Source organism: Gordonia sp. NPDC003950, from assembly GCF_053605205.1.
In genome coordinates, this window is record NZ_JBSGIT010000030.1 from 1 (window position 1) to 57,671 (window position 57,671).

At 67.7% G+C, this 57,671-nt stretch carries 53 protein-coding genes (1 of these 53 running past the window's edge); 43 read left to right on the forward strand and 10 right to left on the reverse strand.

Annotated elements, in window-relative coordinates; translation table 11 throughout:
* Positions 1-292: 292 nt before the first annotated feature.
* Positions 293-1,381 carry a beta-mannosidase gene (locus ACWETB_RS21180; RefSeq protein ID WP_425476109.1) on the reverse strand — a complete coding sequence of 363 codons (1,089 nt, stop codon included), beginning with the start codon at positions 1,379-1,381 and terminating at the stop codon, positions 293-295.
* 72 nt (positions 1,382-1,453) lie between these two features.
* Between ACWETB_RS21180 and ACWETB_RS21185 the strand changes: the two genes are divergently transcribed.
* On the forward strand, positions 1,454-2,005 hold the full coding sequence (locus tag ACWETB_RS21185; RefSeq protein WP_348807677.1) for a DUF2599 domain-containing protein: 552 nt from the start codon (positions 1,454-1,456) through the stop codon (positions 2,003-2,005).
* Between the two features lie 48 nt (positions 2,006-2,053).
* On the opposite strand, the gene ACWETB_RS21190 is transcribed toward ACWETB_RS21185, so the two are convergent.
* Entirely contained in the window at positions 2,054-3,322 is a 1,269-nt protein-coding gene (locus ACWETB_RS21190; RefSeq protein ID WP_452213443.1) for a cytochrome P450, read from the reverse strand.
* A gap of 98 nt (positions 3,323-3,420) precedes the next feature.
* Between ACWETB_RS21190 and mshA the strand changes: the two genes are divergently transcribed.
* From mshA to ACWETB_RS21230, 8 genes are all read left to right on the forward strand, one after another.
* Entirely contained in the window at positions 3,421-4,761 is a 1,341-nt protein-coding gene (mshA, locus tag ACWETB_RS21195; RefSeq protein WP_452213445.1) for a D-inositol-3-phosphate glycosyltransferase, read from the forward strand.
* Between the two features lie 128 nt (positions 4,762-4,889).
* The gene (locus ACWETB_RS21200; RefSeq protein ID WP_449741588.1) at positions 4,890-5,522 is read left to right on the forward strand and encodes a YbjN domain-containing protein; all 633 of its coding nucleotides are present in this window, start codon (positions 4,890-4,892) and stop codon (positions 5,520-5,522) included.
* 128 nt (positions 5,523-5,650) lie between these two features.
* Complete coding sequence (locus ACWETB_RS21205; RefSeq protein ID WP_449741587.1) at positions 5,651-7,255, forward strand: AMP-binding protein; 1,605 nt, start codon at positions 5,651-5,653, stop codon at positions 7,253-7,255.
* Positions 7,256-7,408: 153 nt separating this feature from the next.
* Positions 7,409-8,086 (forward strand): DUF1361 domain-containing protein, encoded by a 678-nt coding sequence (locus ACWETB_RS21210; protein WP_452213450.1) that lies wholly within the window; start codon positions 7,409-7,411, stop codon positions 8,084-8,086.
* Positions 8,087-8,216: 130 nt separating this feature from the next.
* Entirely contained in the window at positions 8,217-8,963 is a 747-nt protein-coding gene (locus tag ACWETB_RS21215; RefSeq protein ID WP_348807453.1) for a phosphoglyceromutase, read from the forward strand.
* A gap of 66 nt (positions 8,964-9,029) precedes the next feature.
* Positions 9,030-9,350 (forward strand): GNAT family N-acetyltransferase, encoded by a 321-nt coding sequence (locus ACWETB_RS21220; RefSeq protein WP_348807682.1) that lies wholly within the window; start codon positions 9,030-9,032, stop codon positions 9,348-9,350.
* A 129-nt stretch (positions 9,351-9,479) separates the two neighbouring features.
* A complete protein-coding gene (locus tag ACWETB_RS21225; RefSeq protein WP_452213453.1) occupies positions 9,480-10,877 on the forward strand; it encodes a sensor histidine kinase in 1,398 nt (465 codons plus the stop codon).
* Between the two features lie 57 nt (positions 10,878-10,934).
* Positions 10,935-11,621, forward strand: coding sequence for a winged helix-turn-helix domain-containing protein (locus tag ACWETB_RS21230; RefSeq protein WP_449741584.1), 687 nt, complete (start codon positions 10,935-10,937; stop codon positions 11,619-11,621).
* Positions 11,622-11,746: 125 nt separating this feature from the next.
* Here the strand turns inward: ACWETB_RS21230 and ACWETB_RS21235 are convergent, their stop codons facing one another.
* Entirely contained in the window at positions 11,747-12,583 is an 837-nt protein-coding gene (locus ACWETB_RS21235) for a hypothetical protein (protein WP_452213508.1), read from the reverse strand.
* A 165-nt stretch (positions 12,584-12,748) separates the two neighbouring features.
* Between ACWETB_RS21235 and ACWETB_RS21240 the strand changes: the two genes are divergently transcribed.
* The 11 genes from ACWETB_RS21240 (at position 12,749) to ACWETB_RS21290 (ending at position 23,760) form a co-directional block, all read left to right on the forward strand.
* Positions 12,749-13,726: a Ppx/GppA phosphatase family protein gene (locus ACWETB_RS21240; protein WP_348807448.1), complete on the forward strand. Its 978-nt coding sequence runs from the start codon at positions 12,749-12,751 to the stop codon at positions 13,724-13,726.
* A 74-nt stretch (positions 13,727-13,800) separates the two neighbouring features.
* Complete coding sequence (locus ACWETB_RS21245; protein ID WP_452213456.1) at positions 13,801-15,717, forward strand: DoxX family protein; 1,917 nt, start codon at positions 13,801-13,803, stop codon at positions 15,715-15,717.
* Positions 15,714-16,613 carry a sugar phosphate isomerase/epimerase family protein gene (locus ACWETB_RS21250; RefSeq protein ID WP_449741582.1) on the forward strand — a complete coding sequence of 300 codons (900 nt, stop codon included), beginning with the start codon at positions 15,714-15,716 and terminating at the stop codon, positions 16,611-16,613. The genes ACWETB_RS21245 and ACWETB_RS21250 overlap by 4 nt, the downstream gene beginning before the upstream one ends.
* Positions 16,614-16,636: 23 nt before the next feature.
* Entirely contained in the window at positions 16,637-17,518 is an 882-nt protein-coding gene (locus ACWETB_RS21255; RefSeq protein ID WP_452213458.1) for a thioesterase family protein, read from the forward strand.
* A 91-nt stretch (positions 17,519-17,609) separates the two neighbouring features.
* Positions 17,610-18,443, forward strand: coding sequence for a pyrroline-5-carboxylate reductase (gene proC / locus ACWETB_RS21260; protein WP_348807688.1), 834 nt, complete (start codon positions 17,610-17,612; stop codon positions 18,441-18,443).
* A 287-nt stretch (positions 18,444-18,730) separates the two neighbouring features.
* The gene (locus ACWETB_RS21265) at positions 18,731-18,961 is read left to right on the forward strand and encodes a helix-turn-helix domain-containing protein (RefSeq protein WP_348807443.1); all 231 of its coding nucleotides are present in this window, start codon (positions 18,731-18,733) and stop codon (positions 18,959-18,961) included.
* A 280-nt stretch (positions 18,962-19,241) separates the two neighbouring features.
* Positions 19,242-19,343, forward strand: a complete 102-nt coding sequence (locus tag ACWETB_RS21270) for a 30S ribosomal protein bS22 (protein ID WP_003402602.1) — start codon at positions 19,242-19,244, stop codon at positions 19,341-19,343.
* A gap of 133 nt (positions 19,344-19,476) precedes the next feature.
* On the forward strand, positions 19,477-20,529 hold the full coding sequence (locus ACWETB_RS21275) for an NAD-dependent epimerase/dehydratase family protein (protein WP_348807442.1): 1,053 nt from the start codon (positions 19,477-19,479) through the stop codon (positions 20,527-20,529).
* A gap of 161 nt (positions 20,530-20,690) precedes the next feature.
* Entirely contained in the window at positions 20,691-21,860 is a 1,170-nt protein-coding gene (locus tag ACWETB_RS21280; protein WP_452213461.1) for a lysophospholipid acyltransferase family protein, read from the forward strand.
* Between the two features lie 42 nt (positions 21,861-21,902).
* The gene (locus ACWETB_RS21285) at positions 21,903-22,580 is read left to right on the forward strand and encodes a hypothetical protein (RefSeq protein ID WP_348807690.1); all 678 of its coding nucleotides are present in this window, start codon (positions 21,903-21,905) and stop codon (positions 22,578-22,580) included.
* Between the two features lie 13 nt (positions 22,581-22,593).
* Positions 22,594-23,760 (forward strand): zinc-binding dehydrogenase, encoded by a 1,167-nt coding sequence (locus tag ACWETB_RS21290; protein ID WP_348807439.1) that lies wholly within the window; start codon positions 22,594-22,596, stop codon positions 23,758-23,760.
* A 12-nt stretch (positions 23,761-23,772) separates the two neighbouring features.
* On the opposite strand, the gene ACWETB_RS21295 is transcribed toward ACWETB_RS21290, so the two are convergent.
* On the reverse strand, positions 23,773-24,939 hold the full coding sequence (locus ACWETB_RS21295; protein WP_449741580.1) for an HAD family hydrolase: 1,167 nt from the start codon (positions 24,937-24,939) through the stop codon (positions 23,773-23,775).
* Positions 24,940-25,072: 133 nt separating this feature from the next.
* Here ACWETB_RS21295 and ACWETB_RS21300 point away from each other — a divergent pair, with 133 nt between their 5' ends.
* The 10 genes from ACWETB_RS21300 to ACWETB_RS21345 all read left to right on the forward strand — a co-directional run bounded on the left by ACWETB_RS21300 (position 25,073) and on the right by ACWETB_RS21345 (position 34,172).
* The gene (locus ACWETB_RS21300) at positions 25,073-25,342 is read left to right on the forward strand and encodes a glutaredoxin family protein (protein ID WP_348807438.1); all 270 of its coding nucleotides are present in this window, start codon (positions 25,073-25,075) and stop codon (positions 25,340-25,342) included.
* A 236-nt stretch (positions 25,343-25,578) separates the two neighbouring features.
* Positions 25,579-26,277, forward strand: a complete 699-nt coding sequence (locus tag ACWETB_RS21305; protein ID WP_452213464.1) for a redox-sensing transcriptional repressor Rex — start codon at positions 25,579-25,581, stop codon at positions 26,275-26,277.
* A 20-nt stretch (positions 26,278-26,297) separates the two neighbouring features.
* Positions 26,298-27,698, forward strand: coding sequence for a glutamyl-tRNA reductase (locus tag ACWETB_RS21310; protein ID WP_452213466.1), 1,401 nt, complete (start codon positions 26,298-26,300; stop codon positions 27,696-27,698).
* Positions 27,695-28,642 carry a hydroxymethylbilane synthase gene (gene hemC, locus ACWETB_RS21315; protein WP_348807435.1) on the forward strand — a complete coding sequence of 316 codons (948 nt, stop codon included), beginning with the start codon at positions 27,695-27,697 and terminating at the stop codon, positions 28,640-28,642. Before ACWETB_RS21310 ends, hemC begins: the two co-directional genes overlap by 4 nt.
* Before the next feature lie 54 nt (positions 28,643-28,696).
* Positions 28,697-30,355 (forward strand): uroporphyrinogen-III synthase, encoded by a 1,659-nt coding sequence (locus ACWETB_RS21320; RefSeq protein ID WP_449741578.1) that lies wholly within the window; start codon positions 28,697-28,699, stop codon positions 30,353-30,355.
* Between the two features lie 10 nt (positions 30,356-30,365).
* Positions 30,366-31,343, forward strand: coding sequence for a porphobilinogen synthase (gene hemB / locus ACWETB_RS21325; RefSeq protein WP_449741577.1), 978 nt, complete (start codon positions 30,366-30,368; stop codon positions 31,341-31,343).
* A gap of 238 nt (positions 31,344-31,581) precedes the next feature.
* Positions 31,582-32,493: a hypothetical protein gene (locus tag ACWETB_RS21330; protein ID WP_452213469.1), complete on the forward strand. Its 912-nt coding sequence runs from the start codon at positions 31,582-31,584 to the stop codon at positions 32,491-32,493.
* A complete protein-coding gene (locus tag ACWETB_RS21335) occupies positions 32,480-32,938 on the forward strand; it encodes a hypothetical protein (RefSeq protein ID WP_449741575.1) in 459 nt (152 codons plus the stop codon). The genes ACWETB_RS21330 and ACWETB_RS21335 overlap by 14 nt, the downstream gene beginning before the upstream one ends.
* Entirely contained in the window at positions 32,935-33,615 is a 681-nt protein-coding gene (locus ACWETB_RS21340; protein WP_449741574.1) for a hypothetical protein, read from the forward strand. Before ACWETB_RS21335 ends, ACWETB_RS21340 begins: the two co-directional genes overlap by 4 nt.
* Before the next feature lie 2 nt (positions 33,616-33,617).
* Positions 33,618-34,172, forward strand: coding sequence for a DUF6328 family protein (locus ACWETB_RS21345; protein WP_449741573.1), 555 nt, complete (start codon positions 33,618-33,620; stop codon positions 34,170-34,172).
* 65 nt (positions 34,173-34,237) lie between these two features.
* On the opposite strand, the gene ACWETB_RS21350 is transcribed toward ACWETB_RS21345, so the two are convergent.
* The gene (locus ACWETB_RS21350) at positions 34,238-36,283 is read right to left on the reverse strand and encodes an acyl-CoA dehydrogenase family protein (RefSeq protein WP_452213472.1); all 2,046 of its coding nucleotides are present in this window, start codon (positions 36,281-36,283) and stop codon (positions 34,238-34,240) included.
* Between the two features lie 96 nt (positions 36,284-36,379).
* The gene (locus ACWETB_RS21355) at positions 36,380-37,246 is read right to left on the reverse strand and encodes a response regulator transcription factor (RefSeq protein WP_449741571.1); all 867 of its coding nucleotides are present in this window, start codon (positions 37,244-37,246) and stop codon (positions 36,380-36,382) included.
* A gap of 135 nt (positions 37,247-37,381) precedes the next feature.
* On the opposite strand from ACWETB_RS21355, the gene ACWETB_RS21360 reads away from it, so the two are divergent.
* Positions 37,382-39,067: an AMP-binding protein gene (locus ACWETB_RS21360; RefSeq protein WP_452213474.1), complete on the forward strand. Its 1,686-nt coding sequence runs from the start codon at positions 37,382-37,384 to the stop codon at positions 39,065-39,067.
* A gap of 5 nt (positions 39,068-39,072) precedes the next feature.
* On the opposite strand, the gene ACWETB_RS21365 is transcribed toward ACWETB_RS21360, so the two are convergent.
* Positions 39,073-39,660 carry a hypothetical protein gene (locus tag ACWETB_RS21365; protein ID WP_449741569.1) on the reverse strand — a complete coding sequence of 196 codons (588 nt, stop codon included), beginning with the start codon at positions 39,658-39,660 and terminating at the stop codon, positions 39,073-39,075.
* A 136-nt stretch (positions 39,661-39,796) separates the two neighbouring features.
* Here ACWETB_RS21365 and ACWETB_RS21370 point away from each other — a divergent pair, with 136 nt between their 5' ends.
* From ACWETB_RS21370 to ACWETB_RS21380, 3 genes are all read left to right on the forward strand, one after another.
* On the forward strand, positions 39,797-40,537 hold the full coding sequence (locus tag ACWETB_RS21370; protein WP_452213477.1) for a TetR/AcrR family transcriptional regulator: 741 nt from the start codon (positions 39,797-39,799) through the stop codon (positions 40,535-40,537).
* 96 nt (positions 40,538-40,633) lie between these two features.
* On the forward strand, positions 40,634-41,797 hold the full coding sequence (locus tag ACWETB_RS21375) for an acyl-CoA dehydrogenase (RefSeq protein WP_348805108.1): 1,164 nt from the start codon (positions 40,634-40,636) through the stop codon (positions 41,795-41,797).
* 277 nt (positions 41,798-42,074) lie between these two features.
* Positions 42,075-42,968, forward strand: coding sequence for an endonuclease domain-containing protein (locus ACWETB_RS21380; protein WP_452213479.1), 894 nt, complete (start codon positions 42,075-42,077; stop codon positions 42,966-42,968).
* A gap of 60 nt (positions 42,969-43,028) precedes the next feature.
* On the opposite strand, the gene ACWETB_RS21385 is transcribed toward ACWETB_RS21380, so the two are convergent.
* Genes ACWETB_RS21385 through gabT form a run of 3 tightly spaced genes read right to left on the reverse strand, consistent with a single transcriptional unit; the run spans position 43,029 to position 47,815 of the window.
* Positions 43,029-44,501, reverse strand: a complete 1,473-nt coding sequence (locus tag ACWETB_RS21385; RefSeq protein WP_452213481.1) for an NAD-dependent succinate-semialdehyde dehydrogenase — start codon at positions 44,499-44,501, stop codon at positions 43,029-43,031.
* Positions 44,488-46,425, reverse strand: coding sequence for a primary-amine oxidase (locus tag ACWETB_RS21390; protein WP_452213483.1), 1,938 nt, complete (start codon positions 46,423-46,425; stop codon positions 44,488-44,490). The genes ACWETB_RS21385 and ACWETB_RS21390 overlap by 14 nt, the downstream gene beginning before the upstream one ends.
* A 13-nt stretch (positions 46,426-46,438) precedes the next feature.
* On the reverse strand, positions 46,439-47,815 hold the full coding sequence (gene gabT / locus ACWETB_RS21395) for a 4-aminobutyrate--2-oxoglutarate transaminase (protein WP_452213485.1): 1,377 nt from the start codon (positions 47,813-47,815) through the stop codon (positions 46,439-46,441).
* A gap of 151 nt (positions 47,816-47,966) precedes the next feature.
* On the opposite strand from gabT, the gene ACWETB_RS21400 reads away from it, so the two are divergent.
* The 9 genes from ACWETB_RS21400 to ccsB form a co-directional block, all read left to right on the forward strand.
* Positions 47,967-49,496, forward strand: coding sequence for a PucR family transcriptional regulator (locus ACWETB_RS21400; protein WP_452213488.1), 1,530 nt, complete (start codon positions 47,967-47,969; stop codon positions 49,494-49,496).
* Positions 49,493-50,410, forward strand: a complete 918-nt coding sequence (locus ACWETB_RS21405; protein ID WP_452213490.1) for an SGNH/GDSL hydrolase family protein — start codon at positions 49,493-49,495, stop codon at positions 50,408-50,410. Before ACWETB_RS21400 ends, ACWETB_RS21405 begins: the two co-directional genes overlap by 4 nt.
* A 188-nt stretch (positions 50,411-50,598) precedes the next feature.
* Positions 50,599-51,576 carry a hypothetical protein gene (locus tag ACWETB_RS21410; protein ID WP_452213492.1) on the forward strand — a complete coding sequence of 326 codons (978 nt, stop codon included), beginning with the start codon at positions 50,599-50,601 and terminating at the stop codon, positions 51,574-51,576.
* A 188-nt stretch (positions 51,577-51,764) separates the two neighbouring features.
* Entirely contained in the window at positions 51,765-53,135 is a 1,371-nt protein-coding gene (hemL, locus tag ACWETB_RS21415) for a glutamate-1-semialdehyde 2,1-aminomutase (protein WP_452213494.1), read from the forward strand.
* Positions 53,135-53,761, forward strand: a complete 627-nt coding sequence (locus tag ACWETB_RS21420) for a histidine phosphatase family protein (protein WP_348807699.1) — start codon at positions 53,135-53,137, stop codon at positions 53,759-53,761. The genes hemL and ACWETB_RS21420 overlap by 1 nt, the downstream gene beginning before the upstream one ends.
* A gap of 55 nt (positions 53,762-53,816) precedes the next feature.
* A complete protein-coding gene (locus ACWETB_RS21425) occupies positions 53,817-54,437 on the forward strand; it encodes a TlpA family protein disulfide reductase (RefSeq protein ID WP_452213510.1) in 621 nt (206 codons plus the stop codon).
* A complete protein-coding gene (locus ACWETB_RS21430; protein WP_452213496.1) occupies positions 54,434-55,222 on the forward strand; it encodes a cytochrome c biogenesis CcdA family protein in 789 nt (262 codons plus the stop codon). Before ACWETB_RS21425 ends, ACWETB_RS21430 begins: the two co-directional genes overlap by 4 nt.
* Entirely contained in the window at positions 55,219-56,922 is a 1,704-nt protein-coding gene (gene resB / locus ACWETB_RS21435; RefSeq protein ID WP_452213498.1) for a cytochrome c biogenesis protein ResB, read from the forward strand. Before ACWETB_RS21430 ends, resB begins: the two co-directional genes overlap by 4 nt.
* 45 nt (positions 56,923-56,967) lie before the next feature.
* A protein-coding gene (gene ccsB / locus ACWETB_RS21440) for a c-type cytochrome biogenesis protein CcsB (protein ID WP_452213500.1) crosses the window boundary here: on the forward strand, positions 56,968-57,671 show its 5' portion. Its footprint extends 331 nt past the window's final position; only the first 704 of its 1,035 coding nucleotides appear in the window; the start codon lies at positions 56,968-56,970; its stop codon lies off the right edge, out of view.

Sequence of the window (57,671 nt, forward strand, 5' to 3'; positions counted from 1 at the left end):
GGGGAGGTGATCGATCATGGCGGCGTCGGCGGCGGTCATCGACAACTCCGGCGCGGTAGTCGTGCGAATTGTGGTGTCGGCCATGATGTTCACCCACCTCTGCTCGGTCGTATCAACTGAACTGTGACAAGTATATCGAGGGGCACCGACAAACTTCTCCGCGCGGAATCTGGTGGGGGTGAATGCTGTCGGCTATGTCACGCGTGGGTTCGGTTGGTGGTGGCGAGATTTCGTCGTTGGGTTGCGGACGTGGTCTCGACCTCGACAAGCTCGGCCCGGCAGATGCGCGGTCTCAGCGGTTGAGGTCGGACACCACCTGCCAGAGCGGGTCGTCGAAGCCGATGTCGTAGGTGCATTCGGTTGGTCGTGGGTCGGGTACGAACGCCCAGAACAGGATTGCTGCGACCCCGGACCGTCGTTCGGTGAGTGTCTGCTCCCGCAGAGTGTCATAGCGCTCCTGCAACGTCCGACAGGATCCGGCCTTCATGCCGAGTTCGGTGACCACCAGGGGTTTTCCGAGCTGCCGTGACTGAGACAAGCGGGTCGGGAGGTCGCTCCCGGCGGGTGGGGCGCCGTCGTCGTACCGGTAATCGTGGTAGTCGAGGATATCGATGTTGGGCGAAGCGCCGACCGTCAAGATGTCGTCGCCGGCGAGCGAACACTGGTCGCCACCGGTGGTGCCGGAGAAGATCGGATGGCGATCGTCGATCTCACGCAACTGTGCACCCGCGGAGTCGAAGAAGTCCCGCAGCACCTGCGCGGCCCCCGGGGCGCACAGGCGTTGCTGCCACGCGCACCCGCCGGCACCACAGGAACTGGCCTCGGGCTCACCGACGAGCTCCCACCCGGCCAGCGACGTCCGCCCGGCCCAGCGTTTCACCGCGATCGGCAGCCACTGGGCATAGGTGAGTCCACCGACGTGCGGTGTCGTCCGCCACCCGTAGACATACCACTGGCGGTCCTTGAACTGGTTGTCCTCACAGGCGCCGGAGGACCCGGTGAGCACCGGCAAGACCATCTGGTGATGGCGCTCCGCGGCGGCGAACACCGCGTCCAGTGGCGCGAAGTCCAGGCCACCGGTCGTGACGCTCACCGCGAAGGAGGCATAGAGGTTGAACCTTGTGAGGCTGCGCGCGGGCAGCGCCGAGAAATACCTGTCGAGATCGACCTCGGCACCGCATCCGCGGTTGACCGACCAATCGGTACCCAGTTGGTAGGCGTTGAATCCGACTGGCTGCCACGGGCTTCCGTCGAGCAGCAGTGAGTTCGTGGTGGTGTCCACGCGGCCACCGAAGTCGTGGGTGACCGCCGTCGACGTGGAATCGTGCGTAGCGCAGCCGGTGAGCAGAAGCAGTACCGCGATCAGCGCAACGGGCAGCATCGTCGGCGATGTGCACCACCGCCGCGAAGACCCCACACCGCGGAGCGTACCCCGGCCGCTAGTCTCGCGAGGGTGACTCATCGACGGCTCCCGGTGGCCGGCCGCGGCCGGATCGTGCTCGGCGCGGCGGCGTGCGCACTGATCGTCGGGAGCGCAACGGGTTGCGGTGGATCGTCGACGACGTCGACCTCGACCGACTCGGCCGCTGCGTCGTCGTCGGCGACATCGGATGCACCGAGCTCGAGCGTGTCGGTGCCGACGGCGACTGGCCTGGGCTCCTACTCGCCGCCGACCCCGGCCATCGACCCGGTCAACCGCCCGCCCTACGTCGACCACGTCGAGTGGGTCTCGACCGCGGTCGGTCCGAGCCTGCAGATCCATCCGACCGTCAGTGGACGCAAGACGTACTCCGACGATGGCGCCGACGTCGCCTGGGCGGAGGTCCTGAAGCTGGCCCCCGACGCCGACACCCCGGGTATGCGGGCGCAGTTCGACTGTCACTGGACCTACGCCCGCCTGGTGGCACCGGACAAGCCGAGTTGGAACATCGAGCCGCAACGGCCGGTCGTCGACGAACAGCAGATGGTGGCTACGCGCTGCAATCCGGGCGGTCCGGAGGAGTGACGCCGGCGGGCCCGGGGCGTCGCCGCGCCACAACCTGCCCTGGGTCGGCTATCGGTGGACCCCCGGTCGAAACGCCATACGCGTCGGGCGTCGAACATAATTGCCTGCAGCCCAATCGATGTCGCCGGCCTCGTAGTCGGGGAACCGGGCCAGGATGGCCGTGAGGGTCTCCCGCGCCGCCATCCGGGCCGCCGCCGCACCCAGGCAATGGTGATCGCCACGGCCGAAGGTGAGTATCGCCCGCGGACGCCGAGCGATGTCGAGTTCGTCGGCATCGGGGCCGAAGACGGCCGGATCCCGGTTGGCCGCGGCATAACACAGCAACACCTTGCGCCCGGCCGGGATCTCGACCGGTCCCTCGGGAGTGTCGGGGTAGTGCACGGTGCGGGTGGTCTGACGGCACAGTCCCTGAACGGGGGAGGTCAGCCGCAGGAGTTCGGAGACCGCGTCGGGGATGAGGTCGGGATCGTCGGCCAGGCGGGCCCGCTGATCGGGGTGGCGCGCCAGCAGGTCCAGGGAACCGCCGAGCAGTCCCGTCGTGGTGTCGTTGCCGCCGGCGATCATCGTGAACACGAATGCCAGGATCGACACCAGCCCCGCGTCGTCGTCGGCCCGGCCCGCGGCGACGAGCGCGGAGACCGTGTCCTCGCCCATGCCGGTGCCGCAGTCCATCGCACGCCGCCGCTCGGCGATCAGGTCGGCGAAGTACCCGAGGAGTTCGCCGGTGGCCGCGCCCGCATCGGCGCCCGCCGAACCGGGATCGCCCACGGCGCCGACGATGGCCTCGGTCCAGACGTCGAACCGCTGCCAATCCCGTTCCGGAACGCCCAGATAGTGCGCCACCACCATGCTCGGCAGCGGTTTGAGAAGTAGTTCGATGATGTCGACCGGCCCGTCGTGACCGGTGAGCCGATCGATCCGATCCAGTCGCCGGGCGACGAAATCCCGCACGCGAGGGGCGATGGCCTCCACCTGGCGAGGGGTGAAACCGCGCGCGACCAGCGACCGGAACCGGGTGTGCTCGGGCGGGTCCTGCATCACCAGCGGCGGATTGTCGGCCATGCCGATGGCCTCGATCTCGTTGTCGGTCACTGTCAACCCGGCAGCCGAAGAGAACGTCGACGGATCGGTGGCCGCGGCCGAGACATCGGCATGACGGGTCAGGACCCAGTAATCCACCGCCGCGCCGGTGCCGTCGTCGGTGACGTGATGCACCGGCGATGTTCGGCGCAGACGCTCGTACATGGCGAAGGGATCACGCCACGTCGACCCGGACCGCAGCGCAAAGGCGGGTGCACGCGACAGATCTGCCACCATCCTGTGATGGTGAGACACATCACCATCAGGTGTCAACGCCCGGGCGGCCGACGGGCGCTGCCCCGGTCGACACATCCGCCACGCCTTAAGCTGGTGGGATGACTTCGTCCCGGCCACGGCGTATCGCACTGATCTCGGTGCACACCTCGCCGTTGGCGCAGCCGGGTACCGGCGACGCCGGCGGCATGAACGTCTACGTCTGGCAGACCGCCCGTCGGCTCGCCCGCCGCGGGATCAAGGTCGAGATCTTCACCCGGGCGACGTCGTCGATGGACGCACCCGCGGTGGACGCCGCCGACGGCATCGTCGTGCGTCACGTGGCCGCCGGCCCGTTCGAGGGCCTCGACAAGCGGGACCTGCCCGCGCAGTTGTGCGCCTTCAGCGCCGGGGTCCTGCGGGCCGAGGCGATGCAGCGGCCCGGCTACTACGACGTCATCCACTCGCACTACTGGCTCTCCGGGCAGGTCGGCTGGTTGGCGCGCGAACGCTGGGGCGTGCCGCTGGTGCACACCGCGCACACACTCGCCGCAGTGAAGAATGCCTCGCTGGCCAAGGGGGACGCCGCCGAACCGCGGCTGCGGGTGATCGGGGAGCAGCAGGTGGTGGCCCAGGCCGACCGGCTGATCGCCAACACCGACACCGAGCGCACCGAGTTGATCACCATGTACGGCGCCGACCCGGCGCGCATCGACGTGGTGACCCCCGGCGCCGATCTCGATTGCTACACACCGGGTTCGGCGGCGGTCGCGCGGGCCGAACTCGGGCTCGACCCGACCGCCGCCGTGGTGACCTTCGTCGGCCGCATCCAGCCACTCAAGGCGCCCGACGTGCTGTTGGCCGCGGCGGCGCCGCTGATCGAACGTTCCCGCGAAGACGGGCGCCGGCCGGTCCGCGTGCTCATCGTCGGCGGGCCGTCGGGCAGCGGGCTGGATCGTCCGACCGCGCTGATCGATTTGGCCGCCGAACTCGGCATCGCCGACGACGTGACCTTCCTGCCGCCGCAACCGGCGGCCCGCCTGGCGCAGGTGTACCGGGCATCGGATCTCGTTGCGGTGCCCAGCTATTCGGAGAGCTTCGGCTTGGTGGCCATCGAGGCGCAGGCCTGCGGAACGCCGGTCCTCGCCGCCGACGTCGGCGGTCTCGGGGTGGCCGTCGCCGACGGACGCTCGGGGATGCTCGTCGACGGACATCAGATCGGCGACTGGACGAACGCGCTGGAGAAGATGCTCAGCGACCCCGACCAGCTCACCCGGATGGGGATCGCGGCGCGTGCCCACGCCGAGCAGTTCTCCTGGGAACACACCACCGACGCGCTCGTCGCCGGTTACGGTCGCGCGATGGAATCCTTCGCGCACACCATGTCGCCGTCGACCGTCGCCACACCACTGGTGCGGGCCACCCGCCGGTGGCGGCGTCGCCGGTCGCGCATGACCATGTGATGTCCGATCGCGGTGATCTCGATCGTCGATCGGTCCGAATCACTGGGTGACGTCATCATTCGGGGACGCCGTCGCCCGGTGACCCCGCCGCGGTATCGACGGTGACCAGAGAGGGAGAGGGACGGAAGATGAGCCACACCGATCACATCGACTTGTTGGAGAAGGTGCTCACCGAGCACGGAATCTCGTTCAGCCGCAAGAGTTCCGGCGGAGCGCAGTCCGAGCACGTGGTGCTCGAGCTGCCCGGTGAACGTAAACTCAAGACCACGGTGCTGCTCACCGCGAGCAACTACGGGGTGCGGCTGGAGGCCTTCGTGTGCCGACGTCCCGACGAAGATCACGAGGGTGTCTACCGGTTCCTGCTCAAACGCAACCGGCGGCTCTACGGCGTGGCGTACACGATCGACAACACCGGCGACATCTACCTCATCGGCCGGATCTCCGGTGACGCACTGACCGCCGACGAGATCGACCGGGTCCTCGGGCAGGTCCTCGAGGCCGCCGACGGCGACTTCAACACTCTGCTCGAGATCGGATTCATCACCTCCATCCGCCGCGAATGGGCCTGGCGGGTGTCGCGCGGCGAGTCGTTGCGCAACCTGCTCGCCTTCGAGCACCTCATCGACAAGGACGCGCTGCCGCAACCCGGTGAGCCGCTCGAGGGACGGTATGTGCCCGGCGAGAGCGGTGCGTCCGTCGTCGACGATGCGCAGCGCGAAGCGGGTGGCGGCGACGGGGACGGGTACGAGGGTCACGCCTGAGTTCGGGTGGAGGTGGGCGCGGGCGGCGCGGCGAGGCCGGTATCGGACAAACCCGACCGAGGTGCGCATCACACCGTGGCAATGAGTGTTGATACGATTGCTCCGATCATCCCGCCAACGGAGGTGCCATGAGCTTCGCCAGTCCCTTTCCCGACGTCGAGATCCCCAATGTCAGCCTGTATGAGCTCCTCTTCGGCGACATCGCCGAGGAGTACCTCGATCGCACCGCGCTGATCGACCCGAAGTCGGGGGCCGAGACAAGCTACCGGCAGCTGATCGGCCAGATCAACGCCGCAGCCGGTGCACTGGCGGCCCGGGGTATCGGCGTGGGCGACGTCGTCGGCATCCTTTCGCCGAACATCCCCGCCTTCGCGACGGTGTTCCATGGGGTGCTGCGCGCGGGCGCCGCCGCCACCACGATCAATGCGCTGTTCACCGCTGACGAGATCGCCAAGCAGCTGACCAACTCGCAGGCGAAGATGCTCATCACCATCTCGGCGCTGGCCCCGCAGGCCATCGAGGCCGCCAAGCAGGTGGGCTTCGCCGACGAGCAGCTGTTCATCCTCGACGGTGAGGGCCAGGAGGTAACCGGCCATCCCAACGCCGCGGACCTGCTCGCCCCCAACCTGCCGGCACCCGACGTCAGCTTCGATCCCGCCACACACGTCGCCGCGCTGCCTTACAGTTCCGGCACCACCGGCAACCCCAAAGGTGTTGCGCTGAGCCACCGTAACCTTGTCGCCAACGTCGTGCAGATCAAGCCGCTGCAGGGCATGACCCCCGACGACGTAGTGATCGCGGTGCTGCCGTTCTTCCACATCTACGGCATGACCGTGCTTCTCAACGCCGCGCTCTACAACCGGGGGCGACTCGTCGTCATGCCGCGGTTCGACCTCGTCGAATTCCTGGAGAACATCCAGAACTTCAAGGTCACCAGCGCCTACATCGCACCGCCGGTGGCGGTGGCGCTGGCCAAGCATCCCATCGTCGACAACTACGACCTGTCCTCGCTGACGACGATGATGTCCGGCGCGGCACCCCTCGACGACGAACTCGGCAAGGCCGTCGCGAAGCGGCTGGACCTGCACATGTTGCAGGGATACGGCATGAGCGAACTCTCGCCGGTCAGCCACCTCATCCCGATCGACACCGCCGCGGTCCTCGGGCGCGAGGACCCGCCGCTGTCGTCCACCGGATGGGCCATTCCGAACACCGAGAACAAGATCGTCGATCCCGGTACCGGAGAAGAGATCCCGCTGCCCACCGAGGGACTCTCGGCCCCCGGTGAACTGTGGGTCAAGGGCCCCAACGTGATGCTGGGGTACCTCAACAACGAGCAGGCTACCGCCGACACCATCGACGCCGACGGATTCTTGCACACCGGCGACATGGCGCAGGTCGACCCGACCGGATGCGTCTACATCGTCGACCGCCTCAAGGAACTGATCAAGTACAAGGGCTATCAGGTGCCGCCGGCCGAACTCGAGGCACTGCTGCTGACCCATCCGAAGATCGCCGACACCGCCGTCATCGGCGTCACTGACGAAGACGGCGAAGAGATCCCGAAGGCCTTCGTCGTCAAACAGGGCGACGCCGACCTCGACGAGGCCGAGGTCATCGAGTTCGTCGCCGCCAAGGTCGCCCCGCACAAGAAGGTTCGTGCGGTGGAGTTCATCGAGGCGATCCCGAAGTCGGCCTCCGGCAAGATCCTCCGAAAGGACCTGCGCCGCTAAGGTCTTCGTCGGTTCTCGTCAGCACGTCGAGTGGGCGCCCTTTCGCGTTGAGTGGGCGCCCTTTCGCGTCGAGCGTGCGTGGTCTCGCGTCGAGTGGGCGCCGGTCATTCACCCGGCCGACATCCCGGAGCATGGTGGTGCACAATCGCTTCGGTGATCACGCTCAGGTCTGCGGTACTGGCCGCCTCGTTGTTGGCCACGTCGGCACTGACAGTGGGGCTCGGCGTCACCGATCCTGCTGTGCCGCTGTACTATCCGTCGCGGTTTCTGGTGTGGAATCTGTTCCTGGCGTGGATTCCGATGGTGTTCGCCACCGGGTTCGCGTCGGTGTCGGGTCGCGGATGGTTGATCCCCCTCGGACTGGGATGGCTTGCGTTCCATCCGAATGCGCCGTACCTTGTCACCGATCTCGTGCACCTGCGTGAGGGATACGACCTGTGGCGGCACGTGCTGCAATACGGATTCGCGGCGTGGACGGGCATCATGCTCGGCGTCATGTCGTTGTTGGTGGTGCATCGTCGGCTGGAGGCGGAGTTCGGAGCAATCGTCGGGTGGATCGCGGCGGTTGCGTCGGTCGGGCTGTGTGCGATCGGCGTCGTCATCGGACGATTCCAGCGGTGGAACTCCTGGGATCTGGTGACCCGTCCCGACGCCGTCATCCACACCACGCTCGGGTGGGTGCGAACGCCATTCGCGCACGTCGAGTCGACGGGCGTCGGCGTGGCCGTCGCCGCGTTCTTCGGTCTGGCCTATCTGACGATCTGGGCGGTCGCGGGCTGGACAGTCGAGGGACGGGGACCTGTTCGGCGGTCACCGGCCCGACGAGGGTGACCGCTCGGGCATGGCGCCCACTCGACGGGAAACGGCGCCCACTCGACGGGAATCGGTGCCCACTCGACGGGAATCGGCGCCCACTCGACGTGAGAAGAGCGCCGGGGCGGTCTGTGGGAGACTATCGACCATGAGCAACGGCACCCTGATCCTGATGCGGCACGGCGAGAGCGAATGGAATGCGTCCAACCAGTTCACCGGTTGGGTCGACGTGGCGCTCACCGACAAGGGCAAGGCCGAGGCGGTGCGGGCCGGCGAGCTGCTCGTCGAGCACGATGTGCTGCCCGACCTGCTGTACACCTCGCTGCTGCGACGGGCGATCTCCACGGCCCAGATCGCGCTGGATGCTGCCGATCGGCACTGGATCCCGGTGATCCGGGACTGGCGTCTGAACGAACGTCACTACGGGGCGCTGCAGGGGCTGAACAAGGCCGACACCCTCGAGAAGTACGGCAACGAGCAGTTCATGCTGTGGCGTCGCAGCTACGACACCCCGCCGCCGCCGATCGATCCCGAGTCGGAGTACAGCCAGACCCACGATCCGCGCTACGCCGACCTGCCCGAGGTGCCGCTCACCGAATGCCTCAAGGACGTCGTCGTGCGTCTGGTGCCGTACTTCGAGGAGACGATCGCCGCGGATCTGAAGGCGGGGAAGACCGTTCTCATTGCCGCGCACGGTAATTCGCTGCGCGCCCTGGTGAAGTATCTGGACGGGATTTCCGACGCCGACATCGCGGGCCTGAACATCCCGACCGGCAATCCGTTGCGCTACGACCTCGACGAGAACCTCAAGCCGCTCAATCCCGGCGGCACCTATCTCGATCCGGAAGCCGCCGCCGCCGGGGCCGCGGCCGTCGCAGCACAGGGGCAGAAGTAGCCGCTGGTGTGATCCGTAACACAATCGTCATGGTGTCTGTCATGTGACGCGCGCTACATTGGGTGCATGGCAGATCCGGGGCACCTGCGCATCGCACACTCACCTGCGCGAGAGCGGTACGAGGCAGTTCTGAGCAATGACGCGGACGGTGACGAGGTCACCGTCGGATACGTGGATTACGTATCCGAGCCGTATCAGGTCGTGTTGACCCACACCGTGATCCCGGACGCGTACTCCGGTCGCGGTTATGCCGGAAAGCTGGTGAAGGCCGTTCTCGACGACATCCGGCCGACGGGCAAACAAGTGGTGCCGGTCTGTTCGTATGTTCGGCATTTCATCGAGCAGCATCCCGAATACGCCGACATGGCGGTGCCGGTACCGCAATAGGCGAGTCGGCGAGCCGTTATGCACCACGTAGGTGGCTCAGGTCACGAAATGGTCGAACAGCACGTGAACGGCAGTCGAATTGTGCCGTCGCGAATGTTCGTGGTGTTTGCGGGACCGTAAGCTGCGACTGTGACCGCTGCATATATTGCCGGAGTCGTCGCGGCAATCGTGCTCGCGGTGACCGTCGGATTCGTGCTCGGGCGCGTCAACTGGTCGACAGGTGGTTCTCGAGCCTGGTGGACAGGTGGATCTCGAGCGTGGCGTGATCGTTTCGCGCGCTCCACCGACCCCACCGACGGTGCCCCCGCCGAGTCGTCGCGCAGTCTCATCGCCGAACACGATCCCGGTGATTCCGCGGCCGAGGTACCCCGTCTGGTGCCCGAGTCGGCGGCCCTGCGGGAATTCGACGTCCCCACCGTCACCGACGACGGCCGGATGACCAAGGCCGGATTGCTCAGCCTGATCGTGCGGCATTCCGAGGTGGCCGTCGCCGTGGTCGACGAATTCCGCGACGTTGTCCTCTACAACCAGCGGGCCGTCGAACTGGGCATGGTCGCAGAGCACCTGCTCGCCGAACCGGTCTGGCAGGCGTCGCTGGTGGCGCTGGGTTCCGGCGAGGACGAACGATTCGACTTCGTGCCGCCCACCTCGACGCTGGGTTTCCTCTCGACCGGCCGCGCGGCCAAACGGACCGCGGAATCGGTGCGGTGCCTGGCCCGCGTCGGTGCCTACGGCGACGAGCGCTACGTGATGGTCTACGGCACTGACGACACTGAGAACCTGCGTGTGGAGGCCACTCGCCGCGACTTCGTCGCCAACGTGTCCCACGAACTCAAGACCCCGGTGGGGGCGATCGGGTTGCTCGCCGAGGCGATGCTGGAATCGGCCGACGACCCCGAATCGGTGGAGCACTTCGGTCGCCGCGTGGTCGCCGAGGCCCACCGGATGGGCAACATGGTCACCGAGCTCATCGCCCTGTCGCGACTCGAGGGCGGCGAAACCCCCGAGTTCACCCGCGTCGACGTCGACGAACTGATCAGTACCGCACTCGACCACGCCGCGATCAGCGCGGAGGCGGCCGGCATTTCACTGCGTTCCGACGACCCGATCCACGTGACGGTCCGCGGAGACCGCATGCTGCTGCTGACGGCGCTGAGCAATCTGATCGTCAACGCCATCGCCTACTCGCCGGCCAAGACGACCGTCTCGGTCAGTCGCCGGGTGACGACGATGAACGGGGTCTCGATGGTGTCGATCGCGGTCACCGATCGCGGCATCGGCATCGGCCCCGCCGATCAGCAACGAGTCTTCGAGCGGTTCTTCCGCGTCGACAAGGCCCGGTCACGCCTCACCGGCGGAACCGGTCTGGGCCTGGCCATCGTCAAACACGTCGCCGCCACCCACGACGGCAACATCAACCTGTGGAGTCAGCCCGGAACCGGCTCGACCTTCACCCTGTCCATCCCCCAGTCCAACCCCCGCAGTGACGCCGACGTCCACGACGCCACGCGGGTGGCGAATCCGTGAGACGACGTGCGGATCAGATCGCATGACCCGTCAGCCCGAACAAGTGAGGAGTAATTGGTGACGCACGTACTGATCGTCGAGGACGAGGAGTCGCTGGCCGACCCGTTGGCATTCCTGCTGCGCAAGGAAGGCTTCGAGGCCAGCGTCGTCAACGACGGTGCGCAGGCGCTGTCCGTATTCGACCGGATCAGCCCCGACATCGTGCTGCTCGACCTCATGCTTCCCGGGGTCCCCGGCACCGAGGTCTGCAAGGCGCTGCGCGCCCGGTCCAGCGTTCCGGTGATCATGGTGACCGCCCGCGACAGCGAGATCGACAAGGTCGTCGGACTCGAACTCGGCGCCGACGACTACGTGACCAAGCCGTATTCGGCACGCGAACTCATCGCCCGCATCCGGGCGGTGCTGCGCCGCGGCGGGGATGTCTCCGACGACGATCTGGCCTTGGTGGTGCTGGAGGCCGGTCCGGTGCGGATGGATGTCGAACGGCACACGGTGGCCGTCAACGGTGAGTCGATCACGTTGCCGCTCAAGGAGTTCGACCTCCTCGAGTATCTGCTGCGCAACTCCGGGCGGGTGCTCACGCGCGGTCAGCTGATCGACCGGGTGTGGGGTGCGGACTACGTCGGCGACACCAAGACCCTCGACGTGCACGTCAAGCGGCTGCGATCCAAGATCGAACCCGATCCGGCCTCGCCGAAGCATCTGGTGACCGTCCGCGGACTGGGCTACAAGTTCGAACCCTGATCGACCGATATGAACGCGGTGTGAGAGGTCGCTCGTGTCGATATACGACGCGAGGGACCGCTGACACCGCGTTGATATCGCTTGTCGGCGTGGCGGGACACCCCCCAACTCACATGGGTCCCGTGTCAGGCGGGTTCGATGTCGAGCAATTCGTACTTGATGTCGCTGCTGCGGCGGGTGGTCGCGGCGGTGGTGGCCGGATGCACGGCGACCAGCCCCAGTTCGTTGCGACGGCGGCAGGCGTCGGCGAGGACACCGTAGGCGGCGGCACCGATGAGTTCGGTGAGCTCCGGCTCATACGACTGCCACACCTGGGTGGCACCGATGTGCGCGTCGGGCGAACCCGAGCAGTACCACTTGAGGTCGTGGCCGCCCTCACCCCAACCGCGCCGGTCGTATTCGGTGATGGTGGTCTTGAGGATCTGGGTGCCGTCGGGCCGGTCCACCCAGTCCTGGACCCGGCGAACCGGAAGTTGCCAGCACACATCGGGTTTGACGGTCAGCGGCTCCAGTCCGCGGCGCAGCGCCATGGCGTGCAGGGCGCATCCCGGACCGCGGTCGAAATCCGGCCGGTTCAGAAAGATGCACGCGCCCTTGTGAAGTCGCGTCTTGAGGGCGGGTTCGTCGTCGATCTCGTCCTCGATCAGATAGCCGCGCGGCCCGAGGGGGTCCTTGCCAGAGCCCTTTTTGTAGAACTGCCAATCCTTTTCGGTGAGCAGCGACATCCCCTTGGCCAGACGTTTGCGGTCGTCCTTGTCCGACAGGTAGGCGCCGTGGGTGCAGCACCCGTCGCTTTCCCGGCCGTCGACGATGCCCTGACACGCCGGGGTGCCGAACACGCAGGTCCAGTGCGAACACAGCCAGGTGAGGTCGGCGTTGATGACGTGTTCGGCGTTCTCCGGATCGTTGAACTCATACCACTCACGCGGAAAATCGAGATCGACCTCGGGAGCAGGGGTGATCCGCTGGATGGGAAGGGACTTGGCCACGAAGACAACGGTAACCGCAGGGTGGCCAGGAGTGCGCAATCGCCGCCCCGGCGTGACGTCCCCGCGACATCCCGACGCCGCACACCGATCGGCCACCCGCGCGTAAAACGCAGGCGGCCCACCTCTTATCGTGTAACCGTGCGTTTAGGAGTCCTCGATGTGGGCAGCAACACGGTCCACCTGCTCGTCGTCGATGCCCACCGCGGCGGGCATCCCACCCCGATGAGTTCCACCAAGGCCGTGCTGCGTCTCGCCGAACACATCGACGGCCAGGGTCGCCTCGCCGACGGTGCCGCCGAACGGCTCGTCGACTCGATCGAGGAGTTCACCCTCATCGCGAAGAGTTCCGGCTGCCAGCAGATGATGGCGTTCGCCACCTCCGCGGTGCGCGACGCCACCAACTCCGACGCGGTGCTGGCCCGGGTGGCCGCCAAGACGGGCGTCACGGTCGAGGTCCTGTCGGGACGCGACGAGGCCCGCCTCACCTCGCTGGCGGTACGTCGCTGGTACGGCTGGAGCGCCGGACGGATCCTGGCCCTCGACATCGGTGGCGGGTCGCTGGAGATGTCCAATGGCGTCGACGAGGAACCCGACGTGGCGCTGTCGCTGCCGCTCGGCGCTGGCCGGGTGACCCGCGAGTGGCTGCCCGACGACCCGCCGGACCGCCGCCGGATCGGCGTGCTGCGGGACTGGCTCGACGCCGAGATGCGGCCCGTCGCCAAAGAACTCCTCGAACCCGGCAAACCAGATCTCGCGGTCGGGACGTCGAAGACCTTCCGGAGCCTCGCGCGACTCACCGGTGCCGCCCCGTCGGGTGCGGGACCGCGGGTCAAACGCAGCCTGACGGCCAGTGGTCTGCGCCAGCTCATCGCCTTCATCTCCCGGATGACCCGCGACGACCGCGCCGAACTCGAGGGGGTCAGCAGTGATCGTGCAGGTCAGCTCGTCGCCGGCGCTCTTGTGGCCGAGGCCGCTATGCGTGGCCTCGGGGTCGATACACTGGAAATCTGCCCATGGGCGTTGCGCGAGGGGGTCATCCTTCGTCGTCTCGATGCCGAGCCTACGGACGCATCCGATCCGGCTGCTTCCGGCCTCGAGGCCCGCGACGTCCGCTGACAGATGCGACACCGGTCGCGGGTGATCGGCTCGCCGGAGCCGGTCGCCGAGCTGAAGGACGGAGAACGCACTCGATGGCGAACGACACCCGACCGAACGAACCCGGATCCTCGGACGGGGGCCCACGCGACGATGCGACGGACTCGCGGCCGATCTCGGTGTCGGAGTTGCTGGCCCGCACGCAGGCCGCCGACGCCGGGTCCGCGTCGTCGACCGGCCGGTCGCGCGACGGCCGTGGTCGACGGCGAGCCGGCCGCAGCGGTGCCGTCTCGGTGTCCGAACTCACCGGTGAGATCCCCAAGGTGACCGGCCCGGCCGCCTACGACACCCCGAAGTCCGACACCCCGAAGTCCGACACCGCGCAGCCGGATACCCCGCAGTCGGGCACCGGTACGGCACCGGCCGCTGCGTCGACCCCGGCTCCCGCCGCGCCCGCTCCCGCATCGCCGGCCGGGCCGCCGACCGCCCCGTGGTCACCGTCGCCGGAATCCCGCTCGTTCCCGCGGGCCTCCAATCCGCTGGCCCGGCGCGGACCCGATGCGGTGCCCGCACCCGATCAGGCATCCCGCACACCGGCACCGACGGCACGCACGTCGAGTGGGATGCCCGGATTCGCCCCACCGCCGACCCGCGACTTCAGCTCCCGTGCCGTATCGGGTCGTCTCGGGTCCGAGTCGACGGACACCGGGTCTCCGAGCGAGGGTGCTCCGAAGCCGGCAGCGGCCGAGAACACCGCCAATGACGAGTTCGAACCGTCCAACGCGGTGACCGGGATCATCCCGGTGGTCGAGAGCGCCGACGAGGACATCGTCGACGAGGGCCACACCGGAGGCGGCGCCACCGAATCGTCCGAGAAGGCGCCCGCGAGCAGCAGATTCTCCGAGGTCATCGACGACGACTTCGAGGCCTACCGGTCGTTCGCCGACGTGGAACCCGAGGCCGAGGCTCCGGGCGGCGGCAAGAAGCGCCGCTGGTTCTCCCGCCGCACGAAGCCGGCCGCAGCCGCCGCGGCGGGAGCAGGCGGGGTGGCCGCCGCAGCAGCAGCGGCGAAAACTGGTTCCGCACAACAGGATTCAGCGGACACCAGTGTTGCGGCGTCGGAACCCGATGCCCTCGCCAAGGATCAACCCGACGATGTCGCCGCGGATGCGGTCACCGGCATCATCCCGATCGTCGACGGCCCGGAGATCGGCGAGGACGTCGTGATGGTCGACACCGACGACGTCGAGGGTGTGGATCTCGCGGGTCCGCAGGATCGCTTCGCCGAGATCATCGATTCCCCCGAGATCGACGCCGCAGACCCCGCGGCACCGGATATCGACGACGCGGACACCGAGCTTCCCGACACCGCCCCGGCCACCTCGGTGGACGTCACCGAAGACCTCGACGCCGCTGCGATCGAGACGGGGAACGGCGAACCCGCCGACACCGTCGCCGCCGGTGTGTCTGAGTCCGACGTGCCCGAGCCGGAATCCGACGACCTCGCCGACGATGAGGACGGTGACTCCGGGGTGAGCACCGCCGCCCTCGCAGCCGGCGGACTGACCGGGGTGGCCGGCGCCGCCGCGGCCGGTCGGGCACTGCGCAGCGACGACGAAGCCGACGAGACCGACACCGCCAAGAGCACCGGCGACGCGACCGGCAAGACCGGCGACGCCACCGCGAAGGCCGAGCAGCCGAAGAAAAAGAAGCGGGACAAGCGCAAGCCCGGGAAGAGCGAGTCGGACGGACACTCCCCGGCGCTGTCGTGGCTCGCCATCGTCGCCGAGGTCGTCGTGGGGCTCGTCGTCGGCGTCGGCCTGTTCTGGGGCTTCACCGAGCTGTGGCGCTGGAATCCGTACTTCGCACTGATCCTGGCCGTGATCGTCATCTTCGGCATCGTGACCTTCACCCATCTGGTGCGGCGCACCAACGACCTCGTCACGACGTTGCTCGCGCTCGCCGCCGGACTCATCGTCACGATGGGGCCGCTCGTGCTGCTGGCGACGTGACCGAGGCGTCGGGGCGCGCGCCCGTCGACCCGGTTCGCCCGGAGATCGCCATCGGGTTGTCCACGGCGTCGGTGTATCCGCAGAACACCGAGGCCGCCTTCGCCTACGCGGCCGAACTCGGATACGACGGGATCGAGCTGATGGTGTGGGGCGATCCGGTCAGCCAGGACATCCGCCACGTCGAATATCTGTCGAACAAGTACCAGGTACCGGTCCTGTCGGTGCACGCCCCGTGCCTGCTCATCTCGCAGCGGGTGTGGGGGCGTGATCCGATCGCCAAGTTGGCGCGGTCGACCGAGGCGGCGGAGGTCCTCGGCGCGGCGACGGTGGTCGTGCACCCACCGTTCCGGTGGCAACGCACCTACGTCGCGGCCTTCGACGACCTGGTGGGGGAGTTGTCGGAGTCCTCCGGCGTGGGGGTCGCGGTGGAGAACATGTTCCCGATGCGCGCGGACCGCGCGTTCGGCGCCGGAACGCGGTCGGCGCGTCGCCTCGCCCGCCGCGGCGGCACCCCCGGGCCGGCGGTCTCGGCCTTCGGCAAATCCATCGATCCCACCGACGACGGTTACGGTCACTACACCCTGGACCTCTCACACACCGCGACGGCGGGCACCGACGCGGTCGGCCTCTACGAACGCATGGGCACCAACCTGTCGCATCTGCATCTGGCCGACGGTTCGGGTGCGGCCACCGACGAACACCTGATCCCCGGCGACGGGACGCAGCCGTGTGCCGACGTGTGCCGGCGCATCGCCGACAGCGATTTCGCGGGCGCGGTGGTGTTGGAGGTCACCACGTCGTCGGCGCGGACCAAACCCGAGCGTCAGGCGATGCTGGCCCGTTCGCTAGATTTTGCCCGGCAACATCTCAAACGGGAGACGAGCCGCACGCGGTGATCCGCGGTGGTGAAGAGGGCGACATGACCGACAAGCTGGCCGAACTGCTGGATCTGCGGGTGATCGGGCCCGCGGCCGATCGTGGGGACGGCAGCGGTCCGTCGATCACCTACGGCGTCACGATCGACGACGCCTTCACCGTCGGACCGAAGGTGCACGGCGGCAGCATGCAGATGGTCATCGCCCGCGCCGCCCGGTTGGCCCTCGACGACCTCGCACCCGCGGATGCCCCGGACACGGCACTGTACACCGCCGACGTGGTGCCGGTGGCGATCTCCAGTGACTACCTCGCCGCGCCCGACCCGGCGCAGGTCGAGCTGACCGCGACGGTCCGCAAACGGGGCCGCACCGTCACCCTGGTGCACGTCGACCTCACCCAGAACGGCCGCGTGATGGTGTCGTCGTCGGTGACGCTGGCCCGCCCGGACACCGGGACGGCGCATCATTCGTCGCCGACGGTGCTCGACGACCTGCCCGTCGAACCGGCCGCCGACGCCATCTCCGTGGGCGAGACGCCGCTGTCGGACGTGATGCATCTGGGGCAGGCCCTGGACCTCGGTCTGGACCCGGCCACCTTCCCGGTGATCCGAGGGGAGAAGGGCGACCCGGTCATCCGGGGGTGGGCCCGCCCCCGTGACGCCGCACCCGACTCGTACTTCTCGGTGCTGGTGTGTGACATCTCGCCGCCGGTGGTGATGAACCTGGCGTTGTTCGGGTGGGCGCCGACCGTCCAGTTGACCACCTACATCCGTCGGGAACCGGCGTCGGGCTGGCTGCGGTTCGCCGCGACCACCGTCGAGGTCGGTGCCGGCATGTTCGAAGAAGACCATCTCGTGGTGGACTCGACGGGTGCTGTGGTGGCGCAGTCGCGTCAGCTCGCCCTCATCCCGCAACGGCAGCGGTGACCTGCACCGATCACCGCCCCACGCTCCTCCGACCTACCCGACGATCCGCCCGTCCACGGGCAGATCGCATCTGCAGAAAGGCTTTCCAGTAGTGAGCGAACGTATCGCGATCATCGGCGGCGGCAAGATCGGCGAGGCCCTGCTGGCCGGTCTGATCGCCGCCGGCACACCGGCCAAGGACCTCGTCGTCGTCGAGCGGGTCGCCGACCGCGCGGCCGAGATCGCCGACGAGTACGGGGTACTCGTGACCGAGGACGTGTCGGTGGCCGCCGAGAGCGCCCAGTATGTGTTCCTCGCCGTCAAACCCGACGACGTCGAGCCGGTCATGCGCAAACTCGCCGCCGCCGAGGACAACGCCGAATCCGAACGGGTGACGGTGTCGTTGGTGGCCGGTGTCCCGATCTCCAGGTTCGAGACGATCCTGCAGGCCGGATCGCCGGTGGTGCGGGTCATGCCGAACACCCCGATGCTGGTCAACGAGGCGATGTCGGCGGTGTCGGCGGGCCGGCACGTGGACGCCGAGCAGTTGCGCGCGGTCACCACGCTGCTCGGCAGCGTCGGCCGGGTGACGGTGCTGCCGGAGAAACTGATGGACGCGGTGACCGCGGTGTCGGGGTCCGGACCCGCGTACGTGTTCCTGCTGGCCGAATCGATGATCGATTCGGGTGTGGCGCTGGGGCTGACCCGCGCCCAGTCCACCGAACTGGTGGTGCAGACCATCCGCGGTGCCGGGGTGCTGCTCAGCGATTCCGGCCTGTCGCCGGTGGATCTGCGTGCCGCGGTGACCTCGCCGGGTGGCACGACCGCCGCCGCCATCCGTGAGCTGGAGACCCATGGTCTGCGTTCGGCGATGTACGCGGCCACGAAAGCGGCCTCGGATGTGAGCCGCGCGTCCGGACGCCGCGTCGACGGTGAGGGTGTGTAGCGGGGACCGGAATTGTCGACTATCGGCGCAATTCTGTCGGCAATGTCGAGCTGACATTGAGGGTTGCTGGCGCTGCCATGCCGGGCCATGTTTCCCACAATTAGTGGTCGTCGCGCCCGAAACCCCAGTATGTTGTGGGCGAGGACGCCCGAAATGGAATTTCCTGGCCACTCACGTCGCTTTTTTCACATCTGCCACGCTAAGCTCCTTTAAGCACGTGCGTGTCTGATGTCCGCCGGAGGGGAAGCCGGCGGCCGCGACGCGTGCTCCGGAGGTATGAGAATTTCATGACGCCTGCAGAGACTCCAGGAGACAGGTCGGCGGCCGGCAATGCCGGAGCCGGATCCCAGTTCCTCACCGTCGCAGAGGTCGCATCCCTGATGCGTGTGTCCAAGATGACCGTTTACCGCCTGGTGCACAACGGTGAACTGCCCGCGGTTCGCGTGGGTCGTTCGTTTCGCGTGCACGCCAAGGCCGTGCACGACTACCTCGAAACGTCCTACTTCGACGCCGGATAACACCGATCCCGCCCGACCGGCCCGGGGCCACCGGCGACCCCGGTGGCCCCGGGCGGGCATGTTCTCCTCCGCTGTGACCCGTCGGGATGCGATTTCTGTTCCGTGGGGTCGGGCCGGTAGTGTGGACAATCGGCTACCCGATCCGGCCCGCAGGCTCCCGGTGTCACCGGGGTGCTCAGCCATGTGGATGCACCGTTGTGGGTGCACCGCGTGCGGTGGCCGGCCCGCAGCATCCTGCGGGGTAGGAAGAACGTTGCACGTGAAGTGAGGAAGTACCCCGATGGGCTCAGTGATCAAGAAGCGCCGCAAGCGCATGTCGAAGAAGAAGCACCGCAAGCTGCTTCGCCGCACCCGCGTGCAGCGTCGCAAGCTCGGTAAATAGGCTCCGGCCCCGCGCGGGCACGACCGCCACGAGAACCCGCCCACGTGCGGGTTCTTGTCGTCGATGGGGGCGGTGACCCTGCCGCCGGGCACTGCGGCGAGCCGACCCGGGGCGCCCCGGCTAGCCTGGTCCCATGCCCGACTCCCCAGACCAGCTGCCCCGATCGGTTCTCGTGACCGGTGCGTCGACATTTCTCGGCGGCTACCTGGTGGCCCGGCTGGCCGCCAATCCCGAGATCGAGCGGGTGATCGCGGTGGACTCGCGGGTGCCCCGTAAGGACCTGATGCGCCGGATGGGTCGGGCGGAGTTCCTGCGTCTGGACATCCGACGGCCGGCCATCGCCAAGGCGATCGCGAACTACGAGGTCGACACCGTCGTCCACGCGGCCACCTCGATCATGGACACCGCGCCGCACTCCACCGCGATCAAGGAGTTCAACGTGGTCGGGGCGATGCAGGTGTGCGCGGCCGCGCAGCGCAGCCCGTCGGTGAAACGACTGATCCTGCGGTCCACCGCCATGGTCTACGGCGCGAGTGCAAGCGATCCCTCGCACTTCTCCGAGGAAACCCGGGCACGCCGCGAACCCACCCGCAGCTACGGTCGTGACCTCCTCGACGTGGAGGGGTACGTGCGCGGGCTCGGCCGTCGACGCCAGGACATCGAGGTGACCATCCTGCGGCTGCAGGCCATGCTGGGCCCGCGGATCAACACCCGGATGGGCTCGCATCTGTCGCTGCCGGTGGTGCCCACCGTGTTCGGGTTCGCGCCGCGGCTGCAGTTCCTCCACGAGGAGGATGCGCTCGCGGCGATGGAGCATGTGACGCTGGTGAGCCGGCCGGGCACCTACAACGTCGCCGGTGACGGCGTCGTGACACTCGCGCAGGCGGTGCGCCGGGTGGGCCACGTCCCGCTACCGGTGCCGGGCCGCCTGCTCGCACCGATCACCGGCGTTTTGCAGGATCCTCGATCGGCCAAACTTCGAAGTTCCCAAACTGAATTCTTGACTTACGGGCGGGTTTTGGACACCACCCGAATGCGGACCGAACTCGGGTTTGCACCGCGTTTCACCACAATGGAGACCCTGGATGATTTCATCGCCCGTGGCGGGGTGAATCCTGTTGTGAGCGCGGCGAGTTGGCGTGGACTGGAACGGCGCGCGGTGTCTCTCGCACTGGCGCTTCGGTGATTCGTCGCCAACCCGCGGGATGGGAATCGACTTGTGTGGCAGGAGTTGTCGGCTTCGCCCAATACGGGGACGCGGCTGCGAAACGCTGCCGCGTTCCGTATCATGAGGTCTCTACGTGTCGGGGCGTCGAAAGGCTCGTTTCCGGTGCATTGTCGCGTCGAATGAAAATTTTCTCTGAAATGGAAGAGTGGGGTGAGAGCGTGGCCGGTGGTTCGGTACCCGATACGCGCACCGCGAAGGTCATTCAGCTCTACGCGAGCTCAGGGGGGCATGGTGGTCGAGGTTTCGACGCGGGCAAGGGACGCCACCCGAGTCAGCAGGTCGCCCATCCCCGGCGGCCCGGCCCGATCACCCATCCCAACACCGACGGCTTCGGCAGTTCGCCGGCCTCGGTGACACCCATCAGCGACGAGGTGGTCGTCGACGACGGCCTCGGCGTCGAGCATCAGGTGCGCTCGTCGCCACTGTTCAGCCTCGGTGGGATCCGCAGTGCCGTTGCCGATTCACTCACTGCCACAGCAGGTTTCATTCGCGAGCGGATGACCGGTGATTACGAGATCGACGATTTCGGATTCGATCCGCACTTCACCGAGGCGGTCTGGTTGCCTGCGGTGCGCCAGCTGTATCAGAAGTGGTTCCGCGTCGAGGTCACCGGCATCGAGAACCTGCCCGTCGAGGGTGGTGCGCTGCTCGTCGCCAACCACGCCGGCACCATCCCGGTCGACGCGATCATGACCTCGGTGGCCGTCCGCGACAATCATCCGACCGGTCGCCATCTTCGAGTTCTGGCCGCCGATATGGCTTTCGACACCCCCGGTGTCAGTGAGGCCGCGCGCCGCATCGGCGCCACCCTCGCCTGCACCAGCGACGCCGACCGCCTGCTCCGGCAGGGTGAACTCACCGCGGTGTGGCCGGAGGGCTACAAGGGGATCGGCAAGCTGTACAAGGACCGCTACAAATTGCAGCGGTTCGGGCGCGGCGGATTTGTCACGACGGCTTTGCGCAACGCCGTCCCGATCGTCCCGGTCTCGATCGTCGGATCCGAGGAGATCTACCCGATGATCAGCGACCTGAAGCCGCTTGCGCGGGTGCTGGGACTGCCGTACGTGCCGATCACCCCGTTGTTCCCGTGGCTCGGTCCGCTCGGCGTCATCCCGCTGCCGTCCAAGTGGCACATCCACTTTGGGCGTCCCATCGAAACCGACGGATACGATGCCTCCTCGGCCGAAGACCCGATGGTGGTCTTCGACCTCACCGACCACGTCCGCGAGGACATCCAGCAGACGCTGTTCCGGATGCTGTCGCGGCGCGGAAGCGTGTACTTCGGCTGAGCGCGTGACCCGAGCGTCGCGGTGCGCGCTACTGTGACAGGCATGAGTTTTGACGCCGATCTCGGCCCCGTCGACGTCGTCGTTGTTCGATTCCCGACCCTGCCGATTCCCGCGTCGGGATTCGATCTGCTCGACGATCGCGTCTCCTCCGGCCGGGTGAACGTCCTCGACATCGAGTTCGTCTCCCGCTCCGCCGACGGCGCGGCCATCCGGCTCGACGCCGGCACCGTCGGCCTCGAGACGCTCACCGGAGCCGACAGTTCTCTGATCGATGAGGGCGGCATTGCCACCGCCGCAACAGAACTCGCCGACGTTGAGGCCGCCGCGATCGTCGTCTACGAGGATCTGACCTTCCTTGCGGTGATCGGGGCGATGGGCCGCCGACGGCGGGTCGATCATCACCAAGGGACCTGTGCCGGTCGACGATCTGATCGGCGCGCTCGACGCCGCCGAAGGGAACCGAGCATGAGTTTGATCCGCACCGCCACCCGCGCCGCCGTCGCGAGCTCGGTTCACGACCGGGTTCAGCGTCGCCAAAAGCAACGCTCGGCGCAGCAGGCACCGGCCCGACCTGCGGTGCCGCAGCCGGCGCCGGTCCAGGCCGCCGAATCGGCCGCCGCCGCCCCCACGACGGCTCTGATGAACGACCTCACCTCGTTGCGACCGGCCGGCGTGGTCACCGACGCCGAGTTCGCCGACATCTCGTCTATCTTCGGCTGATCAGGAGGACAATGTGCGTGCAGTCATCTGTCACAAGGGCGAACTGACGGTGCAGGAGGTCGACGCACCCGAACCCGGCAAGGGGGAAGTGCTGCTGCGGGTCCGGCGGGCCGGGATCTGCGGCTCTGATCTGCACGCACGATCCGATGGCGACGAGACCGCCGACCTGGCCGCCGAGATCGGCTATCCCGGCTTCATGCGGTCGGAACAGTCGGTCATCCTGGGCCATGAATTCGTCGGTGAGGTGGTCTCCTACGGACCGGGATGCCGCAAGAAGTGGGCGCCGGGGACCGCGGTGGTGTCGCTGCCGATGCGCCGGCACGACGGCCAGCCGCATCTCACCGGTCTCGATGAACTCGCGCCCGGCGCCTTCGCCGACTTCGTCGTCGTCGCCGAGGACATGACGATGGATGTGCCGCACGATCTTTCGCTGGACGAGGCGGCGCTCACCGAACCGCTGGCGGTGGCCTACCACGCGGTGCGACGCGGGGAGGTGGGACGCCGCGACGTCGCCACCGTGATCGGTTGCGGCCCCATCGGACTCGCGGTCATCGCGATGCTCAAGGCGACCGGGGTGCGCACGGTGATCGCCAGCGACCTGACCGCCGGACGCCGCGAACTCGCCCGCCGCGTGGGTGCCGACGTCGTCGTCGACCCAGGCGTCGAGTCACCCTTCGACATCACCGCCGAGAAGGGCCGCTACGTCTCGACGGTGCCCCAACTGTTCGACGCGGCCTTCGACGGGATGCGTACCCTACGCCGGATTCCGTTGGTGCCGTGGGCATCGGTGTTCCACCTCGCCGACCGCCTCGGGGCCACGCCGACGGGGCCGGCGATCTTCGAATGTGTCGGCGTGCCCGGCATGATCGAGCAGGTGCTCACCGCCGCGCCGTTGCGGTCGAGGATCATCGTCGTCGGCGTGTGCATGCAGGCCGACCGCATCCGGCCGGCGATGGCCATCAACAAGGAACTCGACCTGCGTTTCGTGTTCGGCTACGACCCGGCCGAATTCCACGACACCCTGCAGATGATCGCCAAACGCGAGGTCGACGTCCGCCCACTGATCACCGCGACCATCGGCCTCGACGGAGTGGCCGAGGCCTTCGACGTGCTCGGTGCGGCCGAACAGCATGCGAAGATCCTCATCGATCCGGCCAGTGAGGTCAGCGCGCTCTCGTAGCGTTTCGGCAGATCAGCGCTTACGCAACAGCTTCGTCGCCGCTGCCGCGGTGCCGCCGGCCGCGCCGATCACCAAAGCCGTTCCGGCGCCGTACTTTGCGGCCTTGCGGGCGGTGCGGAAGTCATACATCTCCCAGCCGCGGACCTTCGCGACGTCACGCAGGTCGGCATCGGGGTTGATGGCGACGGCCGTGCCCACCAGCGACAGCATCGGCACGTCGTTGTGCGAGTCGGAGTAGGCGGTGCACCGTTTGAGGTTGAGTCCCTCGCGAATCGCCAACGCACGCACGGCATGTGCCTTACCGGGACCGTGCAGGATGTCACCGACGAGGCGACCGGTGAACACACCGTTGCGGCTCTCGGCAACCGTGCCCAGTGCACCGGTCAGGCCCAGGTGATCGGCGATGGTCTGGGCGAGTTCCACCGGGGTGGCGGTGACCAGCCACACCTGCTGCCCGGCATCGAGGTGCCGCTGCGCCAAAGCCCGTGTGCCCGGCCAGATCTTGTCGGCGATGTACTCGTCGAAGATCTCCTCGCCGAGTTCGGCGAGCTCGGCGGTGGGGCGTCCGGCGATGAAACTCAACGCCTTCTCGCGGCCCTCTGCGACGTCGTTGGCGTTCTCCTTGCCGGTGATCCGGAACTTCGCCTGCGTCCACGCGAAATCGAGAATGTCGCCGTAGGAGAAGTACTTTCGGGCGGCGAGGCCACGCGCGAAGTGCACGATGGAGGCGCCTTGGACCAGGGTGTTGTCGACGTCGAAGAATGCCGCCGCGGTCAGATCGCGTGGCACCTCGGGTTCGGTGTCGGCCGGTGGCCGGGTCCGCAGGGTGTCCAGGGCGGCCTTGGCGCTGGCCTCACCGGCGAGCGACTGCCGCAATTCCTGTGCGGTCTGCCGGAACCGTCCGCCGGCGGCGCTGGCCCGCTCGGTCAGCCACGCGGTGACCCGATTGCTCTCCTCGTCGGGATCGTGCGGTTCGTCGGCGTCGTCGTGGTCGTCGTCCGCGGCGGTCGAACCCCCGTCGACACGGTCGGCGTGTGCCTCCCAGTCGTCGGCCGAAGGTTCGGCACCCTCGGCCTCGACGGGCGCGGACACCGGTGACTCCGACGGCCCCGAGTCCGAGGCCTCGTCGGAGCCCGGGACGCCGACCGGATTCGTGTCACCGTCCGAGGACACACCCACAGTTCACACCTCCGATACGGCCCTGTGCGGGCGGTTGGGGCTCGACCCCTACAGCCTAGCGGGGCTGTCAGACTGGACCGTGCAGCCGGGCGTGCCGACGCCCACCGAACCCTCGCCGCGACCGGAGGTCCCCATGCCGATCACCCTGCTCAGCCGCGCCGGATGTGCCGCGTGTGTCGGTGCACGTACCGACCTGGAACGGATCTGCGCCGATTTCGGTGAACCGGTCGAGGTCGTCGACGTCGACGCCGCCGCCGAGGCGGGCGATCCGAGTCTGCGCGCCGAATTCGGTGACCGGCTGCCGGTGATCCTGCTCGACGGTGAGGAACACGGCTACTGGGAGGTCGACGAACCGCGCCTGCGCGCCGACCTGACCGCTCGGGCCGCGCGTCACGACGCCTGAGACGCCTGACCGGGTTCCGGGTCCCCCGCTCCGTTGACAGCGCTCTCGTCCGCATTGACAGCGCTCTAGTCCGCACTGACAGCGCTCCCACCGGATGTGACGTCGCCCGCCCGCGTTGCGAAATCGTCGTCGGCGGGGTAGTGGCGGGGGCGTACCCCGTCCGGTATACGCTGATCGACATTCGACGCGGGCACGCCACGGCTGCCCGCCTGGCGGACGGAAGCGGGTGTGCGGCAGTGAGCGTCGGTTCGGTATCCGGTGACATCCCCGACCCCACCGTCGCCCGTCTCGCCGCCTATCTGCACGTCCTGCGGTCCTTCTCCCAGCGCGGCGTCGTCGTCGCCTCCAGCGGCCAGCTGGCCACCGCTGCGGGGGTCAATCCGGCGATCCTGCGCAAGGATCTGTCCCACGTCGGCGCCAACGGGGTGCGCGGCGTCGGATACGACGTGAGCAAACTGACCGCGCGGATATCGAACGCGCTACACACGGACGTCACGGTGACGGTCGCCCTCGCCGGCGCCGGTCGCCTCGGACGCGCCCTGCTCACCCACACCGGCTTCGGCCGCGGATTCGAGGTGCGCGCCCTCTTCGACGACGATCCCGACGTCGTCGGCACCGTACTCGACGATGCGACACCGCAGGTCCGGGCCCTCGAGGCGATCGCCGAGGTGTGTTCGGATCCGATGGTCGGGCCGGTGGAGATCGGGGTGGTGGCCACCGCCGACGACCAGGCCCAGACGGTGGCCGACGCGTTCACCCGCGTCGGCGTCCGGCAGCTGCTGAACGTGACGCCGGTGAGCCTTGTGGTGGACTCCGATGTCGTCGTCCGGCAGGTTGATCTAGCCTTGGAACTACAGGTGCTGGCCTTCACCGCGTCACGGACCCCGGTCGCGGAGCGTCAGGGCCGGGATTTGCGTGCAGTGGTGGACCGATAGGCGATGAAAACGGTGGCGGCGTGAGTGTCTTGTTGTTCGGTGTCTCGCATCGAAGTGCACCAGTGGAGGTGCTCGAGCGAATCGCGGTCTCCGACCACGAACGGCCCAAGCTCGTCGACGAGCTCCTGAGCTCGCGGGCGATCAGTGAGGCGATGCTGGTCTCGACGTGCAATCGCGTCGAGATCTACGCCGTCGTCGACGCCTTCCACCCCGCCCTCGAGGCCGTCGGCAACGTCGTCGGCGAGCACTCCGGCATGACCATCAACGACCTCACCAGCCACGCCTACGTCCGGTACTCCGAGGCGGCCGTCGAGCATCTTTTCACCGTCGCCGCCGGCCTCGACTCGCTTGTCGTCGGTGAGCAGCAGATCCTCGGGCAGATCCGCAACGCCTACCTCGACGCCGACTCCAACCACAGCACCGGACGCGTGCTGCACGAACTCGCGCAGCAGGCCCTGCGCGTCGGTAAGCGGGTGCACACCGAGACCGGCATCGATCGCGCGGGCGCGTCGGTGGTGTCGGTGGCGCTGCATCGCGCCCAATACCTGCTGGCCGGCGCATCCGGGTCGAGCGACGAGCCGGCCATGCGCTCGGCGGTGGTCGTCGGTGCCGGCGCGATGGGGGGCCTGGCGACCGCACACCTGGCCCGCGAAGGTGTCCGCAGCATGGTGGTGGTCAACCGGACCGTTGCCAACGCCGAACACCTCGCCGGCAACATCACCGCCAACCACGGCATCGAGGTGCGCGGCGTCGGATTCGACGACCTGCCCGCGGTGATGGCCGACGCCGACGTCGTCGTCGCCTGCACCGGGTCGGTCGGTTCGGTGGTCGGCGTCGGTGACGTGCATTCGGCGCTCGCCGCCCGCGGGACCGCCGGAAACGCCGGGAAACCGCTGGTCATCTGCGATCTCGGGTTGCCACGCAATGTCGATCCGGCGGCCGCGCGGCTGCCCGGTGTGCATGTCGTGGACATCGCCGGGCTGCGTGGCATGACCGAGGCCAAGGCCGCCGAGGACGACACCCTCGCCGCCCGGTCGATCGTCGCGGGTGAACTCGCCGACTACCTGACCGCACAACGTCAGGCCGAGGTCACGCCGACCGTCGCGGCCCTGCGGCAGCGCGCAGCCGACGTGGTGGAGGCCGAGATCCTGCGCCTGGAGACCAAACTTCCCGGACTCGACGATCCGCAACGCGACGAGGTGGCCAAGGCGGTGCGACGCGTCGTCGACAAGCTGCTGCACGCGCCGACGGTGCGCGTCAAGCAACTCGCGTCGACCCCGAACGGTGACCACTACGCCGAGGCGCTGCGTGAGCTCTTCGAGCTCAAGCCGGGTGCCGCCGAGGCCGTCAGCGCCCCCGAGTCCGGGCTCGCAGAGTCCGGCGATCGGGGCATCACCGCATCGGAGCAGGCAGAACAGTGACCGACACCGACACCCGGGCCGTCATCCGCGTCGGCACCCGGGGCTCCCTGCTGGCCCGCACCCAGACGCAGACCATCGTCGACGCGCTGATCGCCGCCGGGCATCCGGCCGAGCCGGTGATCATCAAGACCGCGGGCGACGCCTCGGCCGCACCGGTCGCCGAGATCGGCGTCGGGGTGTTCACCACCGCGCTGCGCGACGCGCTGCACAACCGCGAGATCGACGTCGCCGTGCACTCGTACAAGGACCTGCCGACCGCACCCGATCCGGGGCTGGTGATCGCGGCCGTCCCACCCCGCGAGGATCCCCGAGATGCGCTGGTCAGCAAGGGTGGGCAGGTCCTCGGTGAACTCCCGCCCGGGTCGACGATCGGCACCTCCGCCCCGCGACGGGCGGCACAGCTTAAAGCATTGGGTCTCGGTTTGGAAATCCGCCCCCTACGAGGCAACCTAGATTCTCGGTTGGGCAAAGTCGCCAGCGGCGAACTCGATGCGGTCGTCGTCGCGCGGGCCGGGCTCGTACGAATCGGAAGGGCCGACGAGGTCACCGAGGCGTTCGATCCGGTGGTCCTGTTACCGGCTCCGGCGCAGGGCGCGTTGGCCGTGGAGTGTCGCAGCGACGATGCCCAACTGGTGAGAACTCTCGCCGAGTTGGACGACGCGTCCACCCGTGCGTCGGTCGACGCCGAACGTGCGGTGCTCGCGGCCCTGGAGGCCGGGTGTACCGCTCCGGTCGGAGCGATCGCAGAGGTGGTCGAATCGCTCGATGACGACGGGCGCATCTTCGTCGAACTGTCGCTGCGTGCGGCGGTGGCGGCCGAGGACGGATCCGATGTGATCCGCGCTTCGGTGGTGGGTCCGGTGGAACGTGCCGACCAGCTGGGCAGGGATCTCGCGGCCGAACTGCTGGAACTGGGAGCAGGCGAACTCGTCGACTCTCCCTAGTTCCGGCAAGGAACACACAGCCCTCACCGTACGAGGGCAGGAGAGTGCGAACGCATGAGCCGTACGACCAAGAAGGCCACTCCGGGGCGGATCTTTTTCGTGGGGTCCGGGCCCGGGGACCCAGACCTGCTGACCGTGCGGGCGCGGAGTGTCATCGCCTCCGCGACCACGGCCTACGTCGACCCGGATGTCCCCGCCGCCGTGGTGGCGATGATCGGCGGGGCGCACCGTCCCGAACCCGCCGACTCCGGCCGCCGGGCCGCCGCCAAGACACCCAAGAACGAGACCGGCGACGACGCGCCGGCCACCGACGTCGCGCCGACGCCGGAGGAGACCGAGGAGCAGGTCGTCCATCCTGCGCTCGGCGATCCCGGCGAGGTCGCCAAGACCCTGGTGGCGGCCGCCAAGGCCGGCGACGACGTGGTGCGCGTCGTCTCCGGTGACCCGCTGACCACCGATTCGGTGCTCACCGAGGTGCACGCGGTGGCACGCACCACCATCACCTTCGAGGTGCTGCCGGGTCTGCCGGCCGCATCGGTGGTGCCGAGCTACGCCGGCATGCCGCTCGGTTCGAGCCACACCCAGGCCGACGTGCGCGCCGAGGGCGTGGACTGGGCCGCGCTGGCCGCCGCCCCCGGCCCGCTGGTGCTGCACGCCACGTCCGGGCATCTGGCCGAGACCGCGAGCGCACTGACCGAACACGGCCTCGCCCCGCAGACACCGGTGGCCATCACCGTCAACGGCACCACCTGCGGGCAGCGCACCATCGAGGCCACCCTGGTCACGCTCAACGAGTTGGGTAACGCGTTGTCCGGACCGTTGATCCTCACCGTCGGCAAGGTGGTGACCCAGCGCGGCAAGCTCTCCTGGTGGGAGTCGCGGTCGCTGTACGGCTGGACCGTGCTGGTGCCCCGCACCAAGGATCAGGCCGGCGACATGAGCGATCGCCTCGTTTCGCACGGTGCCATCCCCAAGGAGGTGCCCACCATCGCGGTCGAGCCGCCCCGCAGTCCGGCCCAGATGGAAAGGGCCGTCAAGGGTTTGGTGGACGGCCGGTACCAGTGGGTGGTGTTCACCTCCACCAACGCGGTGCGCGCGGTGTGGGAGAAGTTCGCCGAGTTCGGTCTGGACGCGCGAGCCTTCTCCGGCGTCAAGATCGCCTGCGTGGGCGAGGCGACCGCCGAGCGGGTGCGCGCCTTCGGGATCAACCCGGAACTGGTGCCCTCGGGTGAGCAGTCCTCCCTCGGCCTGCTCGAAGACTTCCCGCCGTACGACGACGTCTTCGACCCGGTGGATCGAATCCTGTTGCCGCGCGCCGACATCGCCACCGAAACCCTCTCGGAGGGGCTGCGTGAGCGGGGCTGGGAGATCGACGACGTCACCGCGTATCGCACCGTGCGCGCGGCCCCGCCGCCCGCCGAGACCCGCGAGATGATCAAGACCGGTGGCTTCGACGCGGTGTGCTTCACCTCGAGTTCCACCGTCCGCAATCTCGTCGGTATCGCCGGAAAACCGCACGCGCGCACCATTGTTGCGTGCATCGGGCCCAAGACCGCGGAGACCGCAACGGAATTCGGGCTGCGCGTGGACGTGCAGCCGGAATCCGCGTCGATCCCCGACCTCGTCGACGCGCTCGCCGAGCACGCCGCCCGGTTGCGGGCCGAGGGGGCCTTGCCGCCGCCGCGCAAGAAGTCCCGGCGGTCGCGGTCCTAGGGGGTCGGTGATGGCTCCGGTGATCCGTCCCCGACGTCTGCGCACGAGCGCCGCGATGCGGCGACTCGTCGCCGAAACCGTGCTCGCGCCCAGCGATCTGGTGCTGCCGATGTTCGTCGCCGACGGCATCGACGCGCCGCGGGAGATCTCGTCGATGCCCGGGGTGTATCAGCACACGCTCGACTCCCTGCGCAAGGCCGCCGACGAGGCGGTCCGCGCCGGAGTCGGCGGGCTGATGCTCTTCGGGGTGCCCGCAGCGGCGGCGAAGGATGCGTGCGGTTCCGGTGCCGATGATCCCGACGGCGTGCTCAATCGTGCTCTGGCGGTACTGCATTCGGATCTCGGTGACTCGACGGTGCTGATGGCCGACACCTGCCTCGACGAGTTCACCGATCACGGCCATTGCGGCGTCCTCGACGACGCCGGCCGCGTCGACAACGACGCGACCCTCGATCGCTACATCTCGATGTCGTTGGCGCAGGCCCGATCCGGCGCTCACCTGCTCGGTCCGAGCGGCATGATGGACGGTCAGGTCGCCGCGATCCGCGCAGCCCTGGACGCCGAAGGATTCACCGACACCGGCATTCTCGCGTACGCGGCGAAGTACGCGTCGGCGTTCTACGGTCCCTTCCGCGAGGCCGTCGGATCGTCGTTGCAGGGCGATCGGCGCACCTATCAGCAGGACGGTGCCAACCGCATCGAGTCGCTGCGCGAGGTGCGCCTGGACCTCGACGAGGGCGCCGACATCGTCATGGTCAAACCCGCGATGAGCTACCTCGACATCGTCCGCGACGTCGCCGAGATGGCAGACGTGCCGGTCGCCGCGTACCAGATCTCCGGTGAGTACTCGATGATCACCGCCGCCGCCGAACGCGGCTGGATCGACCGCGACGCCGCCATCGCCGAATCGCTGCTCTCCATCAAGCGGGCCGGCGCGAAGATCATCCTGACCTACTGGGCTGCCGAGGTCGCTGCCGCGCTGCGCTGACAGCGCTCTGTTCCGCACTGACAGCGCTCTGTGGTCGGATCTGTCCCTGATTTCAGCATCGGATGAGCGCTGTCAACGTCGACGAGAGCGCTGTCAACGATGACGTGAGCGCTGTCAACGATGACGTGAGCGCTGTGAACGTCAATGAGAGCGCGGTCAACGTGGAGGCGAGAGCGCTGTCAGCAATGAGGCGGGCGCTGTCAGTGGTGACTCGAGCGCGTTCATTACCCTGGAAGGTATGTCTTCATCCACCGACCCGGGCGGCAGCTCCAGCCTGGGCAGCGACGATCGGCAGGGCGGAAAACCCAAGATCGTCGAGTCGATCGTCATCGCGTCCGAACTGTGGATCGTGGTGCTGCTCGGACACATCATCACCACGATCGCCACCTATGGCCAGACGCTGGACGCCTACGTCGATTTCGCCAGGTCCAGCTACGGTGAGGGCACCGAGGAGTACAACCTCGTGACGTCGTCGGGTCTGGTGATCACCACCATCGTGATCACGTTGATCGTCGAGATCGCGGTTGCGGTCACTCTCCTCCTCCTGACCCGCAAGGGCTACAACTGGGCGCGATTCCTGCTCGGTGCGTTGAGCCTGTTCCTGGTGATCACCACGTTCTTCTCGCTCTTCGGCGATGTCCACCCGACGTGGGCGATGGTGCCCAACGTGATCGGCGGTGTCGCCGCACTCGGCGCGGTGGTGTTGCTTCTTCGCCGCGAGTCCGACACCTACTGCAAGAAGATGGCGCAGTGGCGTCGCGCACCGCGCATCTCGGCGGCGCCGCCCTATCCGCCCATTCCAGGCCAGGGCAACCCGCAGGCGGGCGCGTATCCGCAGCCGGGCGCGTATCCCCAGCCCGGCGCATACCCGCAATCGGGTCCGTATCCGCCGCCCTACGGCTACGCCCCACCCGGCTACGGGCCGCCACCCACCGGCAACCCAGGCCCCGGATATCCGCCATACCCCGGTCAGCCGCCGCAGCCACCGACCCCGAGTCCCCCGGAGCAGCAGCAGCCTTCCGCCGCAGACGACCCACGGAACGAGCGCGGGGGTGCTTCACTCAGTAAGGAGTCACCCGGCAGCACGTCGTCCGACGCCAACCCATCCGTCGACCAGACCGAAGGAGATCAGTCCCGTGACCAAACCTGATCCCGCCCAGCGCCCGAACGTAGTGGTCTGGGCCTACCGCTGCTGGCTGGTTGCGGGCGGGCTGCTGGCTGCGCTCGGTGCGGCCTACATCCTCATGGGAATCTTCGTGTTCGTCGAAACCCTCGTTCCGGTCGGCGCCGGAGTGCTGGTGGCCGCGGTTGGCGTCGCCTACATCCTGCTGGGCTCCAAGACCTACACCGGCGACGAACGCTGGCGCTCCTCGCTGGCGGCGTTGACCCTGGTCGTCGTGATCATGCTGCTGGTCCTGAGCTTCCTGTCGTTCTGGCTGGCCATCGCCCTGCTCCCCGCGATCCTCGGCCTGCTGGGATCGCTGCTGGCCTACCGGCCCGCCGGCGATGCCTGGTTCACCGGTAAGCAACCGGTCACCACCGCGCCCGCGAAGAAGGGCGCACACCTCAAGAAGCGGGGGAAGAAGACCCGGTGACCGCAGACCGGTCGCAGGAGCCCGACGAGTCGGGTGACCCGGACGACGCTGGTTCTCCGGACGACGCTGGTTCTCCGGACGACGCTGGTTCTCCGGACGACGCCGATTCTCCGGACGACGCCGACACCGCAAAAGACACGGATTCCCCAGACGACACCGAATCGTCCACACCCACCCCGATCCCCGACAACCCCGGCGAGGTGCTGTTCTACGAGCCCGGCGGCAGCTGGTGGGTGGTGGCCGTTGGTCCCGTCCTCATCGCGGCGGTCCTCGGCATGGAGATCGCCGGCCCGGGGCAGGTGCACTGGCTGGTCATCGGCATCTTCGGCCTGATCATCGTCGGATTCTCCGTCATCCAGGTCGTCGCGGCCCGCAAGCACGTGACCGTCGAGCTCACCGAGATGACGCTGCAGCAGGGCACCAAGATTCTCGCCCTGGCCGACATCGATGAGATCCACCCTGCCAACAACGGTTCCGAACACCAGAAGTGGGAAAGCGCCCCCGCGCTCGGCGAGTTGCACGGTGTCCCCCGGCGACGGACCGGTGTGGGAGTCACTCTCGCCGACGGCAGCCTCGCTCAGGCGTGGGCGCGCGACGTGGAACGCTTCCGGAACGAACTCACCGAGGCGCACCTCGCGGTCAAGCTCGGCTTGCCGCCGCGCGGGACGGGCTCATAGGGGTGCGTCCGGAACCTCCGGCGAACGACCGGTCCGACGACGGGTTGGCCGATTCCGACTGGAATCGCACGCAGCGCTCGGAGACTGGCACCCAACGCCTCGACCGCAACTGGTCGTCGCTGCTGCAGGAACTGCGGGTGGCGCAGACCGGCGTTCAGGTGCTCACCGCATTCCTGCTGACCCTGCCGTTCCAGTCCCGATTCGACGTCCTCGACCACGGCATGCGGATCTTCTACCTTGCGGTCGTGGCGTGCGCGGTCGGGTCCACCGTCCTGCTCGTCACCCCGGTGGCATTGCACCGGGCACTGTTCCGCAGGCATCGCCTGCCCACTCTTGTCCCGTGGGCGCACCGGATCGCCTATGTCGGCCTGCTCTTCCTGGGTGTCGCACTCAGCGGCAGCATGGTCGTGGTGTTCGACGCGACCGTCGGTCGGGTTCCGGCGCTCGTGGCGGGTGGGTGCACCCTCGCGGTGTTCGCGGCGTTCTGGCTGGTTTTTCCGTTCGTGCTGCGCCGCGGGTCCGACCGACCCGGCCGGTGCGATGAGCGACCTCGATGACGGTCAGCGCACCTGGGCGGGTGGTCCCGGGCGTGTGAGCGGTGGAGCTTCGTCGAGGTGACAGGTCACCCGTTCTCGATCATCGGCGCCACCATCAACTGCTCCGGGATCCCGAAGGCGTCCACCAGGACCCCGGCATACGGCCGCAGTTCGAGGCACAGTTCGTTGACGCCGCGCCGGATCGCCTTGGCCCGCTCCACCGACACGTGTCGGTGCATCAGGAACCACGACAGATCCTCCTCGAGCGCCGAGTAGACGAACAGGTCGCAGACCTTGCCCAGGAGTTCCGCGGTCGACTTGGAGTCGCAGTCGTTGATGGCCTCGATGAACGACTCCAGTACCACCCGTTCGGTATGTGCCCGACCCACTTTCAGCAGATGATCCTGTGCATTGTTGAACACCTCGAAGGCGTCGTTGTCGTCACCCAACGCGCGCCGCAGACGCTGCGCGCAGGTCCGCACCAGATGATCCTCACGATTGCGGAACAGGCGGATCTGGGTGCCGCGGTTGGTCAGATTCGACTTCTCCGGATCCTCGTCGGAGCTCTCCAGCAGCGTCTGCACCACCTGCCGGGCCGCGGTCTTCTCGACGACGACGTCGCGCGCCATGCCGGCGATGAACCGCACCCATCCGCCCGCCGAAAGGCCTTGCACGTCATCGGCATACGCCGACAGCAACTCCTTGGCCACCAACTGGGTCAGGACGGTGTTGTCGCCCTCGAAGGTGGTGAACACGTCGATGTCGCCACGGATGATCGCGATCTGATTCTCGTCGAGATAGCCTGCACCGCCGCATGCTTCGCGACTGACGTTGATGGCGTGGGAGGCGTGCCAGGTGGCGTACGCCTTCAAACCGGCTGCGGCGCCCTCGAGTTCACGTTGCCGCCCGGCGTCGGAATCATCCGGCGCGGCCGACTGTACCTCATGCAGTTCGGCGGTCAGCTCGTTCTGCGTGCACGCGATCGCATACGACTTCGCGATGAGCGGCAACAACTTCCGCTGATGCCCCAGGTAGTCCAGGACGGTGATCTCCGAGTCGCTGTCGGGGGCCTCGAACTGCTTGCGTACCAAGCCATAACGGGTCGCCAGCGCCAGTGCCTTACGGCCCGCGGCACCCGCCGTCGCGGCCACCGACACCCGGCCGCGGATCAGGGTGCCGAGCATGGTGAAGAAGCGCCGGTTGGAGTTCTCGATGGGGGAGCGGTAGGTGCCGTCGGCGTCCACGTCGGCGTAGCGGTTGAGCAGGTTCTCCGCCGGGATGCGCACGTCGTCGAAGGTGATGCGCCCGTTGTCGACGCCCGCGAGGCCACCCTTGTATCCGCAGTCGCTGGTGGTGACGCCGGGCAGATCGTTGCCGTCGGCGTCGCGAATGGGCACCACAAAGCAGTGCACCCCGTGGCTTTCCGGCTCTTCCCCGGGTCCGGCGGTGATCAGCTGCGCGAATACCGCCGCCACCGTCGCATGCTGGGCGGCGCCGCCGATGTAATCCTTGCGCGACGACGGCGTGGGCGAAGTCACCACGAATTCCCGCGTCTGCGGGTCATAGGTCGCGCTGGTCTCCAGGGCCTGCACATTGGAGCCGTGACCGGTCTCGGTCATCGCGAAGCAGCCCAGCAGATCCAGCGAGATGATGTCGGCGACGTAGCGGTCGTGATGCCTTGCGGTACCGAGGTTTTCGACGGCACCACCGAAAAGTCCCCACTGCACACCGGATTTCACCATCAACGACAGGTCGGCGTAGCCGAGCATCTCGATCGCGGTGATCGACGCACCGATGTCGCCGGTGCCGCCGTGGTCGGCGGCGAAGCCCGCGCCGGCGAAGCCGTGCGACGCCAGTTCCCGCATCTCACCGAGAATCCGCTCACGTGCCTCGTCGAGCGTCAACGACGGATCGGGTAGCAGATCGGAGCGGTCGGACAACTCGCGCACCATGTCCCGGGTCGCAGCCCAGCGGCCGTCGAGTGTGCGGCGCAAACCCTCGACCAGCAGATCGCGGGTGGCGTCGTTGATGGCGTCGTCGTCGTGCGGTGACGGCACGTCCCCCGCGGCGACCGTCGTGGTGGTGCTGGTGGTGTCGTCGGGATTGGCGGGCGATTGCGTGGGTGTGGACATTCCTCCACGGTACGTATCCGGACTCCGTGGCTTGCCGCTTTCGATGGATCGTGGCGTTGCGCTGCGGCGCGGACACGGGCCAACACCGGCGCGACGCTACGGCAGCAACCCCATCCGACGCGCCGTCACGACCGCTTCGCGCCGATTGTGCACCTCGAGCTTGCCCATCAGATTGCGGACGTAACTCTTGATGGTCTCCGGCCGCAACGACAGCCGCTCGGCGATCTCGGCGTTGGCGCATCCCAACGCGAGATGGGCGAGCACATCGCGTTCGCGTGGCGAGAGCGTCACCGCACACGTCGGCCGCGAACCCAGGCCCCGCAACCGCTCCTCGACGTCGCGCAACCGGCGGGCCAGCGCCTCGTCGGTCGTGGTCGCGGCGATCTCCCGCAACGCGACATAGCTCTCCACGATGGCGTCGGCGACCGTGGCGGGGACCTGCGGCTCGGTCGGTTCGACCCGATTCAGCTGCGCCACACGGCGATCCACCTCGTCACGTACCTCGATCTCGTGAGCGAGTTGCCGCGCGGTGCCGACCATCCTGGCGATTACCCGATCGCCGATCCGTTCGGGACTGCGCAGGCCGCCGTAGAGCACCGCCCGCGTCCTGCCGTCGACCACCGCCGGTGCCGCGATCAACGACTCGATGCCCTCCCCGGACACCTCACGGTCGTAATCGTGGGTGATCTCGGTGGAGGTGAAGTAGTCCGATACCGCGCCGGCGCGTCGTTCGGCGATGGTCCGCCCACCCAGGCCGCAGTCGGCCGAGATCAGCAGATCCCGCAGGATGACGCTGCGCGTACCGACGAACCCGGACAGCACCGCCCCGCGGTCATCGACGACGCCGCCGAACAGCACCGGCAGGACGGTGGCGCGGCCCGCGGCACGCAGTGACGCGCGCACGGCGTCGGTGTCGTCGGGTCGGCGGGTGTCGATCGTCCCGGATCTGATCGCTGCGGCCATGTGGTCACCTCCTGCGGGCAAAACCACCCACTTCCGGGGGTGGTGCAACCTCCAGTGTGATCCATACCGTGGAAGGCGACAAAACGTCGCGGGCATCACCGGCCCGCCGCACCGCGACCCGACCAGGAGAAACCGATGTCCGTGCCGGATGTGACCGCCCCACCCACCACCGACCTCGACGCCGAGTTCGGCCGCATCGACAGTGGCACCGCCAACCGTTCCGAGATGACACCTCTGCGGTTCCTGGAACGGTCGGCCCAGGTGTTCCCCGACCGCACCGCCGTCATCTACGGACAGCGCAGCGCCACCTACGCCGAGTTCGCCGACGAGGTGCAGCGACTGGCCCGTATCCTGGCCGACCGGATCGGGCCGGGGGAGCGGATCGCCTACCTCACCCCGAACGTCCCCGAGATGCTGGTCGCGCATTACGCGGTGCCGCTGGCCGGTGGGGTGCTCGTCGCCCTGAACTCCCGGCTGGCCGGACCCGAGCTGGTCTACATCCTCAACCACGCCGGCGTCACGACCCTGTTCTTCGACGCGGAGTTCCGGCACACGGTGTCGCTGATCGTCGACCAGGTGCCGGAGCTGACCACCACCGTCGAGATCGTCGACGCCGAATTCGGCACCGTCCCTGGTGATGTCGCGGCATCCGGAATCCCGGGACTCGAGTCCTACCCCGACTTCCTCACGCGCGCCGACGATCTCGATCCGACGCCGATCCCGTGGACCGTCGACGACGAGAACACCGTCATCACCATCAACTACACCTCCGGTACCACCGGAAAACCCAAGGGCGTCATGTACACCCACCGCGGGGCGTATCTGAACTCCTTCGGTGAGACCTTCCACAACGAGTTCACCGGCCACAGCCGCTACCTCTGGACGTTGCCGATGTTCCACTGCAACGGCTGGTGCACACCGTGGGCGGTCACCCAGGCATCGGCCACCCACGTCTGCCTGCGTGCGGTGCGGGCCGACGCGGTGTGGGATGCGATCGACGATCTGGGCGTCACCCACATGTGCGGCGCGCCAACGGTATGCACCACGATCGCCGGATCGCCTCGCGCCCATCGACTGGACCGGCCGCTGCACATCACCACCGCCGGAGCGCCGCCGAGTCCGACGGTCATCGGTCAACTCGAGGCGCTCGGCATTACCGTCGTGCACGTCTACGGACTCACCGAAGTGTATGGGCCGTACACGATTTGCGAGTACCAGGACGCCTGGGACGATCTCGCACCGGCCGAGCGTGCCACCAAGTTGTCGCGGCAGGGAGTCGGCATGGTGCAGGCCGAGGATGCGCGCGTGGTGGCGCAGGGCACCCTGCCGCTGACCGACGTGCCCGCCGACGGCGAGACGATGGGCGAGATCGTGCTCCGCGGCAACAACGTGATGGCCGGATACTTCAAGGATCCCGACGCCACCCGAGAAGCGTTCGCGGGCGGCTGGTTTCACACCGGCGATCTCGGCATGATGCACCCCGACGGCTATATCCAGCTGCGCGACCGGGCCAAGGACATCATCATCTCCGGTGGTGAGAACATCTCCACCATCGAGGTGGAGCAGGTCCTCGTCAGTCACGACGCGGTGCTCGACGTCGCGGTCATCGGTGTGCCCGACGAGAAGTGGGGGGAACGGCCCCGCGCCTACGTGCTGCTGAAACCGGGTGCGACGCTGGCGACCGACGACCTCATCGCCTATGCCAAGACCCTGCTCGCCGGCTACAAGGTGCCCCGCGACATCGTCATCGCCGACGACCTGCCACGCACCTCCACCGGCAAGGTGCTCAAGTTCGAGCTGCGCAAGGATGCCGCCCAATAGCGACATCAGCTGCGCGACAGCAACTTCTGTGATACCGAGGTGGGCACCATGTCCAGTGGAATGAGCATGGAGACCGCTTGTGTCGTTCGGATGAACAGCATGTCGCGCCGAATGCATGCGGTGGCAACGCTGGTCAGATCCACGGTGGTGGTGATCCCGCCCGCCATGAACATGATGTGCGCCGGACCGAATTCGGCCATCAGGGGAGTTGTCCTGGGCGCGAAGCGCTTCCAGGTGTTGCGCGTCTGCAGGTAGGGAAGCGCCACATTGGCGACGCCGAGGTAGATGAGCGTGATTCCGATGACGATGATCGGGAAGGCCGCCGGCAGGGAGTTCGTCGTCTCGCCGACCAGTACGCCACTCGCCACCGTGGCGACACCGATGGCGACCGGAACGCCGAACTGTGTCGCCGCGCGTACGGGATTGCCGAAGGCCACCGCGCGTGCGGCCCGCGATGCCAGATCGGCCGCGGCGGTCGAGGTGGTACGGATCATCGTCGGAGGCGCGGTGGTCAGCGAAGGGCGATCGCTCAATGAGGTGTGCGGTCGGTGACCCTGTGCGTGGGTAGCGCCGGTGACTTCAGGACCGCTCACGGTGCCGACTCCTGCTGACGATGGGGATGTGTCGCCCTCGATCTGATCATCTCCGGGGCGCGGAGGCACCGCGCGACGCCGTGATTCATTCGGCCGCCCTACCGCTGCGGCGTTCGGTGAGCCACACTGTGATGCCATGGCACCGAGTGACACGATCGGCGAGCCGGACGATCTGCGGACCCTGGTGGTCGCCGAGTCGATCCGGCTGTTCAGCGAGAACGGTTACGAGTCGACCACCGTCGACCAGATCGCCGCGGCCGCCGGGGTGTCGCGCCGCACCCTGTTCCGGCAGTTCCGCTCCAAAGAGGACATGATCTTCGCCGACCACGAGGCGTTGCTGGCGCAGGTGACCGAGCGGTTGTCGGCCGACGAGTTCGCTCCGGATGAGGCACTCGATGCCGGCGACCCGTGGACCGTGGTGTGCGCGGCTGCCGAGATCGTTTTCACCCACTTCCTCGCGACGCGCGACCTCGCGGTCCGCCGGTTACACGTGGTCTCACGGGTCCCGGCACTGCGGGACCGCGAGCTCGTCACCACCTACCGCTACCAGCGCGTTTTCGAGGAGTACCTGCGGCGCGTGGTCCCCGGCGCGTCGGCGGTTCACATCGTCGCGTTCGCCTCCGCGGTCACCGCGGTGCACAACTTTCTGCTGCGGTCGATGATCCGCGGGGACACGGATGCGACCCTGCAGCGGTTGCGTGCCGAACTGGCCGAGGTGCGCACGGCACTCGGTGCCGATCACCGGGCGCGCGATGCGGCTGGATCCGCCGCCGGTGCGATCGCGGTGGTGACCTATCCCGCCGGCGCCGACCCGGACGTCGTCGCCGAGCAGGTTCGTCGACAACTGCGTGCCGTTGGCGGCAAGCAGGGACAATAGGAGGGACCGTTCATTGACATGGCACTGCGTGCCATGGTGAACTGTACCGAAGCGACATCACTGGCACGCAGTGCCCGACATGGCCGGAGGATCGACATGGGTTTTGGTAATCCCGAGTTCAACGTTTTCGAGCTCCCCGAGGAGCACATCGCCCTGCGTGAGGCGATTCGCGCTCTTTCGGAAAAGGAGATCGAGCCCTACGCCGCCGTCGTCGACGAAGAGGCGCGGTTCCCGCAGGAGGCCCTCGACGCGCTCGTCGCCTCCGGATTCAACGCCATCCACGTTCCCGAGGAGTACGACGGTCAGGGCGCCGACTCGGTGGCCGCGTGCATCGTGATCGAAGAGGTCGCCCGCGTGTGTGCGTCGTCGTCGCTGATCCCCGCCGTCAACAAGCTCGGCACCATGGGCCTGATCCTCAACGGCTCCGACGAGCTCAAGAAGCAGGTTCTGCCGTCCATCGCCTCCGGCGAGGCGATGGCCTCCTATGCACTGTCCGAACGTGAGGCCGGCTCCGACGCCGCAGGCATGAAGACCCGCGCCCGCAAGGACGGCAGCAACTGGGTACTCAACGGGTCCAAGTGCTGGATCACCAACGGCGGCAAGTCATCCTGGTACACCGTCATGGCCGTGACCGATCCGGAGAAGAAGGCCAACGGCATCTCCGCATTCATGGTGCACAAGGACGATCCCGGCTTCACCGTCGGCCCGCTGGAGAAGAAGCTCGGCATCAAGGGCAGCCCCACCGCCGAACTCTACTTCGAGGACTGCACGATCCCCGAGGACCGCATCATCGGCGATGAGGGCACCGGCTTCAAGACCGCCCTGCAGACCCTCGACCACACCCGGCCGACCATCGGCGCGCAGGCCGTCGGCATCGCGCAGGGCGCGCTCGACAAGGCCATCGCATATGTCAAGGAGCGCAAGCAGTTCGGCAAGCCGATCTCGAGCTTCCAGGGTGTCGAATTCATGATCGCCGACATGGCGATGAAGGTCGAGGCCGCCCGCCTGATGGTTTACACCTCCGCCGCCCGCGCCGAGCGCGGCGAGAAGAACCTCGGCTTCATCTCGTCGGCGTCGAAGTGCTTCGCCTCCGACGTCGCCATGGAGGTCACCACCGATGCCGTGCAGCTCTTCGGCGGCGCCGGATACACCCGCGACTTCCCGGTCGAGCGCATGATGCGTGATGCCAAGATCACCCAGATCTACGAGGGCACCAACCAGATTCAGCGCGTCGTCATGAGCCGCGCGCTGCTGCGCTGACGTTACGCGCGTACCCTGACGCGCTCCAACGCCCAACGGCGCCCCTCGCTTTTCGTCGAGTGGGCGCCGTTTCTCGTCGAGTGGGCGCTGTATTTCGTCGAGTGTGCGTCGTATTTCGTCGAGTGGGCGCTGTATTTCGTCGAGTGTGCGTCGTATTTCGTCGAGTGGGCGCTGTATTTCGTCGAGTGGGCTCGCCGTACAACTGCTGACGTACCTGGCTCGGCGGAATCTGACCCAATGGTGGAACCGAATGGCCGCGCGCTGCGTCCAACTCGGCATGACAATCGAAGATTCCACCTCCCCGCCATCGCTGATCACTCGTCAGGACGCCATGTCCGTCGTCGGGATGTCCGCGGAACGTTTCGCCGCCGAGTTCCGTCGCGTGCGTGGCGGCGCGCACATCAGTCGAGCGGAGCTGATGACCGCTCGCGAACGCATTGTCGCGATCGCATCCCAGGCGCAGGGCAATCCGGTCGTTGCCGGGCAGGCGGCAATGGTGATGCACGGCGCGAAGTGGTTCGACGCCGGCTTCGAGGTCGTTCTCATCCGCGGCATCACCGCGTCCGGTCGCCCTGCTCTCGGGACGACCACGTGGCGACTGGACCTACCGGCAGAACACATCGTCACGATCGACGGAATCGCGGTCACCTCACCGATCCGCACCGCCTTCGACGTGGGACGGATCCAGCCGCGAATGCGGGCGATCGGACACCTGGATACGCTCGCCGCCGCCACCGGGTTCGACCTGGACGAGCTCGCGGAGTACGCCAAATCCCAGAAGCGAACTCGTCATGTGCGACAGGTGAGGGGGTTGGTCCCACTCGTCAATCCCCTCCGTGAATCGCCCCGCGAGAGTTCGACGGGGCTGTTCATGCACGACTGCGGATTGCCGACGCCGGTGGCCCAGTTCGAGGTGTTCAACGAGTACGGAATCCTGGTCGCTCGCCATGACTGGGCGTATCCCGACCTGAAAATCGCAATCGAGTACGACGGCGAGGACTATCATTCGTCGCCGGAGCAACAGGCGAGGGACACGGCGCGAGATGCCGAATCAAACCGGCTGCAGTGGAAGGTGATCCGCGCCAACAACAAGCGGATGACCAGCGACCCCATGGGTCTCATCGCCGAGATCGCCGAGGCGATACATCAGCGCGGCGGCTACTACAGCTGATACCCACTCGACGAGAAAGGGCGCCCACTCAATGGGAATGGGCGCCCACTCGCCGGCCGCCTAGGGGGTGAGGGCCACGTACTTGACCGTCAGGTACTCGTCGATGCCTTCGGCGGCACCCTCACGTCCGATGCCCGACTGCTTGACACCGCCGAACGGTGCTGCCACATCCGACATCACGCCGCGATTGACGCCCACCATCCCGGAGTCCAACGCCGACGCCACCCGCATGCAGCGGTCCAGGTCGCGGCTGAAGAAGTAGGCCGCCAAACCGTACTCGGTCGAGTTGGCCGCACGGATGGCCTCGTCCTCGGAGTCGAAGGAGCTGATGACGGCCACCGGGCCGAAGATCTCGCCGCGGGTGACCGGGGCGTAGGCATCCACCTGATCGATGACGGTCGCCGGGTAGAAGTACCCCTTGCCGTCGGGGGCCTTGCCGCCCAACCGAACCCGGCCACCGTGGGCGACCGCGGTCTCGACCGCCTCGGCGACCTTGTCCCGCTGCGCGGCGCTGACCAGCGGGCCCAGGGTCACCCCGTCGTGGTAACCGGGCCCCATCCGCACCGCCGACATCTTCTCGGTCAGCTTCTCGGTGAACTCCTCGACCACCCCGGACTGCACCAGGAACCGGTTCGCGGCCGTGCATGCCTCACCGCCGTTGCGCATCTTCGCCATGAACGCACCCTCGACCGCCTTGTCGATCTCGGCGTCGTCGAAAACCAGGAACGGCGCGTTGCCGCCGAGTTCCATGGAGGTGCGCTGCACCCGTTCGGCGGCCTGCCCCAACAGGTTTCGGCCCACCGGGGTCGATCCGGTGAAGCTGATCTTGCGGATCCGGTCGTCGGTGATGATCGCCGAGGACACCTCCCGTGCATTCATCGTCGGCAGCACCGACAACACCCCCGCCGGCAGGCCGGCCTCGGCGAAGATCTCGGCGAGGACCAACATCGTCAACGGCGTCTCGTGCGCGGGCTTCACCACCATCACATTCCCGGCCGCGAGTGCCGGACCGATCTTGCGGGTACCCATGGCGAGCGGAAAATTCCACGGCGTGATCGCCAGGCACGGTCCAACCGGCCCGTGCGTCACCAGGATCCGGCCGGTGCCGGCCGGCGAGTGGGTGAACCGCCCGTCGATGCGGACCGCCTCCTCGGCGAACCAGCGGAGAAACTCGTTGCCGTACTTGGCCTCGGAGACGCTGTCCGGGAGGGCGCGGCCGAGTTCGAGGGTCATCAGCATCGCGAGGTCATCGGCTCGCGAGGCCACCAATTCGAAAGCGCGACGCAGGATCTCGCTGCGCTCACGGGCCGGGGTCGCCGCCCAGTCGGCCGCCACCGCGGCGGCCTTGTCGAGGGCGCGGGCCGCGTCGGCCACCGTCGCGTCGGCGACCTGCGTCAACGGTTCCTCGGTGGCGGGGTCGTAGACGGTGAAGGTGCCGCCGTCGGATGCGGGCACCTCCTCGCCACCGATCCACAAACCGGTGGGTACGCCGTCGAGAATGGCCTGGGTGTCGATCACATCAGTGGTGGTCATGGTGTGTCCCTTCAGAATGGCAGTGCGACGACCGACTCGGTGCGACGTCGAGTGAGGGATTGCGGTCGAAGAACCCGAACGGCTTGAGCCAGAACGACACCACGTCGACGGGCATCACCGGCCAGTCCTCCGGCCGGGTGATGTGATGGATGCCGAAGACATACCACAGCACCACATCGGTGTTCTCGATCGGACGATTGTTCTTGGTCCACTCCGCCATCCCGGTGTCCCGGTCGGACTGGTTGACGAATTCCCCGGCCGGCCAACGCTCGTCGGCGCTGTTCGGTGTCACCCACAGGGTGTGTCCGATCACGGTGGCGCGCTGGAAGATCGGTGACGCCGGATCGAACATCGCGGGGAACGCGCCGGTCGGTGTCAGCTTGTACGCCGGATGCGCGCCGAGGCCGGTGGTGACGTTGGTGTTGACCACCTTCCAGCTCTTCTGGGTGGCGAAATCCGGGTCCTGCATCCCGTCCTGTTCGGTGCGCAGTGCCGTATTCGTTTGCACCAGAGATAATCCCAGCGGATTCCCGGGTCCCATCGGTTCGGCGACGGTCTCGGATGCGAACACCGTGTTGTCGGTGCCGTCGATGTCGAGATCCATGCGTGCCACCAGGAAGTGCTGGTGGAACGGCGCATACGTGCGGTTGTCGATGGTCGTGCCGTGCGGATTGGAGAGCACCCCCGGCGGCATCGGAGTGGTCACCATGATCCCGGTGGCCCGTACCTCACACTCGATGTTGCCGTCCTGATAGAACCGCCAGTACACCAGATACTCGTAATTGGCCACGGTGACATGAAAACTCACCGTCAGGCGACGCATGCGACGGACCTCGGCGCCGGCGTCGTGGTCGACATGCTTCCACAGGACCGCGTTGTCCTCTTCGTGAATGCAGATGGCGTTGGTGATGGTGTACGGCTCACCGGCGCTGTTGTGCAGCACCGCATCGAGGTAGCGGATCTCGCCAAGGCAGTCGCAGCCCAACTCCAGCGACGTCGTCATGAAGCCGAGGCCCCATTCGCCGATGTCGAAAGCGGTACGGCGGTAATGGTCTTCGCAGTGATCCCGGTAGGGGACCACCATCTCCGCGAAACTCAGTCGATGCGCCACCGACCGATCTCGGCCACCGTCGCGGTAACTCACCTGATGCAGGGTCATGCCCTCGCGATAGTTGAAACCCACTCGCAGGGACCAGTTCTGCCAGGTGAGTTTGTTGCCGTCCAACTCGAACGACGGTCCGTCGGGCTGGGTGATCTCCAAGGGCTTCAGCTCCGGCCGCGCGAATGTGTCGCGGATGCGCTGCGGAATGTGCCGCGGCACATACTCACCCATCACCTCCGGCGTCTCGAATCCGCCGGTGTCCTCGATGCGCAGCAGCTCCATCGTGTTCACGTCGATCACGCAGTGAAGTCCCGGAACGGGATTCGCATACGGGTTGGTGCCCTCGGCATCCTTGACCCAGGTGTCCGACCAGCCGAGCCGCCGGCCTCGGTACTCCTCGGGGATCAGTGCCCCGCCGTAGGTCCAGGTGTCCATGAACACCCGATCCAGATCGGTGATGCCACGAGCGGCCAGTGCCGCCTGGACATCGGGATGTGCGCGCAGCACGCGGTCGCATTCCTCGAACTCGTCGACGGTGAAATTCGCCTGGACGCCGGGGATGGCATCGAACGACTCCACCGCCGAATCCGACAGTGAGACAAATGACTTGTAGGTGAGGTTCTCCCCGGTGTTGAAGCACACCACCACCGCGCGCCGCGGCGGCACCGTGCCGTCGGCGTCGAAGGCGGCGAGCTCGGCCTTGGACGGTTCGGCCAATTCGATGGAGGCATAACGCCATCCGTCGCCGACCCCCTGTTCGGCCGCCAACAGGGCGGTGACACTGCGGAATTCGTCGGATGACAGCGGATCAAGCGGGTACATCGACTCGGCCTCCTCAGGCGTTGTTCTTGATGGCCTCACACAGTACGGACAATCCCTCACGGAGCAGGTCCTCGCCGATCACCAGCGGCGGGAGCAGCCGGATCACGTTGCCGAACGTTCCGCAGGTGAGGATCACGACGCCGGCGGCGTGGCATGCGGCGGCCACCGCCTTGGTCAGCGCAGGATTGTGGTTCGACGCTCGCGGCGCATCCGGTGTCACCAGCTCGATCGCGATCATCGCACCACGTCCACGGACCTCACCGATCACCGGCTTGCCCTGCGCGGCAAGCTCATCGGCCAGCGACGACAGTGTCTCGCGGACGATCTCCTCGATCCGGCGGGCCCGCCCGGCGAGATCGAGGGCCTGCATCTGATCGATCGCGGCGATGCCCGCCGCACACGCCACCGGGTTCCCGCCGTAGGTACCACCGAGGCCGCTGGGGTGCACCGCATCCATCAGTTCGGCGCGGCCGGTGACTGCGGCGAGAGGCATGCCGCCGGCGATACCCTTGGCCATCGTCATCAGATCGGGGACGATGGCCTCGTCGTCGCACGCGAACCACGATCCGGTGCGGGCGAACCCGGCCTGTACCTCGTCGGCGATGAAGACCACACCGTTCTCTCGGCACCACGCCACCAGCGTCGGCAGGAAACCCGGTGCGGGAACGATGAATCCACCCTCACCCTGAATGGGTTCGATGATCACCGCGGCCAGTTGGCCTGCACCGATCTGCGTCGACATCAGCGAGATCACGTGCTCGGCCGCGGCTACACCGTCGTCGCCGAACTGATCGCGCAGCGGATAACTCATCGGCATCCGATACACCTCGGGGGTGAACGGCCCGAAACCCTGTTTGTACGGCATGTTCTTGGCGGTCAACGCCATCGTCAGATTCGTCCGCCCGTGGTAGGCGTGATCGAAGGCGACCACCGCGTTCCGGCCGGTGGCCAGACGCGCGATCTTCACCGCGTTCTCCACCGCCTCGGCCCCCGAGTTGAACAGCGCGGTGCGCTTGTCGTGGTCACCGGGCGTCAGCGCGTTGAGCTTCTCCGCGATCTCCACGTACCCCTCGTACGGCGCGACCATGAAGCAGGTGTGGATGAGGTGCCCCGCCTGATCGGCGACCGCCGCCGCCACCGCCGGATTGGCCGACCCGACCGAGGTCACCGCGATGCCCGACCCCAGGTCGATCAGCGAGTTGCCGTCGACGTCGACGAGAACGCCGCCATCGCCGTCGACGGCATAGGTCGGCAGGATCGAACTCACGCCGGCGGCGACGCTCGTCGCGCGCCGCGCGCCCAGCTCCCGCGACCGCGGGCCGGGCAGTTCGGTCACCAGCCGCCGCTCCTGCGGAAGGCGGTAGGCGATCTCGGTCGTGGTGCTGGTCATGGGGCTCACCTCGTGGAGATTGTGGTGGATATGCGGAGCGCAAACGCGGTATGCCCAGTCTTCGCCCAATCCCGCGCCGCATGCGCCTGACGGTTTGTCGAACGATCTGCGAAGTGCACGCCATTTTGTCCAGTTCGCGTACGGTGGGGGGATGTCGACGTCGGTCCGCTGGCTTCTTGCTCAACGCCGCCTGGAACTCGAGTTACGGGGTGGCGCCGACGGCCTCGACCGGCCGATGGACTGCGCGGTGAGCTCCGAGTTGGTCACCGCCGCCGACTGGATGGTCGGTGGGGAAGTGCTGCTGACCACCGGCCTCCGCCTTCCCGACGACCCGCCGCTCCGCGAGCAATACGTGGAATCGCTCGCCGAAGTAGGCATCGCCGCCATCGGATTCGGCGTCGGCCTCGGCTACGAGGAGATTCCGCCCGAGATCTGCGCCGCCGCCGACCGCGTGGGTCTCCCGTTGTTCGAGGTGCCCTGGCACATCCCGTTCTCCGCCATCACCCGGGCCGTGCTCGACCACATCGCCGCGGGACGCTCGGCACGCCTGGTCGCGGCCACCCGCGCCCAGCCGAGGATGACCCGCGCGGCGGTCGCACGCGGCCCGGCCGCGGTCATCTCCGAACTCGCCGACGCCGTCGCGAGCCGCGTGATCCTGCTCGACGCCGCCCACGCCGAGGTGGCGGCCGCACCCGGCGGCGCTGCGGCCCCCGCCGACCTCGACCACGTTCGCACCCTCGCCGCCCGCGACCCCGCGTCGGCCGGCGCGGTCGTGGTGACCGATGATGCCACCGTCACCCTCGCCCGGATAGGCTCGTCGACAACCACATTCGGCTTTCTCGGGGTCGTCGGACCGACGCTCGACGAGGTCGCACGGATGCTCGTCGGACATGCCGTGTCACTGCTGGCGATCGAATACGCCAAGCCTCGCGACGTCCGCCGCGACATCGCCCGCGTGCAATCCGACGTCCTCGGCAATGCCCTCGACGGCGTCATCGGCGCCACCGCGCTGTCGATCCTCGAGCGTGTCGCCACCCCCGACGGCCGCGTCCGCGCCGTCGTGTACACCTTCGCCGACGACGTGTCCGCCCGCCGTGGTGCCGACCGCCTCGCCGACGAACTCGAGAGCCGATGGCGACCGGTGTTCGTCTTCTGCGACTGCGCCGAGGTGGTGGTGCTCCTCGACGGCGACGACCATGTGGACGTCGCCGTCGGAATGCTGAATCTCCTTGTCGCGCACGGACCATTGCGGGGTGGGATCGGACCGGCCGTCGCCCTCGCCGACGCCGACGGAGCCCCGCGCCCGGACGCGATCGCCGAGTCGGTGGCCCACGCACGGCTCGCCGCGCGCTCCGCCGCCGCCGGCCAGCTCGTCGATCTCGCGGCTGCCCGATCACTGCTCGGCATCCCCGAGATCCGAGATGTGCTGGCCGACAGTCGAAGCCACCGCCTGCGCCCGATCATCGAGCATGATCGCGAACAGGGCGCCGGGCTGGAGGCGAGCCTGCTGGCGTTCCTCGAGGCCAACGGCAACTGGGGCGCGGCCGCGACGACGATCGGTGTGCATCGGCATACTCTGCGCAGCCGGGTCGAGCGGATCGAGGACATGCTCGGCATCGACCTCACCGACGCTCGGACCCGCGCCGAACTGCTGCTGATGATGCTGGGTGCCGACGCATGAGGTGGCTGCGCTCGCTCACCCTCCTCGCGGTCGCGCTGCTCGGGATCGTCGGCTGCGCCCGCGAAACCGGAAGCACCGCAACACCATCGACGTCATCGGGTATGACGGCCCCGAGTGCCGCGTCCTCGAGCACCGCGCCGGCCGACCCGGGCGCCGCCTACGTCCACCTCGGCGACAGCTACGCCGCGGGCACCGGCGTGCTCCCGGTGGTCGGCGGATCGCCCTTCCTGTGTCAGCGCTCCGCGCTCAACTTCGGCCACCTGATCGCGCAGCGACGCGACCTCGCGATAGACGATGTGAGTTGCGCGGGCGCGACGACCGCCGACCTCACCACCGACCAGTACTACGGCATCGGCCCACAACTCGACGCCCTCGGCCCCGACACCCGACTGGTGACGATGATGCTGGGCGGCAACGACGAGAACACCTACGGCGGCGCCGTCAGCAAGTGCAGCGACCTCGGCCGCGCGACCGGCGGCGTCGGATCACCATGCCGCAACCGCTACGGCGACGAGTTGACCGCACCCATCGACGACGAGATCCGCCCGGCCCTCACCGACGTGCTGCGCCAGATCCGTGAGCAGGCACCGAACGCGCGGGTCGTCATCGTCGGCTACCCGTGGATTCTTCCCGCCGCCGACGGCTGCTACCCGACGATGCAGGTCGCCGCCGGTGACGTCGGATACCTGCGCGACCTGCAGGCGACCCTCAATGACGCCGTCCGCCACGCCGCCGACGACACCGGTGCCACCTTCGTCGACATGGCGCAGGCCTCCGAAGGACATGACGCCTGCGCCGGGATCGATCGGTGGATCGAACCCCAGCAGGGAAGCTCCGCGCGGATCACCCTGCACCCCAACGCCACCGGACAGCGCGCGATCGCCGATCAGGTGATGTCGGCGTTGGAGAGGTGAGGGGCGGACGGGTCGGACGGTGGATATAAACGCGGTGTGAGAGGCGGCTCGTGTCGTATATCGACGCGAAGGGGCTGTGGCACCGTGCTCATATCGGCTCGATTCCTCGAGAGCACGGTTATCCACAGATAGTGGGCCGATCGCTGCCGATTCCGTGAACCGGGCACATTCTGGCCGACACTGCTGTGATGACCGAACTCCCCATCACCAAGCTGTGCCACGGTGTGTGGTCCTTCGCCGAGCTCCGGACGTTCGGTTTCTCGCAGCGTGAGGTGGCCCGGCTGGTCGCATCGGGAAATCTCCGGCAGCTGCGACGGGGCTGGTATGCGGCCGACTATGCCGAGTCGGCGGTCGTGCAGGCAGTACTGGCAGGCGGGGTACTCACCTGTCTGTCGGCACTCGAGTTGCAGGGCGTGTGGGTACCGCCGTTGGGTGATCAGGTGCACGTCCGGGGGTGCGAGTCGGCTCACCGACGCCTCGGCGGGAAACGATTCTGCAGACGCTACGGTCCACCGGCGCCGGAGATCTGTTCTGTCGACGACATCCGACTGTCGCTCGCGCACGTCATCAAGTGCGCCGACGACGAGACGATCGTCGTGGTCTGCGATTCCCTACTCAACCTCGGGCTCTTGGATATGTCTGATCTCGAAGAGATCTTCGCATCGGCACCACAACACAAACGGGACCTGCTCGGTCGCTGTGACGGGCGTGCGGAGTCAGGCACCGAGACGATGGTCCGACTACGGCTGTTGCTCCTGGGCATCCGGGTGGTTGTGCAGCCGGAAATCCCCGGAATCGGCTGGGTGGACCTACTGGTCGGTGAGAGGTTGCTCATCGAAGTGGACAGTAAGCAGTTCCACGACCGTTCCGAGCAACAGCGCGAACTCGACCGAGTGCGAGATGAGGAAGCTCACCGGCGGGGCTACATCCCGCTCCGCCTGTCCTACAAGCGTGTCGTGTACGAATGGCCGAAAGCACTGACGACGATCAACGCAATCGTCCGGCGCCGCGACCATGCGAAGCCGCCGGCGATCGCGCCCGACAGTGAGCTCACAGCCTCGTCCGAAGGCATCGACGACCCCGACACCGTCCACCCCGACACCGACCACCCCGACCCCGGCGAGCCCGCAGATTACTGGAACGACCCCGACTTCACCGGTTGCTGACCGATCCAACCGATATCCGACCCGATCCACCGATATAAACGCGGTGTCAGAGGCGACCCGTGTCGATATACGACGCGAGGACCCGCTGACACCGCGTTTATATCGCCGCGTCGGCTTCCTCGACCGCACCGAACCCCCTGACCAGCGTGAATTTGGGTCACTCGGTGCCATTTGGAACACTGGAGCCCGTGAGCAGATCCGCCGAGGCCGCGCCGAAGTCCAGTGAACTGTTCCGTCGGGCTCAACACGCCATCCCCGGTGGGGTGAACTCGCCGGTCCGGGCGTTCTCCGCGGTCGGCGGCGATCCGCGGTTCATCGCCTCGGCCAAGGGCTGCGAGCTCACCGATGTGGACGGCAACACCTACGTCGATCTCGTCTCCTCCTGGGGTCCGATGATCCTGGGTCACGCCCACCCGGCGGTCGTCGAGGCTGTGCAGAAGGCCGCCGAGGGCGGTCTGTCCTTCGGTGCTCCCACCGAGTCGGAGATCGCGCTCGCCGAGGAGATCATCGATCGCGTCGACCCGGTGGAACGGGTCCGGCTGGTCAACTCCGGTACCGAGGCCACCATGTCGGCGATCCGGCTGGCCCGCGGTTTCACCGGCCGTCCCAAGATCATCAAGTTCTCCGGCTGCTATCACGGTCACGTCGACGCACTGCTCGCCGACGCCGGATCGGGAATCGCCACCCTCGGGCTGCCCACCAGCCCCGGCGTCACCGGCGCCTCGGCCCACGACACCATCGTGCTGCCGTACAACGACCTCAAGGCCGTCGCGAAGGCCTTCGAGGAGTTCGGTGACGACATCGCCGCCGTCATCACCGAGGCCGCAGCCGGGAACATGGGGGCGGTGCCCCCGGTCGACGGCTTCAACGCCGGATTGCGCGAGGTCACGCGACGTCACGGCGCCCTGCTCATCATCGACGAGGTGATGACCGGATTCCGGGTGAGCCCGGCCGGCTGGTTCGGACTCGAAGGCGTCGGCGCCGACCTCTACACCTTCGGCAAGGTGATGAGCGGTGGGCTGCCCGCCGCAGCCTTCGGTGGTCGCGCCGACATCATGGAACGCCTCGCCCCCACCGGCCCGGTCTATCAGGCGGGCACCCTGAGTGGGAATCCGGTCGCCGTGGCCGCCGGACTCGCCACCCTGCGCACCGCCGACGCCGACACCTACGCCACGCTCGACGCCAACGCCGACCGCCTTGCCGACCTCCTCGCCGGCGCCCTCACCGAGGCCGGCGTGGAGCATCGCGTGCAGAAGGCGGGCAATCTCCTCAGTGTGTTCTTCGGAACTCCCGCCGACCGCCCGATCACCGACTATGCCGCGGTGAAAGCGACCGAGACCTGGCGTTTCGCCCCGTTCTTCCACGCGCTGCTGGACGCCGGCGTGTACCCGCCGCCGAGCGCCTTCGAGGCCTGGTTTGTCTCCGCGGCCCTGGACGGGGATGCTTTCACTCGAATCGCCGACGCGCTGCCCACGGCCGCCCGCGCCGCCGCCGCGGCGGTGCCCGCCCAGGCCGGCGCCGCGCGCACGACCGAATCCGACTCCGGGGAGAACGACTGATGCACACGATCGTCCACATGATGCGCCACGGTGAGGTGCACAATCCGGACGGCATCCTCTATGGCCGGCTGCCCGGATTCCACCTGTCCGACGCCGGCCGGGCCCAGGCCCGCAAGGTCGCCGAATCCCTCGCCGACCACGACATCACCGCCGTCTTCGCCTCGCCGCTGCAACGCGCGCAGGAGACCGCGACGCCGATCGCCGCAGCACACGATCTGCCGATCTTCACCAACGACGAACTCATCGAGGCCGACAACATCTTCGAAGGCCTCAGGGTCTCCGTCGGCGACGGCGCGTTGCGCAAGCCGCGGCACTGGCCCAAGTTGCGCGATCCGTTCACCCCGTCGTGGGGTGAGCCCTACATCCAGCTCGCGCATCGCATGCTCGCCGCCGCCAACAAAGCCCGCGACACCGCCCGCGGCCACGAGGCCATCTGCGTCAGCCATCAACTGCCGGTGTACACGCTGCGTCGCTTCCTCGAAGGTCAGCGCCTGTGGCACGATCCGCGTCGTCGGCAGTGCTCGCTGGCATCGCTGACCAGCCTCATCTACGACGACGACGCGCTCGTCGACATCATCTACTCCGAGCCGGCCGGCTCGTCGGATCCCCTCGTCACCGGGGCGTGACGGGAAGAACGTGAAGGTTGTGAAGGTGCCAGTTCGTGGTGTGCCCGGCACGCCGATGTCCGCTCCCCGGACCGCCTGGTACCTGAAAGTCGTTTTCGCACTGTTTATCTCGATTGCCGCATTCATTGCCGCCGGCTGCAGCACCGGCGACGACGCCGTCTCCCAGGGCGACACCTTCCAATTCGTCTCGCCCGGCGGCAAAACCGTCATCACCTACGACCCCGCCGACCGCAAGCAGATCGCGACCATCTCGGGCGAGGTCCTCGTCACCGGAAAGCCGTTGTCGCTGGACGATCCCCGGTTCGCCGACAAGGTCGTGGTGATCAACGTGTGGGGATCGTGGTGCGCGCCGTGCCGCGGTGAGGCCGCCGCCCTGGAAGAGGTGTACGAGAAGTACAAGTCGCAGGGCGTGGAGTTCCTCGGGATCAACCTGCGCGACGACCGGCAGTCGGCGCGTGACTTCGTCACCGACCGCAACGTCGGCTTCCCGTCCCTCTACGACTTCCCCGGGGCGTCGCTGGCCGCGCTGACCACCCCGACGTCGGTGGTCCCCACGACGATCGTGCTCGACCGGCAGCATCGTCCGGCCGCGGTGTTCCTGCAGGCCGTCGACGCGCAGATGCTCGGCGACGCGGTGGCGAAAGTGGTCGCCGAATCACCGCAGGCGGCGTCGTGAGCAGCATCGGGGAGACCTTCGCCGACACCGTGTCGTCGGGGCCATTGCTGCTCGGCGCGGCCGCCGCCGCCGTCGCCGGTCTCGTCTCGTTCGCCTCGCCGTGCGTGGTGCCGCTGGTGCCCGGCTATCTGTCCTATCTCGCCGGGCTCGTCGGTGCCGAGGCGCCCGCGGTGACCGTAGACGAACCCGCCAAACGCGGACGGTCGCGGGTGGCACTGGCCGCCGGACTGTTCGTCGCCGGATTCACCGTCGTCTTCGTCGCCGCCACCGCCACCGTGCTCGGCATCACCAGCACCTTCATCCTCAATCATGAACTGCTGCAACGCATCGGCGGTGTGGTGACCATCCTGATGGGTCTGGTCTTCATCGGCCTGGTGCCGATGATGCAGCACGAGTTCCGGTTCGCGCCGCGGATGGTGTCCAACATCGTCGGCGCCCCACTGCTCGGCGCGGTGTTCGCTCTCGGCTGGACGCCGTGCCTGGGTCCGACCCTCGCCGCGGTCATCGCCACCGCCAGCGGCACCGAGGGCTCCACCGCCGCCAGGGGTGTGTTCCTCATCGTCGCCTACTGTCTCGGACTGGGCATCCCGTTTGTCATCCTGGCGTTCTCGTCGGCGTGGGCGCTGCGCAGTCTGAGCTGGCTGCGTGACCACGCCCGCGCCATCCAGGTCTTCGGTGGTGTCATGCTGATCCTCGTGGGTATCGCGCTGGTCACCGGGCTGTGGGATCAGTTCATCGTGTGGGTCCGCGACGCCTTCATCACCAACCAGGAACTCCCCGTATGACGCGCGCCGACACCCCGCTCGAGGTCCCCGCCACCCCGCCGCCACCGCACAAGCCGCGCTGGGCGATCCGCCGCCTCTGGTGGCCGGCCCGCAACCTGTGGCGGTCGCTGACCTCGATGCGCACCGCGCTGGTGCTGCTGTTCCTGCTGGCGCTTGCCGCGATCCCCGGTGCACTGCTGCCGCAACGTGAACTCAACGAGCAGAAGACGCTGACCTACATCGCCGACAAGGGCTGGGTCGGCCAGTGGATGGACCGGCTGCAACTGTTCGACGTCTTCTCCAGCGTGTGGTTCACCGCGATCTACGTGCTGCTGTTCGTGTCGCTGGTGGGGTGTCTGACCCCGCGCACGATCGAACACGCCAAGAGCCTGCGCGCCACCCCCGTCGCCGCACCCCGCAACCTGGCGCGGCTGCCGCGGCACATCGAGACCACCGTCGACGGTGAGCCCGATGACCTCGCCGAACGCATCTCCGGCAACCTGCGTGGCTGGCGTCGCAGCGTCGTCGTCCGGGAACCGTCGGACAAGTATCCCGACGGCTGTGTCGAGGTGTCCGCGGAGAAGGGTTACCTGCGCGAATTCGGCAACCTCGTCTTCCACTTCGCGTTGCTGGCGCTGCTGGTCTCGATCGCCGTCGGCAAGATCTACGGCTACGAGGGCACCCGCAGCCTCGTCGCGGACGGCCAGGGCCTGTGCAACACCTCGACCGCGGTCTACGACTCCTTCCGCGCCGGCGCCCTCGTCGACGGCACCGACCTCGAGCCGTTCTGCTTCCGCGTCGACGACTTCTCGGCCACCTTCCTGCCCAACGGTCAGCCCGACATGTACGACGCGACGATGTCCTACAGCGACAACGCCACGACCGCGCCGAGCGAATGGCAGCAGACCTCGGTGCGCGTCAACGATCCGCTGCGGGTGGCCGGCGACCGCGTCTACGTCCTCGGCAACGGTTTCGCGCCGACCTTCACCGTGACCTTCCCGAATGGTGAAAAGCGGACGCAGACAGCCATTTTCATACCCGATGAACTGCAGACGATGCTGTCGTCGGGGGCGGTGCGCTTCGATACCCCGGCCGGGATGTATCCCGACGAGGACGTCCGCCGCAAGAACCAGATCGCCATCGAGGGTCTGTTCGCGCCGACCGCCGACTACCAGGGCACACTGCTCAGTTCGTCGTCGCCGGTGCCGCACGACCCGCAGGTCGCCATCCGCATCTACAAGGGTGACACCGGCCTGGACACCGGCCTGCCGCAGAACGCGTACACCCTCGACCAGGGGCTGATCGATCAAGGCCGGCTGCAGCGGCAATCCCAGGTGAATCTCGCGCAGGGGGCGAGCACCCGCCTTGCCGACGGCACCGAGGTCACCTTCGACGGCTACCAGCGATGGGTGTCGGTGCAGGTGTCCCACGACCCGGCGCAGACGTGGGTGCTGGTCTCGGCGATCGCGATGCTCATCGGACTGTTGGTGTCGCTGCTGGTGCGTCGTCGACGGATCTGGGCGAGGCTGGTGCCGGTGACCGCCGCCGATGCGGGCGGGGCGAGCACCACCACGACGAAACGACGTACTGTAGTAGAAATCGCCGGGCTCGCCCGGACCGACCAGGCCGGTTGGGGTGAGGGCTTCGACGAGCAGGCCACCGCCCTGATCGATCCCGACGCCCGCCCCACCGGGTGGACGGCCAAATTCCGCAGACTCTAGTTCCGCAGGCTCTGAAAGCTGAAGAGTGACAACCGAGGTGAACCGATGAACACTGGCGCAGTACAGGTCGACGAGACCCTGGCGCGGTACTCCGACCTGCTGTTCGGCACCGCCATCACCGTCTACGTGATCGCGATGTTCCTGTTCCTCGCGGCGCTCGCCGGCGCCCGCAGTCGTCGGCTCGCAGCCAAGGAACTCGTCGGTGCCACCGCCGGATCAGCCGGATCGTCGGCGTCCGGCTCGTCGACGCCGGTCGACCGGACCCCCGGCAAACTGGCCCAGGGGACCCGACGCAGCTTCTCCGAGAAGCTCGGCGCCATGGCCTACCCGGTGGTCTTCGTCGGGCTGGCCGCTCACATCGCCTCGATCGTCACCCGCGGCATCGCCACCGACCGCGCGCCCTGGGGCAACATGTACGAGTTCATCTCGATGACCTGTGCGGCCTGCGTGATCGCCGGCGTCGTGGTGCTGCGCAAGCCGTCCAACCGGCCGCTGCTGTCGTTCGTGCTGCTCCCGGTCATCCTGCTGATGTTCATCGCCGGCCGTTGGCTCTACACCCAGGCGGCGCCGGTGGTGCCCGCGCTGAAGTCGTACTGGCTGGCCATCCACGTCTCGATCATCTCGATCAGCTCGGGCGTGCTGCTCGTCTCCGGCGTCGCGAGCGTGTTGTACCTGGTGAAGATGCAGTGGGGCGCCAAGGCCGAGGATCCCAAGCGCAGCGACTCCGGATTCACCGGCGGCGTGATGCG

Excerpts from the sequence above, each read along its gene's own strand:
- ACWETB_RS21320 (WP_449741578.1), top strand. The coding sequence starts at position 28,697 with ATGAGCCGTACGACCAAGAAGGCCACTCCGGGGCGGATCTTTTTCGTG.
- ACWETB_RS21420 (WP_348807699.1), top strand. The coding sequence starts at position 53,135 with ATGCACACGATCGTCCACATGATGCGCCACGGTGAGGTGCACAATCCG.
- ACWETB_RS21275 (WP_348807442.1), top strand. The coding sequence starts at position 19,477 with ATGCCCGACTCCCCAGACCAGCTGCCCCGATCGGTTCTCGTGACCGGT.
- ACWETB_RS21410 (WP_452213492.1), top strand. The coding sequence starts at position 50,599 with ATGACCGAACTCCCCATCACCAAGCTGTGCCACGGTGTGTGGTCCTTC.
- ACWETB_RS21285 (WP_348807690.1), top strand. The coding sequence starts at position 21,903 with ATGAGTTTTGACGCCGATCTCGGCCCCGTCGACGTCGTCGTTGTTCGA.
- mshA (WP_452213445.1), top strand. The coding sequence starts at position 3,421 with ATGACTTCGTCCCGGCCACGGCGTATCGCACTGATCTCGGTGCACACC.
- ACWETB_RS21425 (WP_452213510.1), top strand. The coding sequence starts at position 53,817 with ATGTCCGCTCCCCGGACCGCCTGGTACCTGAAAGTCGTTTTCGCACTG.
- ACWETB_RS21360 (WP_452213474.1), top strand. The coding sequence starts at position 37,382 with ATGTCCGTGCCGGATGTGACCGCCCCACCCACCACCGACCTCGACGCC.
- ACWETB_RS21200 (WP_449741588.1), top strand. The coding sequence starts at position 4,890 with ATGAGCCACACCGATCACATCGACTTGTTGGAGAAGGTGCTCACCGAG.
- resB (WP_452213498.1), top strand. The coding sequence starts at position 55,219 with ATGACGCGCGCCGACACCCCGCTCGAGGTCCCCGCCACCCCGCCGCCA.
- ACWETB_RS21280 (WP_452213461.1), top strand. The coding sequence starts at position 20,691 with ATGAAAATTTTCTCTGAAATGGAAGAGTGGGGTGAGAGCGTGGCCGGT.
- ACWETB_RS21190 (WP_452213443.1), bottom strand. The coding sequence starts at position 3,322 with ATGGTGGCAGATCTGTCGCGTGCACCCGCCTTTGCGCTGCGGTCCGGG.
- ACWETB_RS21220 (WP_348807682.1), top strand. The coding sequence starts at position 9,030 with ATGGCAGATCCGGGGCACCTGCGCATCGCACACTCACCTGCGCGAGAG.
- ACWETB_RS21370 (WP_452213477.1), top strand. The coding sequence starts at position 39,797 with ATGGCACCGAGTGACACGATCGGCGAGCCGGACGATCTGCGGACCCTG.
- ACWETB_RS21380 (WP_452213479.1), top strand. The coding sequence starts at position 42,075 with ATGACAATCGAAGATTCCACCTCCCCGCCATCGCTGATCACTCGTCAG.
- ACWETB_RS21385 (WP_452213481.1), bottom strand. The coding sequence starts at position 44,501 with ATGACCACCACTGATGTGATCGACACCCAGGCCATTCTCGACGGCGTA.
- ACWETB_RS21245 (WP_452213456.1), top strand. The coding sequence starts at position 13,801 with ATGGCGAACGACACCCGACCGAACGAACCCGGATCCTCGGACGGGGGC.
- ACWETB_RS21255 (WP_452213458.1), top strand. The coding sequence starts at position 16,637 with ATGACCGACAAGCTGGCCGAACTGCTGGATCTGCGGGTGATCGGGCCC.
- ACWETB_RS21270 (WP_003402602.1), top strand. The coding sequence starts at position 19,242 with ATGGGCTCAGTGATCAAGAAGCGCCGCAAGCGCATGTCGAAGAAGAAG.
- ACWETB_RS21330 (WP_452213469.1), top strand. The coding sequence starts at position 31,582 with ATGTCTTCATCCACCGACCCGGGCGGCAGCTCCAGCCTGGGCAGCGAC.
- hemB (WP_449741577.1), top strand. The coding sequence starts at position 30,366 with ATGGCTCCGGTGATCCGTCCCCGACGTCTGCGCACGAGCGCCGCGATG.
- ACWETB_RS21405 (WP_452213490.1), top strand. The coding sequence starts at position 49,493 with ATGAGGTGGCTGCGCTCGCTCACCCTCCTCGCGGTCGCGCTGCTCGGG.
- gabT (WP_452213485.1), bottom strand. The coding sequence starts at position 47,815 with ATGACCAGCACCACGACCGAGATCGCCTACCGCCTTCCGCAGGAGCGG.
- ACWETB_RS21350 (WP_452213472.1), bottom strand. The coding sequence starts at position 36,283 with ATGTCCACACCCACGCAATCGCCCGCCAATCCCGACGACACCACCAGC.
- ACWETB_RS21375 (WP_348805108.1), top strand. The coding sequence starts at position 40,634 with ATGGGTTTTGGTAATCCCGAGTTCAACGTTTTCGAGCTCCCCGAGGAG.
- ACWETB_RS21355 (WP_449741571.1), bottom strand. The coding sequence starts at position 37,246 with ATGGCCGCAGCGATCAGATCCGGGACGATCGACACCCGCCGACCCGAC.
- ACWETB_RS21400 (WP_452213488.1), top strand. The coding sequence starts at position 47,967 with ATGTCGACGTCGGTCCGCTGGCTTCTTGCTCAACGCCGCCTGGAACTC.
- ACWETB_RS21390 (WP_452213483.1), bottom strand. The coding sequence starts at position 46,425 with ATGTACCCGCTTGATCCGCTGTCATCCGACGAATTCCGCAGTGTCACC.
- ACWETB_RS21300 (WP_348807438.1), top strand. The coding sequence starts at position 25,073 with ATGCCGATCACCCTGCTCAGCCGCGCCGGATGTGCCGCGTGTGTCGGT.
- ACWETB_RS21205 (WP_449741587.1), top strand. The coding sequence starts at position 5,651 with ATGAGCTTCGCCAGTCCCTTTCCCGACGTCGAGATCCCCAATGTCAGC.
- ACWETB_RS21265 (WP_348807443.1), top strand. The coding sequence starts at position 18,731 with ATGACGCCTGCAGAGACTCCAGGAGACAGGTCGGCGGCCGGCAATGCC.
- ACWETB_RS21180 (WP_425476109.1), bottom strand. The coding sequence starts at position 1,381 with ATGCTGCCCGTTGCGCTGATCGCGGTACTGCTTCTGCTCACCGGCTGC.
- ACWETB_RS21215 (WP_348807453.1), top strand. The coding sequence starts at position 8,217 with ATGAGCAACGGCACCCTGATCCTGATGCGGCACGGCGAGAGCGAATGG.